We start from the raw sequence: 56,657 nt of genomic DNA, 5'->3' as shown, positions 1-56,657 counted from the left end.
CATTGAATGGATTGATGTTCCTCCACACACCAGCATTGTTGGAAAGACTCTTCGCTCACTTGAGCTTCGCAGTCAAACTGGCGTCTCAATCATTGCAATTCAGCGAGGAGAAGAAACGGTCCCGAATCCAGATCCAGAAGAGAGAATCCAGGCAGACGATATTCTGGTAACAATTGGAACTCGGGACGAGCAAGCAAGCCTCTCTGAACTAATTCGTGCCGACTAGTCTACGCAGCAAAACGGATTGGGACCACTACTAATGGCCAACGTACTCCTCATCGAGATTGGCATCGCACTAACGGCGATCGCACTAGCAGGTGCGCTCGCAAATCGAATTAGCCTCTCTGTGATACCTGCTTACATCATTGTGGGAATCATTATCGGACCTCACGAACCAACATCGATTGGTGGGATTTCTCTCCAGCTGGTTGAAAATAGAGAAGTCATTGATCTCTTGGCAGAACTTGGAATCGTCTTTCTCTTGTTCTTCTTAGGCCTCGAGTTCAGTATTAGCCAACTTCTCGAGGCACGAACTCAAATTGGGAAAGTTGGACTCATTGACTTTCTGATTAATTTTGGAATTGGAATCGGATTGGGAGTCTTGTTCGGATGGTCACTGCTCGAAACACTATTTCTTGCAGGGATCATTTATATCTCATCAAGTGCGGTTATCACGAAATCGTTGCTCGAAAATGGGTGGATTGCGAATCCAGAAAGTAACCCAATTTTAGGAACGCTCGTTTTCGAAGATATTCTGATTGCAATCTATCTCGGCAGTAGCACTCGGCAGTGGCGATTTTGCGAGCGCTGCCGTGTCAGTCGGGACAGCATTCGTCTTTCTCGGCGTGTTGACAGCCATCGCGTGGTATGGGACTGGCCTCGTCGAAGAATTATTTGCAACAGAGTCAGATGAACAGTTCCTTCTGCGCGTACTTGGTGTGACTATCCTCATTGCTGGTGCTGCGCTTGCAAGCGGTGTCAGTGAAGCTGTCGCCGCATTCTTCGTCGGAACAACATTCAGCCAAACAGCTCACTTAGAGCGAGTCGAGCGAGTTGTTTCACCGGCACGCGATCTCTTTGCAGCAATATTTTTCCTCTCGATTGGCTTGACGACAGATATCACCGTGCTTGCGGACGTCATCGGATTGCTGGTCGTCGCAATTGTACTCTCGGTCATTGGCAAAATCATCAGCGGCACAATTTCTGGACGAGCCTACGGACTGAGCTCGAAACGATCACTCCGTGTTGGGTTTGGAATGGTCCCACGAGGCGAATTCTCGTTGGTGATCGCGGCGCTTGCTGGAGGAGTGAGCGGTGTTGCGTTCCAATCTGTGATTCCGGCGTTCACCGTCGGATATGTGTTGTTCATGAGTATTATTGGAACAGTACTGATTCAACATGCAGATCGGCTTATCGAAGGAATAGTTTCAGCTGTATCCCAATTGTCATATATCGATGACATATGAGTGAGTATAAGCTTCGGAATGAGATTGGAGTACTTTACGAATCATAGCTAGGATAGACACAACTATTTGGAAAAGAAATTTTCAGTATAGAGAACTCCCCAATGGGTATGAGTTGTAGTTTTGAGAACGATTAGACACCAATTTGACAGACAGAGGAGTCTAAGGGAATGAGCACAAATTATAGAGACACCATTACACAATGGACCAGTTACAAGACTTGTACAAGGAAATCATAGTGAATGTTGACACTACTTTGTTGTTTAACCCTACAAAGTCACAATATGACAGATGGGAAAACGATGTCAATACTGTCGTTGTGGGAATAGAGAATGATTTTGACGAAGAGCAGTTTATCGAACTACCCATAGAATTTCAAGACACAGCCAAACTCTTTCGTTTTGGATTAACGGGTGCATTAGATCGTGAATTTATTACTGACAGTGACATCGTGGTTTGTGCTGCACAGCTCTTTAACGATAGCATTGACACAGTTACGCGGATTGACGCTGATCGAAGCGAAACAAGCAAACTCTACGATTTCTTTTTCCACTCGAGGGCAGAACAACCAGTAATCAAAGCGATACTTGAGTTAGCGATCGGATTAGGAAAAACTGGTCAGAAAGGAAAACCAGTCGGAGCCCTATTTACGATCGGCGATGCAGGCACTGTGATGAATTCGTCTCGCTCGCTCTCATACAATCCCTTTGACCAATCTCACGTTCATGCTGGCGACCCAATTGTCAGTGTGATGCTGAAGGAATTCTCACGTCTTGATGGTGCTTATGTTATTTCTGGTGCGGGAAAAATAGTAAGTTCGCATCGGTATCTTGAACCGGCGATTGATAATCTCGATATTCCAAAAGGACTTGGGACACGACACAACGCAGCAGCCGCGATTACAGATGAAACAGAGGCAGTCACGATTGTTTTGAGTGAGGGAGATAGTCGTGTCCGGGGGTTCAAAAATGGAGATTTGATCTTCAATATCGATCCGGACCAATACTGATCTTCATATATTCACGAGGTCACTCTAAGAATATTCGAAACGATTCATCGCCAGAACAAAACACGAACTTGTGGACTTCCGCGAAAAACGTGCCGAGAGTCAGCAGGTCGAGGACAAGTACCTCGATGTGCTCGAACACGCCAAGAACGTCGCAAAGACGAACAACGTGATGGTTGCACGACTGGGCTATCGGGAGGTTGCGACCCACTACGGCTGTGCGTACACAAACGACGGCTATCGAGTGATGGAGGAGATGGCTGAACGTGTGCCCGGCGTGAGCTACAAAGAATCGCGAACGCTGTCGGTGGACAATGCGATGGGTGTCGGCGGCCATCACATCGAGATCACGTTCGCCCATCCCGACTTGGCCGGGTGGATGCGCGCCCACGAAGCTAACGCGGAACGAAACGGAGGGCGCTGATTATAGCGTTGTAATCACGGGGGTTCACAGAACCCCCTCTCGAACCACACCACCACCCGAGATTCACACCGCGTTGCCGGTGACACATGGTGGTACTAGTGGGTTGGTTACGGTGGAGTGCGTCTATTTCTGCGTCTATTTCTGCGAAATGGAGGGGGTCGCTCTCGCGATCCCCCTCTATTACAACGGTATAATCGGCAGGTAGTGCTTCGTGATTTCGCCACCGGTTCTATAGGATGAGTCTACAAACGAGAAGGCAAATGATAGCACCAAAATCAGGCGATCTAGTGGCTGATAGCCACAGCATCACCAATTCGGATGCCCGATTGGAAATAGACACTTCATTATCTCGAACAGGGAGTTCCTTCGAGGCGGAACCGAGTACCTTCAGTTGGTGAATGCCCTCACCAATGAATTGAGTACGAGTAACAAACGTAAACAGCCTTACTACAACCACTGTTCAAACATTCTCTCGACAAGGAGTGGTAATTCTACACCACCTGATATCGGCCGTATAGGTCTGCTAACCACAAATAGCGTCGAGATAACAAAGGTCGAAGAAGAGAGACTAGGCTGTAGAATGATTTCTGTAGCATTCGACCCAATCGCTGCCCTTCGAGGAAAGTGACATGAAGGCATTCATTGAGCAAATGAACGATTCAATGAACCGAGATGAACTATCTCAAGATCAGGTGTTCGAGGTGTTGCAGAGCATGCGACGACGATATGCGGTTCACTATCTACGACGAGAAAATCGCACTGTCGACTTTACTGATGTGACTGACCATGTTGCTGCATGGGAATACAATACGACGCCAGCAGACCTCCTCAGCAAACAGCGAAAACGAGTCTATATTTCGCTGTACCAGACCCATATTCCGGCACTCGCCGATGCTGGAATCATAGATTATGACCCAGAGACCGGGAAAATACGGCCAACGAGCCGCATACGACTGTTTGACAACTATCTGAACGTGTTCACCAGACCAATGCTTCCCTGGGATCGCTACTATCGTGGACTCGCACTAGGGAGTGTACTCCTTTTCACGGGAATCTGGATACAGTTCTATCCAGTAGCCGGTCTATCCTGGTTTGTAGCGATCCTCGGGGTTCTAACTGCTTTCGGGATACTGTCGGCTACCCACTATTGGTATACACAGAACACAGTTCCGGACACACCACCAGAACACCACTCTGTCGATAACTCGAAGTAGTCGCCGTAACAGAGGTAAGTAGTATAGTACTAGCCAAGTCTGACCCGACCGGTTCTCCGGAGAATCTTCCGGTCGGGTCGTACATCTTATCCGAACGACGCCAAACTCGACTCGGTATACTGCCCCAATTCCTCCTCAATATCCGATTCACGCCACCCAAGCGGCGACAGTACACTCGCCGCAGCACGAACCACCAACTCCCGATAAAATCCAGTATCATACTCGTCTAACTCCTCACTCGCCAACTGCACCCGCTCTCGCGACTGCTTCCCATCGTCCACCACCACATACGACACGCTCTGCCCAGGCGCACGCACCAACCCCAAATCAGCCGCTCGCTCCAGTGCCGCCACGCTCCGTGTTGACTGTGTGTAGTCCTCTTTCTTCTTCGAAACACGATTCGTGATCACCAACTCATTCGGATCAACCGCCCCACGTTCAAGTCGATCGACCCACGACCGCAACACCTCACAAACCGCCTCTGGATCACGATACGCATCCACCGCTCGAATCAACTCCTTTTGCGCCTTATCGATATACGACGGCGTACTTCGCTGGCGACACTCAATCCCGCGATATTTGTACTCATCCTCACCAGCGACCTTCCCGAAGTACTTCGTCAACGCACCAGCATCCGAGTCACGTAACGGCACAAACGATATCCAGTCGTAGTGAGCTTCATACTCAAGCCGAATCTCCACCTCCTCGGAAATCCCCGATACTAGCGCAGACAGCGACGTCTGTTCCTCGCCTTCGATCGGCGTCACCCACACACTATCGACGATGCCATGCACAATCCGCCATCCATGCTCCTCGAGCACTGCTTTCGTCTCCAACAGAATCTCTCGTGCATACGCGTTGATCGCCTCGTGGCACTCAATTCGCCCGAACTTCGCGTTCGAAAACCCCTGATAGCCGAAACAGGAGACCAGAATCCACTTGATCGCACTGGATTGGCCTTCCAATTCCTCGCGACGTTCCTCGTCCTCAGTCTCGCGAATTTCGGCTTTGATCGCATCACGATCTTCGATCAACGGCTCAAGCACGTCCGGCAGATAGCCCCGGTCGTCGCAAATCGAATACCCGATGCCCGGCACGTCCTCCCTCCCAGAGTGACACTCACAGCAAATCTTCTCGGGACTCACGTTCCGCGTGACGATGATATTCGGGTACAGTGAGGAGAAGTCGAGTTCATGCACGTCCTCGTGCAACCCGACGTCCGGTGCAAAGGTGAACCCACCTCGGTCGGCGTCGTGCAGTTGGCGCATCGTTTTGAACTTCTCGTGACGCCACGAACGCCACGGGACAAGCACGTCTCGCCTACGTGCTTCCTGAATCTGAATCCCAGTTAGAATATTCCCGATCGACGACCACGCCAACTCCTGCAGTGGTTTGCCCGACTGCTCGACAAGATACAAACAGCCATCGAGGTTCGTTTGATTCCACATGAACGTATTCGAACCGTCGATGATCACTCGACCGGGGAGATTGTACCGTGCCGGTGAATGCCCGACCTGCCCGTAGCTTTCGTAGGTTGATTCACCCGCCAGCTGTTGCCATCCTGACCGTCGTCCAAGCTGAAACTCCACGTCAAGTCGATCAGCTTGCTGGAAGAGAACGGGAATGAGGTCGCTGGTATTCAAGAAGAGAACATCCGGATCAACCGACTCAACACGAGACGATAACGTCGTTAGCACGTCTTGGCCATTCCCAGTAACCGTCTTATCGTCGATCGTGAGTTCAGTAACTCTCTCACTCGCGAGTTCTGTTTCCGAGACAGCAATCTCCATCTGTGAGAGTTCATGAGTAGGAAGTGGGTCAGTCTCCTCTTCGAGACAATACCGAAACTCCCGCGAGAAGTCGACGTTGTAGCAGCGATACTCACCAGGCGAGCCCCACTTGCTCACCATTCGCGCCACTGAATTGACCGCCTTGGGGTCGACCACGTCCACCTGGAGTACTTGCTCAGGGTCGTGGCGAAAACTCACGCGTTCATCGACGACAGTAACCCGAACAACAGCAGGATGGTCACGAAGTGCAGCGTGTGCCGTCGAAAAGTCGCCGTCACCATGCACCGACACGTAAATTGTCGGTGTATACGACTCATCGACCTCGTAGTTCATCCCGGATTCAGTTACCGACCATCTGAGCACGTCGCCGTCGGCGTAGTCGATTTTGTACACCATCGACTTATCCCTGATCGTTCAAATCGTCTTCAATATGATCGAGCCGGTCTTCCAAATCATCGATCTGTTTTTGCTGCTCGATAAGCATCGAGATCAGCGCTGGAATCTCGACGAACTGGTGATTCTGAACCCCACTCGCATCCGCATGGGCGCGAGCATATTCGAAGAGCCGATCGAACACAACTTGATCAGCATGTCGGAGTGCCCGCCGATACTCCTGCCACCGCGACTCCATCGCTCGGAGCAAATCGCGATACGTTGTGTTAGTACGCCCCATTTGCGCTCACCTCCGGTGAAACGTCAGCATCAACAATCGCCGGATGCCGATTCGCCAGCACACGCTTCCAATACGCGAGTGTCGTTTGCACCAGTCCATTCTCCAACGGGTACACCAACGTCTCGTACTCCTCGCCTGCGAACCGTGGGCCAAATTTGGTCTGTTCACACTGAATCGTCTGATCAGCGATATCGTGAATTGGTGCTGTCAGGGTATCGTCCGTCTGCAACGTCAAGAGCACTGGAATCTCAAATCGCTCGGCAAGCTCGTCGATCCGCTTAGCCACGGTCGAGAGCATGCGCTCATCATCACCACGGGGAAGATCCTCCGACCGGTAGAACCAGTCGAGAGCGGGTAAGACAGCGATCACCGTCTCGTCCGTAATCTCTTCAGCAAGATCCTGCACGAGACTCTGGTGTTGCCACGGAGTGAACGCCCGCGCAATGTGAATCCGATCGAGAACACGCATCGACGGCGTAATCCGCGTCAGCGGCTGTGTCGTCCCGTGCCCGTGAGCATCGATCCAGATGGCAGAGCCATCATCCAAGAGCAACTGGTCAAGGACAAGCGACTGTAATGAGCCAGTCATGCGCTCGTCGGTTTCGAGCAGTGTAATTCCAGGCTCAAGCGAGGGAAGTTCTGGTGATTTCTGATGATTCATCACAGATTGTATTTCACCGAGGTATCAGAAAGGCAAGCCAGGGTCGGTTCCGAATATTCCAATAGAGGGAATGTCGATGGGAATCAGCATGAGTACTGGTCGTAGTGGTCACCCACTATGAAGTAAGAGCGAGATTCTGTTACCGGTAGTTTGGAGCAAATTCGCACCGCTACATTCAGAACTGCCTGTCTGGGACAGATCTCAGAAAGTTCCGATAGAATCGGTCGTCAGTAGCCCTGTTGAACCGTTTCCGATTGGGTTTTCCGAAAACGCAGTTCTCCCACTAACGCTCACTGGGAGAAAGGCAAGGAAAGCCGACCGCAGGGCCCTCACAATCAGCCAAACCTTGAGCGTCGCATGATGGCGCAGGGAAATTGTGTTGGCCAAGTGTGAGAGCGCAGGTAGAGCATCGAACGGAGGCATAAAACGCGTTCCGATAACACAAATATTGATTGTAGTAACTCACATTCGCAGCCGTTGGTATCAGGTTGCGCGTCTCGACAGCTGCTCAATTTTGAAGCGTAGCATGACTATCTACACGCTATAAGTTATAGGTAGCATTTTCAGGAGTTATATGGTGATAATTGAGAACCTCTAGAGTAGCTATGCAGAACTCTTATGTACCTACGCCCCATTTTATAGAATAGATTATGACAGGATATTATGATCTCATTCTTGGGTTGATCCCACTCGCATTGATTGGTGTTACCGGCGCAGTCAGTGCTGCTGGGCTTTCACTGGCAGCTGCAGTTCCTGTCGGTGCAACTGTTTCCGTCCTCCTCATCGGGCATGCACTATTCGTGAATGGCCCCGTCGATATTTCTCCTGAATCGACATCCGCAACTCCATCTCCTCGGATGAACTCGGCGGACTAAGTTCTCTTCTCTGCAGTCTAGTTTTCGGTATAGGCATCAAAAGATCTTGCTCGCGGCTAGTTCGAGCAAAAAAGCGACGTCAAGGTTCACTTCACTGTTGAGGACTCTCTCGTCACCCTCTGGAATGAGAATACTGTTTTCCTATACGAACTGCTCGGAGCACGCAGTGGTGTTAGTGAGAAATCCCGAAACAAGTAGTTGGCAGGAGAGGGTGTGACGAGGCGGGCTGCAGTAGGTTAGTATAGTATACTAACCTTGGCCATACCGCTTCACCTTCGCAATGAGAGATACGTAATTAGGGAAACAACCGCTCGCGATCGGTGCTATCCCCCTAGCTTATTACCCATGGAACCCGAATTACCGACTATGAGGACGAAGGGTCAACTACAGCGATTCGAAAACAAAGCGCAGTTATTGCGCCACATCGCTGAAGAGACGGGAAGAGACCTCGATTCGCTGTGGGAAGAGTACGACGAGAAGGTTGAATAACTCCGTTTTATCTGATTTTTACTCGTGTGTAGTGACGCCGATATCGAAATTTCATTTGCAATTGATGCGGACATAGTTTCACTAAGACCAATCGGTGACTACAGAGTCGAAGACATCGAAGGCCCGACAGTGTTTGTGGGCGGTGCGATGTATCGGTCGCCTCCCTTGAGTGAAATGGACGTCGATGAAGTCAGAGACGCACTCCAGCAACTCACCAACAATTCAGACTTCCAATCAATCATCGACAACTGCCCCACTAATACGCCACTTGTTTACGACGACATCGACTACCTAACCCGACATCTCCCAACAAGTGCCCTTGAAAAGTGCCAGACACTAAGTGAAGAGACGCCCTTCGAGAACGAATTGCTGTTACTTGTTGCGTACGTCGAGCGCCAGAATGCGCTCATCGGGCATTCCGATAACGTCCTCGAATACTATCTTGAGCAACGAGACGAGGTCAAAGAACAGCTTCAATCAGGTAGCGACCTCGACGGACAGCTCGAACGATCGTTTTTCTCCTATCTGCTGCTTGCGTCTGCACTCATTGAAGAACTGACGACCGAAACGGTCCTCAACGAGTTGTTCCGAGAAGAAGTCCGCCTCAACAGTATTTCCGAGTTTGTTCAAAGTGTGGGGCATGCAAAGCGATTGAAAATCCTTTCTGATATTCAGATCTTGGAGTCGGGCAGAGACAGTGAATTAGTCGAGGTGAAAGACCGACGCAATAGTCTCGTCCATAACGCCCAACAACGAGCAGGGCTCGGGGATCTCGGATCTCGGCGGGAGATAGCACGGATCCTTGAAAAGACAGACCGGTGTGCCGATATCCTCCTCACAGTATCGGGAAAGAATATCGAGTCGATAATCGCAAAGCGAGGATGCGATGAGTACATCGACCATGCACAGAATGAGGCAATTGCTGATACCAGAGCAACATGGGAACAAGAAAATCCGGAGAAGCTAGCCACACTCGAAGACTGTGACCGTGCTACCATCGGAGACTTCCGATGGGATGTCGCAGAAAGCACGTCCGAATCATTCGATATCACAGAAGGGTTCGAGTTCCCTGGATTCAACGATGAAGAACTGTATGCGATTCTCACGGCGTTCATGCAAGACGCGTCCGCTGCGTTTATCGATCGTATTGACGCGGATGCAAATGAGAGTAATCTCGATCGGTTTGATTTCGCAGTGCTGCTGCTACTGTGTGCCGGTCACGAGTACACCGAAATCGCTCGGTGGCTCAAAACGGATGAGAAGTACATCCAGCGCAAAGAAAATGTGATCGCATGGCGGGCGTCAGCATTCGAAAAAGAGCTGGTTGACGAGATTCCAGAACCGGACAATCCAGTTTGGCCTCACTGACGAGACCATCTTCGCTACTCAGATCCGTAATCGGTGAGTCGGATCTTCCCCTCCACCTCATAGAGATGGCCCTTCATGTAGAGTCGTTCGATGATATCCTCGGCAGCAGGCCGCTCGAGATCTTCTTCCTCTTTCAGAATCGCATATGCTTCCTCGTATGTAAGTTCAGCCTCATCCGGGAGCCTCCTTGCGAGTGCCTCAAGCGCTTCTTGCGCAAGTGGGGAGAGGGGTGATTTCCCATTTGGACCCATTCGTACTACCGACTTGGAGGACGCGACAGGTAAACCCTCGGACAGAGCCTCTTCGTGACACTACTTAGCTCATCGTGACAAGGGGAAAAAGCAGACAACATGGGAGGATGGGTTGGTCTGGGCACAGGAGCCCACGTCGTCTGCTGGGGTACGCTGACTGCACTTGACGCTTCGTACCCGATGGATAAAGACATCAGCCAACCAGAGCGGAAGTGAAACTGAAGACATGTGAGAGGATTTGCGACCCCAACGCTTCTCACGTACAAGCGAATACCGATGTCAAGACAGTCGGAGACACATTAATAGGTCAGCCACTCATTTGTTCAAATAGAATCTATGGCTACCGATCGCCGCAGTAATACCGTGCAAAATAAAGAGGAGCTCGCGACGACGATCGGGCTCTACGTCCTTGGTGAAATCTCACTCGGGAAGGCCGCAGAGCGCACTGGTGTTACTCGCTGGGAGATGGAGGAAATCCTCCAGGATGCAGGCGTTGAGCTTCGCCTCGGTCCGCAAACCAAAGACGATCTTGAAGACGAAGTCGACGTTGCACTTGATATTGAATGAGCAAGCCATTCTCTCGCCCTCTTTTCCTTGATGCAACAGTTCTGAGTAACTACGCGAGCACCGACTCTGTCGATTGGCTTGTTTCGACGTTTGATGGTCTCCAAACCGTCCCTGCCGTCAAGGGCGAAATGTCACAGGGATACGACGCAGGGTATACGTATCTGAAAAATGCGGTCGACGTGCTCGAGGCGGGTGAGATCGAAATCAAGGAAAGCGCAGCCACAGAGCTTCAAGAGGAGTATCCAGAAATCCAGCAGCGGCTTGATCTCGGCGAAGCGGAGGCGCTTGTAGCTGCTCTCACGAACGGTGGAACGCTCGCCTCAGATGATGCACAAGGGCGTTCACTCGCATCGTCGTACGACGTGCCCGTAACTGGCTCAATAGGGCTTCTTGTCCGAGGAATCGTTGAAGGACAACTAACTGTTGAGACAGCAGATGAGTGGTTAACAACGTGGGTCGACAAGCGAAACTACTTTTCGCCGGTTGAGAGCGTGATGGCAGTACTACCGGACGGATTCGAGAAGTAATGGGTGCCATCCTCCACGGTATCCGCGTAATCTTTTCCAACGGAATGTAAGTCGTTCAGTCAATTATTTCCCACAGGGAGAAGGTAGTGAAGTACCACGGGTCGGGTGACCCGTGGCGTCTCCATCTTGGGAGACGGTCCAAAATGGGACCGACTACCGCAGGCGAATTTAATTCCCTTCGCGCTCCCTTTCGGTCGCGTGGAAGCGACAACACCCGATTCGATGTATTCGGTCGTATCGGCACTTCCGTCCGACAGCGACCTCACCGAACCGTGAAGGTCGGCAGCTTCACTCACCGCCCGACACCACCAGTCTCACCGAGTTTGTTGCAGTCGGATTTTGAGAGGCTGTTAACGGTGGCTTCCAGTTGAAATACCGTGCGAAGACGCCCTAACTCTTCCGATTGTGGCGATTGCGTACGCGATTCATCCACGGGTCACCTGACCCGTGGAACTCTCGCTGTATTTCCTTTAGAGCAACCAATCGATTATTCGTGTTCACGAGACCATGAAAGATCTTACGTTCGTTTGTGCGGACAAAAAGCTCGTTGACGTTGCACAATCAAAGAAGCTTCCAGCGATCAATCCTACAACAGATGACATCCAGTGACCGCCGGAAACAGATGGCACGAGCGCTAGCTCGCGGTGGAATGGAAGGCGTCCATGTCCTGAGCCACGAAAGCGCGGCTGAAATCCTTACACCAAAACGACGTGACCTCATCACATATCTCGCCGAGAACGAGGTTGCGTCAGTCCGTGATCTCGCACGCCAGCTCGACCGCGATAAGGGGCAAGTGAGTCGTGACCTCGAAACACTGGCCCGCCATGGTGTGATCAGCTTCGAGACGGACGGGCGTACCAAGAAGCCGTATCTGCAGCACGAACACGTTGCTGTCGAGCCAATCGTTTAGTTGCGATGGTTGAAGCCTGGGACAATCGTGGCAGCGCAATCCTTACGAAGAACCCAATATATCTATATGCTACATCTATACTCTATTTCTATATGCTATATCCATATGCTATAGGAGGTTGTCTGCATTCTCGGTTGCATATCGTTTGATGGCTTCCTTGTTTTTCGCCTCAACATCCACATCCAACTGTTCTAATCCACGCCACAATGCAGTGCGGATGATAGCCGATCGATCCACTTCCTCCATATCCCATTCAGACAACTGTTCTGGATCCCGTTGAAGAGCGACCATGACTGCTGAAAGTTTTGGATCGTAGAGCGAGAGCGTTTTACTCGCATCGCCGTTTTGAACCTCGTCGATTGCATCCACAAGCTCATCAACGAAGTCACGAGAGTTTCTACTAGCACCCTCTTCAACACGACTACCACGCTGAGTACTTTTCTTCAGTTCTTCGAGTTCATCATTGCTCATCTATATCAATCTCCTGTATCCAAATTCTATATCTATTTTCTATAGCCATATTCTATATCTATATGCTATACTCGCTCGACTAAGGCTCGGGCGTTCGACCGATAGGCGTCAATAGCCTCTCTCGCGGTTCCTGACGGCTCTTCGAGTGCAAAGATTGTCTGCCCGTTTTCGGTGGCATTTCTGATGTCCTGGGACATGGGCACTGGCTCAGGGGCAAGTGCATCACCGAATTCGTCTTCGTATTGCTCCAGGTAACGACGCGCAAGTTTTGTTCGCATGTCGATCTTGTTCGGAATGATCATCTCTAATGAGACATCACGGTCGTATCCATCAGAGAGCTTTTGCAGGTCGTATTGAAGAGCTCGTGCCTGATCTGCCTCGAAAGAGCCTGCTTCAACTGGGGTGAGCACGTGTTGGGCCGCCCACACACCATTGTAGGTGATATTGTTCGCCATTCCCGGCAAGTCAATGAGAACAACATCATATCGTCCGCTGATGAACTCAGTGATGAACTCATCCAATCGATTGTACTTGTTCGGACCGCTGTATTTGCTTTCGAGTTCGATGTCAAGCGAATCCAGACCTTGATGAGCAGGTATCAAATCGACACCTTCAGCAGTCTCGTGAATGAGCTGGTCGATCGCGTCATCGCCGAGTTGTTCAACGACACGTTCCCATTCCGGTTGAAACACAGTCGAGATGTTGGGCCAATCTTCCGGGTCTATCTCATCAACAATGCCGAAGAGTTTTGCGAGATCGCCTTGTTTTCCGGCGAGGTCGATGAGGAGAACGTCATAGCCTTCTTCGGCGAGTGCTACGCCGAAATGCCCGATACTCGTTGTTTTCCCCACACCTCCTTTATCGATATAACCGCACGCTGTAATTGGTCTATTGGACATGCATATAGCTATAGCATATAGATATACATAAGCCTACGTCAGACATTTGTGCATCAAAAAGAAGATAGACGAATTACCGAGATTCACAGATACCTATCGTACACATTTCGGTGGTGGCCAATCGCTAGCACGTAGAAAGTACCTTCGAGTTCGCGACCTCATCCACTCTCAATAATACCAATATTTAGTCATAGCCGTCAGACACACCAGTATTGCCAGTAAAACCACCCGGCTTAGGTACCCTGTAGAATATTGGCAACGGTGGTCCCACCACTAACATTTCAACATAGGAAACAATTCTATCTTTACTGGCAAGAATGGAGAGGGTACTGGCAAAACTGGCATCACTGGTCAAGGAATACTGGCAGAAGTGGAGAGGATACTGGCAGTACTGGTTGTACTGGTTCCCCGCTCAATCGAGAATACGATTTCGCTTAGCAGTTTCCCGAATCGAATTTTGTTCTCCTAATTCGTTTTCGAGCGCATCTAATGCAGATGAAAGCGACACATCGAGTTCATACTCATTGTAGTTCCCACGCCCTCCTGAGGAATCGACAAGTCGGAGGATGCCGTGCAAACTCAAATCAGACAAGTGGTCATGTACTCGGCGACGTTTCAGCGGATCACTTCCGTGACTACGAAGGACCTCACAATAGCGCTCGTAGATTATTTTTGTACGCTCTGGTGTCTCACCTTTTGCCGCCAGCTGACACACCGTTAATAACACATACTGCCCTTGGCGAGTCAATGAATGCATTCCCTCTACAACCTGCTGACGCTGGATTTGATGTTCAGCCTCTCGAACGTGGTCTTCTGAAATCAACGTCTCACCCTCATCTATCGCTTCATTTTCTGCGATATCAGCAGCCTTCCGTAGTAATCGGAGTGCTTGTCGAGCAGAGCCAGAATCCTGTGCTGAAAAGGCAGCACACAGTGGAATTACATCGGACTCAAGAACGTCATCATGAAGCGCAAGAGAAGCACGCTGCCGGAGAATGTTCCGAAGCTCGGACGCATCATACGGTGGGAAGAGAATTTCTTCTTCACAGAGTGTGTCCTTGACCTTCGGACTCAGATTATCCCGGAATTTGAAGTTGTTCGAGATGCCGATAACACCGACCTTCACATCAAGATCAAGTTGGGAGCGGGCCCTCGGGAGTTCGTACAAGATGTCGTCGTCACTGCCGATATTATCGATTTCGTCAAGCACAACGAGAATCGTTCCGCCAATGGATTCGAGGTCGTTGTAGAGTTCGTTGAAAATACGTTTTTGCTGGTATCCAGTTTCGCTCATCGGCTCTCGAGGAGACGTAACCGTCGTAAGTGGATGGGTCGGTGAACGTATCTCATTCACCAGGTTCACTGCAACTTGGTACGAGGTCGTACAACCGGTACAGTTGAGTTCGATAACATTGAGATCGACGTCGTCATATTCTTCGGAGGATGCTTGGAGTTCTTTGAGAAGATCGTGAGTAGCGGCGGTTTTCCCAACACCCGTGACTCCATAGAGAAAGACATTGTTCGGTTGCCAGCCTTGAATGACAGGGCGGAGAGCAGCTGCGTATTCATCGAGTTCTTCATCTCTTTCTTCGAGCGTTTCTGGCTGATAATCATCCCGAAGAACATCCTTGTCTCGGATGATGAACGATTCTCGATTAAATCGACCCATGTGAATACTCATTGAGAGTATTGCTCATAAAACCACGGGTTCCAGTATAACCACTAACCCACCAGCGCGACCAGTACTGCCAATATTCACTCGGCTTATAAACCACACACACTCCACTATTGCCAGTAAAACCTCTGTAACGATTGGAGGGGGGTCACCGACCCCCTCTCTAGTAAACGATGGCTTTAATACTTAGTACGTAAAACCTAACCCGTACTAGATTAACCACAATCGGTTTCTGCTGTATTTGATCTAGAATTGTTCTCACCGCTAACGATTACCATCTATTTCCCTCCTTTACTGGCAATAGTGGAGTGAGAGTGGTATTTAAACGAAGCTATTACTGGCAGTACTGGCACGGGTGGTCTTCCAACTACCGAGGTTTCCATCTACCTTCTGATTTTCCAGTTGAAATCTTGCATGGTACAACCTTTGACGACATCCCACTGAATACTGGAACTACATTCTGTCATTCGATGAGTGCTCATTTTCTCGAAGATTCATGAGCTGAGTCTCAACTGTGTCTCTCCAGGAGTTGTCTTGAAGAGGATGACGACGATATGCGGCTCTGTTGGTTCGGAATGCTGTGTCATTGTCGCTTGATCCCGCCGGTTTCGGCAAGCGAGCGGTTGCTCTGGGTCTGTTCGTGATGCTTGTCGTTTCGATAGGCCTTCGCTGGTGCCATGAGCTAGAGAACAGGGTGGAGATTTGTGAGCACTAGCGTGAATATATTCACAATTATGTCAACATCCAAATAGGAGGGTGATGAGAGTTTGGGATAACTCCCCCTTGGAAAGCACTACTAGACCATAGGCCCGTGCCGAAACAGAGGTCTCAAGCAGAAGCGTTTATTCTGGCATTCGACTCTCATCTACTTTGACTGCTGACTCGCCAATTGCTTCCTTGATAATAGTTTCTTCCGCGCGGTGGAGTACGCCGCTCGCAGCCGATGGATTAACACCGAATCCCTCCGCCAGCTCCGTGAGAGTACACTCACGTGGACTATCGTAATATCCACGCTCGACCGCTTCGGTGATGAATTCGTGCTGTCGATCCGTGAGTAGCTCGCTTGGGTCATACGCTTGTGTTATCGACTGGATTTGATACGGAATACCTGCAGCATCCATCTCTGTCGGGAACTGGGATACCCGCTCGTGTGCAGCAGTATGCTCGGCTGTCAACCATCCATTCTGCAAGTGTGCGGGAAATCGTGGAAGGACTCCCGAGGCGCGAAGTGCTCGGTTCGATTCTGTTTCCGGAATCAGGTACTGGATCACCACCGTCTGCCCGTCGTTGTGCAGCACCTCGTACGACATTTCTGAGGCGTCCTCGAAGTATTGAATAACGGTGTCCGGCTCCGAGGTGTCGAGTTCAACAAGCCCCAGTATCCCATCGTCCGTGGGATGACTCGATAATATGCTGAATTCTTCGCCGGGCAGCTCGGTCGAAATCGCAGCCAGTGGATCGTCGTGTGCTGCGGCGTCGAACGTGAGTTGTACGCGAGGCATACCGCTCACTAGTTGCATGACGACCCTCTTAAGTATGTGAAAATGTTCACGCTCAAAATCACGACGATGCTCTTCCACTAGTCGTTCATGGCAAAAATGACTGATGTCGCCATCGTTGGCGGTGGTCCAGCGGGACTGAGCGCCGCACTGTTTACCGCGAAAAACGATCTCGATACCGTTGTGTTTGACGCTGACGAAACTTGGTTGCACAAGTCCCATCTTTTCAACTACCTCGGTATCGAGAGTGCGGACGGCACTGCATTCATCGAGACGGCGCGCGCACAGGTGGACGAGTTCGACGTGGATAGAAGGCAGGGTGAGATCGTGACAGACGTCAAGAATGGCACATCCGGTTTCACCGTCACGTCCGACGAGAACGGATACGTGGCCGATTATGTCGTGCTGGCGACAGGCGCGAAGCGGAAGCTTGCCGAATCCCTCGGTTGTGCGTTCACGGATGAAGACATCGTCGATGTGGATGTGACGATGGAGACGAGCGTTGCGAACGCCTACGCGACGGGGGCGATGGTGCGTGCCGAGGAATGGGAGGCAATTATCTCTGCCGGAGACGGCGCTGCTGCCGCGCTCAACATTCTCACGAAAGAAAAGGGTGAGCACTTCCACGATTTCGACACCCCCGCGGACGCAGAGTGAACGGGCTTATGCTCGCCTAAACTCGACGTTCGTCGTTTCGGAGTCATCTCCCCACGTTCATTCGCTTTTCAGCTTCGAAAAAGGAAATACCAGTGAACAAAAGAGACTAGCCATTTAGTGCTAACTCTATTTGAGCAAACCTCGCTTGGCTTCCTCACGACCCACAGGTCGAGGACCACATAGAGGAGGAGGTATTGCAATCGGAACGAGGCCTCTTATACCTCCCCTACTGATTTTGAGGTAGATCGGACGCTGATGAACTCTCAAAAAGACGTACGGGTATGACCATCACCTCCGGAGGTGAATATATTCACACGAATTTCCACAGTGCACTCTCCCCATCTCTCACTCATGGTGCCACCAACCCACCATCGAACCGGTAACCCCCACGAACAGACTGAGAAACACCAGTCCAGAACGCAAATTCAAAAAGGAGCTGAAAGACGATGACCGCTCCCTCGCTGCAAATCCTCGTCGTACAGGGAACGATCCGGGAGGGACGGAGTTCGATCCACCCCGCCCGATATGTCACTGACCGCTTCCGTGAGAACGGTCACAATACCGAGCTGTTCGATATGAAGGACTACGAGATTCCGTTGTTCAGGAACCGGCGCGATGCGGTCAGCGACCCCCACCCCGACGTGGACGCGTTTGGCCAGAAAGTCGAGGCGGCGGATGCACTCGTGATCGTTGTGCCGGAGTACAACCACTCGATTCCCGGCACGCTGAAGAATCTCCTCGACCACCTCTATCCCGAATACGAGAACACTGCGTTTTCGTATGTCACCGTATCGGCGGGTGGATTCGGTGGCGTCAGAGCGCTCGGCCATCTTCACGATATCACCCTGGAGTTCAACGCTCATCCTGGTCCCGATTTGCCCGTCTCGAACGTACGTGATGCCTTCGACGAGGACGGCACCCTCATCGACGAGACATACGAGGATCGGTTCGAGGAGTTCGTCGAGGCGGTCGTTGACCATGCCGAACAGTTTGTCCCATCTGCTGTCGGTACTCTGGAGGCTGGCGTATGAATCCGATCGAATCGACCGTCAGTGCGTGGTCTGGGGTGAAAGTCGATTCCCACGACCGTGGCGGCGGGCGTGAATTCACTTTCGATGGGCGGGAGATCGGCCACATCCACCGTGGTAAACTCGTTGACATCCCGTTCACCAGGCGCATTCGTGATATCCTCCTCAAGGAGGAACGGGCGGAAAAGCATCACGTCATGCCCGATTCTGGATGGGTTTCCTACCGCATCCAGTCGGATGAAGACATTGATAGAGCACTTTGGCTCCTCCGCGTCGCATACCTCTACCACGTGGTCACGCTGCAGAAGCGTGAGGAGGAACCCACTACGGGAGACACGATCGATATTGACACAGCACTCGCCGAGTTGGACATGAGCGACACGTTGGAAGACGTATTCAACGAGGTGAGGGCCGCATGAGCGGCGAGACGGAACTCCCACACCCGCGGATCGCCCAGGGAACGCTATTACTCGCCAGCATGCTGACCATCATGGCAGGAGCGACGATTTCCCCGGCGCTGCCCGCGATTCAGCGAGAGTTTGCGAATGTACCGAACGCGGGAGTCCTCGTTGGGCTCGTTCTCACGATGCACGGGTTGTTCATCGCAGTTGGTTCACCCATCATCGGTGCGCTTGCCGATCGATACGGACGCCGATGGTTGCTCCTGGTTTCAACAGTCGTCTACGCACTCGCCGGTGGCTCAGGATTCGTGTTGGATTCATTGATAGCGATCCTCGCCGGTCGAGCAGTGCTGGGGCTGGCGGTTGCAGGCGTGATGGTAACGGTAACCGCACTGATCACCGACTACTACGAGGAGAACCGCCGGGATACAATCCTCGGACGACAGGGTGCGTTCATGTCCATCGGCGGCGTCGTTCTGTTGCCGCTCGCGGGGATACTCGCGGATATCGGCTGGCGGATTCCGTTCCTCGTCTATACGGTAGCGTTAGTGCTCCTCCCGGCAATGGCGTTCTGGTTGCCAGAGCCGAGCCGCCGTGAACCCACTGGAGACCGTCCGACGAGTCTCGATGATTTCCACCGGACGTTCGCTCGACTCCCACTCGGAATACTCGGACTTATCGTCGTGCTCGGGTTGGTTGGGCAGATCATTTTCTACATGGTCCCGGTCCAAATCCCATTCTACCTCGAAACACGGACAGGAGCAAGTGGGACAGTGATCGGTGCTGCGTTGGCGGCGTCAACGGGAGCTGGTGGGGTCGCCTCGCTGCTATATGGTCGCATCCGTCGATCCCTGAGTGTGATCGGTATCGTTGCGATCACATTTGGATTCATGAGTATTGGATATACTGTGATCGGTGTGAGTGGGACGATTCGCGGTGTTGTCGTTGGTCTTGCGGTCGCGGGTGCTGGCAGTGGATTCCTCCTGACGAATCTCAATGCGTGGATCGCGGCGGTCACTCCCGAGTCTGTTCACGGTCGGGCGCTCAGTGTTCTGACGAGCGCGTTCTTTCTTGGTCAGTTTCTCTCACCGCTGGTGGTCCAGCCAGTAAGCGATACTTTAGGTCTTGGATCGACATTTGCTGGGGTCGGAATAGTGCTGGCAGGTGGAGCGGTTGTGTTCGCTCTCGCAGCTGTGTACATTACGCCACCGACTGAATCTGATTCAGAGCCCCCTGAGCACCCAAGAAGCTCATCCGAGAAAGCACTCGACTGACTAATCAGTGTCTTATCAGTATTCTTGAGAGGCAGATGAAATAAACACCAGATACGTGTATTGACCAGATGCTTCGCTAACCCCTGGTTGTATAGAATTTGGGTGATGTAAGCGAACGAAACTTGCATCCTCGAAGATGACAAGTCGATTAGTAATATTGCCGCTCAATTGGGAGGCGAAATATCCGTTTCTAGCTGAATTGTAAATGTACTCTCCTCCGACGTCTCTTCTCCCTGTTGTAGCAGGGGCCCTGTTATTCACACAGTCACGAACAGCTATCCATAGCACATACCGAAACGGCGGATTGTTCCTCCTGCTGTCGATCCTGTGGGGTATCGCATTCATGGCAATCAAAGCCGGGCTGGAGTTCATGCCGCCGGTTCTCTTCGCAGCAATTCGCTACGACATCGCGGGTGGTATCGGCGCTAGTGCAGGTCTCCGATTGTTCACCATGGGTTTTGTTACGAATGAAGCAGGAGCTAGTTCGTCGTTTATTGCCGTTGGTACGGTCATGTTCATTGGGTTCATCGTTGGGATTCCACTCGGCTTGATCGGGTATAGTATCGGACGAACGCTCACTCACTGACTCGATACGTAGTCTATCCTGAAATTAATAGGTAAGGTCTTGAGACCATGGTATCCACCTTCTTGTTCATGGGTTCGACGAGATCATCCCGTCGCGATGTTTTTCGATCAATTGCGACAACCTCGAATTTTCACTGGCCAGCCTACGACTCAACCCCTTTGTATAATCGTGGCTCGCTTGACGCGCTTGAAGAAGACATTCGGACTATCGCAACAGTCTGGTTCTCACACAAGGCACACGATTCTGTCGATGATTTCATCAGTGAAATCCCCCTACAATACGTCAATTTTAGCGCACATGATCGATACAGTGGTCCAACAAAATTCGGGATGGGTCTGTTATTCCGCGTGTTTTTGCTAAAAGAGGTCTATGGATGGGACCATGAGACGGCACTCCTCAAGTACCTCGCACAACGACTTTCAATCCGACACAAACTCGAATTAGAGATTCTTCCTGATCAGTCGACGCTGTGGCGAACGTGGCACTACCGCTTCCCGACCGATTTGAGAGAGACGATTACCCAGAGTGCACGAACGATTCTCAGACAGGCGAATCGAAGAGATGTCGAAATTCCACGTACGCCATCCCGATCCTCGAGCCATCATGAGGTGGATGATGAGAACAATTTCGGTAGACAAACGCTACTCGATCGCGCTGACAAACTCACAGAGCACCTTGCACGAGTCGTTTATCCCGTGTTCTCGCTCGATCGTGATGCCCACTGTGAGATCCACGCGAATGCGTTCTGGGACTTGCAGACGTATCTCGGGCTGCGCGAGAATTTGGCCGCAAACGAAGGAGCACGAAGTTTCACACTCGAATCTCGGCGAGACCGAACGCCACTCGGACATACTCATCGAACACACCTTTGTGACCTCTCTATCAACGAAATCCGCGAGATGTATCGTGGGGCAATTGGCCGGTTACTAAATCGAGTTGCCGAAACAGATGCATTCCATCGGGCTGGCATCGTTGCGATCGATACGACTGAGGACAATCCATTCACCGGCGATCGAACAGGCCATGAAAAGGAGATCGTTGGGACGAAAGACGGTGAGTACGCTTATCAGTGGGCGACGATCCAACTCGTCGGCAACGCAATGCCGATTGTTTTGGACGCTCGGCCGGTTCAGAAGGGCGACTCCCGGTTGGAGATTGTGCGGGATCTCTTAGATCCCGCTCAAGAGCAGGTCCTCGTCGATAACGTCTTGATGGATCGAGAGTTCGATAGCCAGCATATCTTGGAGGAAATTGACCAGCGTGGGCTTCAATACGTCGTTCCAAAGCGAATGCAGACGAGTGAGCAAGCCCAAGCAAAGCGATTACTGCAGTGGGATCAAGATCGGTACGTGACCGATCGGAATCTTCTGTTAAACGACGACGAGCGACACGAAACAACGCTTGTGTACCGACACAGGGCCAACTCCAATTGCACGGATTATCGCCAGTATTCGGTGTTCATGACGAATGACGACCCCGGTCTGTTGCGTGAGTATTCATATCGCTGGGAGATCGAGAATGGCTACAAAAGTATCAAGCGGTTCATGGCCGCAACGACGTCGAAGAATTTCGTCTTACGATTCTTCTACTTCGCGTTTGCTTGCTTGCTGTATTCGATTTGGCGTGCTGTTGATCTGCTGGTGCAGATCGACGTGACCGGTGAGTACAAGCGGTCACCAGTTGTGACCGCAAACACGGTCCTTACACTGTTGAAGCAAACTGGGATCGGCTAGAACAGATTTTGAGCCGATGAATGCCAGGTGATCAGCGGCAGCGCTGATCCGGCCGGTCACGAATTCGGGGAAGAGTTAGAATAGTAATCAAAATCGATCTCTGGACCTCAATTTGAAGCGCTTGCAGCAGGTGAATTGGCTAATATCGTGCATTCTGGGCTCTCTATACTGGGTGTAGTCTCATCTTCCAGCCGCAGACGGAAGTTGAGACTGGCGCTCTCAATGTATGAACTACCCTCGAACAAATCCTGGTTGTTTGAGGATTGATTTGCAGCGCTTCCAGTTTTCTGACGGCTAAAATCGACCTTCTTGGGGTCGTTATCACCAGTCTGGTCTCTTTTGCAATTCCCAATGATTGTCGGCGATAAATGTCTCAATCTATGCAATTCCTCGAATGTACGGTTGGTCTTCTGAAGGAATGCCATACTGAGAACGCACACCGTGAGTGGCAATTAGAGAACTAGATTGGTCGTCCAGAGAGCGAGGAGTCCAACACTGATGGTCCAAAGCACGCTATTCGTACGATAGGCAACCCCCGCTGCAATGATTCCTGCGATGAGCTTCGGTGTGTCAAAGATAAGTGTCCCGTTTAGTTCTGTTGAGATCACGAGGATCGAAGGTGCAACTAATGCAGCAAGCACTGCAGATGGTACAAAATTGAGAATTTTTGTAGCTATCGGGTTCATCTCGTTGACTCTACTGAAAATCAAAAAGAAGAGAAATTTGAGCACATACGTTCCGATACTCGCTGCAACGATGATGACCCAAATCATCACTGAATCGTAGCCAGTCACCATCAACATCATCTCTCACCTTTGGGAGTGTCCGCATCTTCGTCCTTTGTCAATTCTAATCGCGATGAAGACGGCTTTGTTCGAGAGGAGATTATTACTCCAGCCGAAACTCCTCCCATAACAGCGACGATGAACCCAAGATTGAGTGGAATATTCGTACCGAGAATGCTGACAACAGCGGCTACTATCGCGGTGACTCGAAATGCACCGTCGGTGAGTGACGGCATCAACAGCGCTAAGAACGTTAGCGGGATGATGAAATCCAGAGAAATGGGCTCGGGGATATTTGCTCCAAAAACAGCTCCCGTCAATGTTCCTGCTTGCCACGTTATCCATTGTGCACCAGCTGCACCAATGTAAAACCAAATTCGCTGACCAACTTGAGGAGTCTCCTCTCGAAATCGAGTGAACGTTACTGCATACGACTCGTCAGTGAGGAGATACGCAGCCAGTAGTTTTCTTGGCACACTTTCCTCATCAAAGTGTGTGCCAGCTGAAATACTATAGATGACGAGTCGAACGTTGACAACGATGGCCGTCAGAACAACCGCCCCTATAGGGGCGCCTTGCTTCATGAGCTCGATTGCAGCGAGTTGCGCTGTCCCAGCGAACATAAATAGGGACATTCCAACTGCCTGACCTGGGGTCATGCCAACGCGTACTGCTGTCGCACCTGTGACGAGCGCAAATGGAACAATTCCGACAAGAAATGGACTGATCGTTCTCGCACCGATAAAGAATGCTCGCCAAGCTGGCACCTTGTCTTCCCTCATAAATTGTATTCTGTTCACAGTTCTTCTAGAAGACGATAGCCAGTAACAGGACGACCTGCTATCACCGGTTCCATCTTTATCGATCTCTTGCGTGTTGTTATTGTCAATGGCGTACGAACTATTCGCCCGTCAAATCGAGTTAGACCCCACACGGATTGCTGAGTCACGGCATACCATCAGAGAACAATTGGCTGAATACGAGAACGGTCGTCGCCGTCAGTTCGAACTCACGTTCGATTTCATAGACGGATTCACTGGCGATGTTCATCGAGAACTCTGCACGATCGCATACGGCGACACCCGAACCTACGGGCAGATAGCTGAACGATTAGGAACGGCACCCATTGCTGTCGGCCAAGCCTGCGCACAGAATCTGATTCCGGTGGTCATTCCTTGTCACCGCGCTGTCGGCACAGACTCCCTCGGCGGGTATATCTATCCTGGCCTCAAAGAGAAGTTACTGAACTTTGAGCAGGCGAACACGAGGTAAACCAACGTCGCAACGAACACAGGAGACACTACACATGATCGCTTCCGAACACACAGACAGGGCCCTTTGCGTTTCTCTCATGGTCTGGCACCCGGACTGCTGGGTCATCGAGCTGACAGAGAAGTTAGATATTGGGTTGATTGGGTACGGAACGCGGACGAGACAGGACGGTCGGACGACGACACTCTATACCATCTACGCGAACACCGAAGAACAGATCTTATCGGGGATCGAACAAATTCGTGCTCATCCACAGGTGTACGTCGTTTCAGAAGTGAACCAGATGCACCGACTTGAAGCAACTTCGACGCCGGGGAACGCGACGAAAGGACTTCTCATCGACCACGACGGAACGACACAAATCAGCGACGAGTTCCTCTCTCGCGGGTTCGTCCACGCGGAGCCCGTGGACGGTAACAACGGTGTGGAGTATTGGCGACTCCTCACTAACTACAATCGGGAAGAGGTAGAGTCGATCATTGACGAGATTTGTAAGTCTGTAGGTGCAGAAATCGATGTACTGGGTGTCACAGAGGCGGCTTGGGGGACGGGATTGGGAGGATTGCCACTTCATCGACTGACTCGCCGACAGCATGAGGTTTTTCAACTCGCGCGACAGGAGGGCTACTACTCGACACCCCGGCGCATCTCTGCAGACGGATTGGCTGATGAATTGGGCATATCAACGTCAACGTTGCACGAACATCTTCAAAAAGTGGAGGCGGAGTTACTCGGACCATAGATAACGGGACAGACGACGGTGAGTATGCTATCAGCGGGTGACAATGCAGCTCGTCGGCAATGCGGTACCAATCGTCTTGGATGCTCGGCCGGTTCGGAAAGGAGATTCTCGGGTGGTGATCGTCCGAGATCTCTTGGATTTTGCCCAAGAGCATGTTCTCGTCGATAATGTCCTGGTGGATCGAGAGTTCGATAGCCAACATATCTTGGAGGAAATTGACCAGCGTGGGCTCCGGTATGTGGTTCCAAAGCGGATGCAGACGAGTGAGTAAGCCCAAGCACAGCGGTTACTGAAGTGGGATCAAGACCGGTACGTTACTGATCGGAACCTCCGCTTGGATACCGACGAGCCGCACGAAACAACGCTAGTGTACCGACGTCGGGACAATTCCGAGTGTACGGATTATCGGCAGTATTCGGTGTTTATGACGAACGGGGATCCGAAACTGTTACGAGAATATTCGTATCGGTGGGAAATCGAGAGTGGGTACAAGAGCATCAAGCGGTTCATGGCTACCACGACCTCGAAGAACTTCGTGTTACGATTTTTCTACTTCGCGTTTGCATGTCTGCTTTACTCAATCTGGCGTGCGGTCGATTTACTGGTTCAAGTCAACTTGACTGGCAAGTACAAGCGATCTCCGATAGTGACGGCAAACACGTTCTGACCCTGCTGAAGCAAACAGGAATTGGCTAAAGCCGTCGAATACCACAGTGAACGCCCGTGGATGAGCAATAGCTTTGGCTCAAATAGTCCGCAATCCCTGAAAAAGTTGGAATTCTAACTAAAATCGGCCTTAGATTCTGGTTTGAAATGGTTTCAAATCTGTGTGTCAGTCGAAATCGTGCATTCTGGGCTCTCTATACTGGGTGTAGTCTCATCTTCACAGTTTCGGAGGATGGATTTGATGCGTGTCTTAATTTCACCCTTATATTGTGGGAATCGTCTTGTTAGTGGGATTGAGAATATGTCCGTAAATATTAGAAGTTCTCACTATAGTTAGGTTACTTGCTACAATACACCTAAACTTCGAGCGATAGAGTGTCCACAGATCACTTCAACGATTGGTCGACTTCCGCAAGAATACTTTCAAATCAGTAAAACAGAGGATCGTAACAATGGCGTTTACAGAGAAATTCGATGCTGCGAACCCGACACACAGCCTCGTCACTCGAAGTTTATCCGGTGTCATGGATTGGGATGAATTCGGCGGTGTGACAGTCGAGAACCGAGTCGTTAGTGTTCTGGTGGACTACGGAACCACTGTCCACCTAGAGCTTGATCCAAAGCACGATCAATTTGAGACTATACAACGAGAACTATCACGGGTTCCCGACTCCGAATGTGTCTTTGTCCGTTCAGATCAGGAATTTCGGGCGTCGCTTCCCGAAGACCGGGAGGTGATTGAGTCATTACTCGAAATCCCAGACAGTGATACTGATGCGTGGAGGGACCGCATGTTCTACTTCGTCGAATTTGCAATTCTGACCGAACAGTCGTGGCTGTATCGCTCAGTGCCGCATGAGACCCATATCCGGGAAATCAACGCGGGGGGACACGAGGGAGTAATTAAGAGATTGAACGAGACGCTTGATCAGGTACGAGGTTCAGCTGTTGTCCCGTTTAGTGGACTTGCCTCATGGACAACTAATGGTACCACGTATGATTTGAAATGGGACTCTCTGTATTGCTCCAATAAAGAGAAGAGCGCATCATATGATTTGGAACGATTGAGGAAGGTGACTGCACTGTTTTCTGAGAACCTTCTTCGTCTCGATTGGAAGCCGGTGTCTGAGGAGTCGTTACTCCGTCGAACGGTCTGGCGAGTCCTAAATTCAGAGAGTGCTACTCCACCAGCACGAGTCGAAATCCCTGTTGGTGAAGATGGAGAAAAGATACTGGATGCGTTCCGTCAGCTACGTGAGAAACTTGGATATTCATATGGTGTTCAGACTCCTTCGGATTAACACTCTTGATCAGCTTAGACTCGATAATTGGTTCGTTTGTATATCGCGGGATTATCAAGGAGAAAGAGCCATCACCGTTGTTTCTTATTTGCTGGTAAGACTATCCGATGGAACAGCGTGGCCGCCGATTAACTGACGCATTTGTCGCTGCTCTCAAACTCCGCAATAACCTCCGTGAAGGAACGGACTTCTGTACCGCACTCACCGATCTCAGCCTTCAAATTGAGACGCTTGTGGACGACTATCCAGAGTGGCATCCTACATCGTACTCGTTTCACGGTATGCTCAAGCTCTTCATCTATCTGGAAGTCACCGGAGACAGCTATCGGTCCCTCACGCGGCACCCAGAACTCACAGGTGTATTCGGTCTCAAGCAAATCCCTGACGAATCGGTCCTCTCGCGAACGTGGCGCAACCGGTTTGACGACGATGTTCGTGGGTATATCACGGCAAGCGCACACTGCTTGGTCAAGGAAGTTTACTATGAGAATCTCTCTGTCCCTGAAGTCCGGCCCCTTGAGGAGGTGGAGCAGTCATCCAAGAAGGACTCTGAACCGACGGAGGATGTAACCGAATTCTCCAATGAAGAAATCTATCGAATAACGCGGCTCGCTCGTGACCATGGTTTCGGTTCGTTCGACTCTGGGAGAGCTCAGAACGCGACCTACGAGGATACACGATTCTTTGAGCTTCAGACGTTCATCGGAATGGTTCACTGTGGTACTCCACAGGGTGCGGCTCGATTCAAATTCCGTCGCGGGAACGAGTACGGGCCTCACGGGGATACACATCTCCGCGCCGTCAAGAAATTCGATCCAGAGAGCATACTTGATGGATTTCAGCAGGCGACAGAACGGCTTCTATCAGTGATTCAGTCGGAATCCTCGTTTCGCCGCCCAGTTACCGTAGCGATCGACATCACGACTATCCCTTACTACGGTGAGGTTGAGGGGATGCCGATGGTTAGCGGGACGAAAGGCGGAGAGGGCCGAGCGTTCAAGTTTGCGACCCTCTCAATTATCGGTCGGAATATCCCGCTCGTTCTGGCTGTTGAGCCGGTACGTGAGAGTTCGTCGTGGGACGAGAACCCGCCGAATCAAATCCATCGTGTCGTCCGCCGACTCCTGCTACGAGCGAAAGAACACGTTCCGATCGAGACGGTCCTCTGCGACCGGGAGTTCGACTCGATGCGCGTTTTCCAAACGCTATCGAACCTCGGCATCAACTATCTCATCCCAAAGCGGATCACGAGCTCGGAACGCGAGGTGATCGCGCGGATGGAAGAAGACGACCAGAAGGTGGCTGTTGAGACGGCCTCGGTTCATGTTGAGGCAGGGTCTCACCCGCTGCGCTTCCTGTACGTGCCGTCGACGAGCGGCGAGGGAACGACCGTCTTCACGACGAATCTCCGAGTGAAACCGGATGAGGCCGAAACGTTCTGTCACCGCTATAGTCGTCGCTGGCAGATCGAGAACGAATACAAGAGCATCAAGAACGATTTTCTCGCAAAAACTTCTTCCAAGGACTACCGCGTACGGCTGTTTTACTTCGTGTTCGCGGTACTGCTACACAACATTTGGCGACTCACCGATTTCCTGCTGAAGGCGGGTGTCCGCGGAGAGATGGAGTACGCCCCAGTTCTGACGGCTGGCGAGTGCGTCGAGTTGGTTTGCTCAGCGTTACTTCCGCCGGATTAGCACTGTACACCGACTCGGATCGCCCATTGTGAGTGGCGACGCTCTACGATACCCCGACTTTTAGGCTATTTTCGTTCACTTGGGGAGATTTATCCGAGAGTGGCAGTTGTGTCCTCACCAAACGAGCCCAATAATGCCGCAATTGACCCAGAAAACATCCGAAAATGACTCATCTTCCGAAACTGTGATCTTCCGGGGGCTAAGCAAAAGGTGTAGCATCATACGGTTTATAGAATCCAAAACCACCGCGAAGACGTCTTCTGAGTGCTTTATCCGGGGATTTACACTCGTCAGGTGGTGTGTAGTGTACTTCCGGTTAAAATCATAATAGAGCGAACGGTATAGAATTCCGGATCAATTGATCATAGAATGGTACATATCTGCTCTTTGCTTCAATATATTCTCATAAGGTTGCTAAGATTATCTCCGAGGGTATTTTCACTGGATGAAAACGCTCGTGGCGAACTATACCCCATCGCGGTCAACCGCCACTCATGAAGCCCAACTGGCAACGAATCGGACGCCTACTCCTCATACTGAGTATCGTCTTTCTGATTGCTTCACCAGGTTTTGCGATGGCAAGTAGTGAAGATCATACAACAACGTCGACAACATCGAGCCAAGACGATGGCCACCATGATGGGGGACGACATGGTACAGAGACGACAACCGAATCAGGACATAGCCCCGGAACAGAGACCACAGTCGAATCTGGTGGCGGTCATGGAACCGAAACAACCACTGCATCAGGACATGGTCATGGTGGAGAGACTGACGCAGGGGACGATCACGCCGAGGAAGGTCAGACCAAATCTGGCCACAGCCACGAGGGGGAGGGACACAGTGGTGATGAAGAAGGATTCGTGAATGGCTGGCTGCTGATGGTCGGTGGACTGTTCCTGTTAGGGACAGTTGCAACGGCACCAGTGTATAGGTACACTAGTACACGCCGGCAGAATTTCACCGTCTCTCCGACTCACTTTGGCGTCGCGTTACTTGCACTCTTTACTGCTGCCGTGCACTTCTATCTCTATTTCGAACATGGCGAACAGATCATGGCTCTTGCCGGACTCGGATTTCTCGGTGGTATCGGTCTGTTCTTTATTGGCGTCAATCGATTGTATCTCTATGGTGTGGGGATTCTCTATACGGCTGTTCAAATCCTCCTGTGGATCAATGATGGAATGCCCCACGTCGGGAGTTTCGGTCTGATCGATAAAGTGGCACAGGTACTTCTCATCATCACTCTTGGCTTCCTCATTCTGCGTCATCGACAACGCGCCTGGCACTGAGCAAAATAATAGGTTATTTTTTCTCGACTATTCACCTCCTCAGCAGAGACTTGAACCGCTGTGAGAAACCGATGTCATTGGTGATGTCGACCAAGGTCTCCAAATCAGTAATTATGAACCTCCGTTATTGCCACTTTTGTCTCCGTGGCCGTGATTTTCGGTGTTACCTTGATTGCCTTCTCCACCATGATTCCCGCTGTCACCGCTTTGCTGTGTCATTCTCACCTGGCCGACCATCGTTGTTGGATGAGTAGTACAGAGATATTGTTTGACGTCACGAGTGGCGACAAATGCCAGCATTTGAACCGCTCCTTTCTTCGCCAGTTGCGGTGTGACTTTGATCGCATCCTTCGGAGGTTTCCCCCCGTTTTGGTGCTCACCCATCATCGGGCCATTTTCTCTGCCCATCATGTGGCCATCCTGTCCCCCCATCGTTGTTCCATTTTGGCCACCCATCATTGGACCACCGTTCTGCATCGTTCGGACGGTCGGAAGTATCACGGGAAGATTCTTCCCGCTCGAATCTCGCAACGCGAATGTGTGCGGTTGTCCATCCAGGTTCTGCCACATTACTCCGTATGTCCGGCCGGGTTCGAGTTGGAGTGTTGGATTCTTTTGTCCTGCGATGGACTGTGGACCTCGTCCTTGCCAGCCAGAAACTCGACCACCAAGAGCAAAGCAGCACATGCCTTGGTGGTTATCTCCCGATGACGTTTCTTGTGCGGCCACGGTGGATGTCAATCCAATCGTAGCACCGCCTACAACACCGAGGAACTGTCTGCGTGTCTGTTTCGTAACTCGTGGTTCGTTGGGCATGGAATTTCCCCCCAAAGGGACAACAACCGAACTGACAATAAAACAAATTATTTGTTGGTTATATGAGTTCTATCATAAGGCACTGTCTAGTTTAGCTCCTCTTCGACAGGCGTTCGGTTGTTGAGCGATTGATGCGGTCGCTGATGGTTATAGTAGTGCACAAACTGTTCAAGCCACCGCTGGACGCTGGGCCGACTGCCCACCCACGACGTATGGAAGCGGTCGACCCGCTGTTTGAGCGTGTGAAACCACTTTTCGATCAGGTTTCGCTCTGTGTAGTCGAGCCGACCGCTTAACCCAATTCGAAAGAGGGCAGTCCGATATCCATAGCCATCAACGAGAAACACGGCGTCCGAAAGATCGTGTTTCTCGGCCAATCCAGACAAAAACGCAGCCGCCGAATCAGTGCCATGCCGATCAAACACTTGGATACTGAGCAGCAGCTTTGTATCGGTGTCTATTGCAGCGTACACCCAAGACCACTCGCCGTTAATTTTGACAGCGGTTTCGTCGACCGCGACCCGCGTCGGCGATGCCGACGGCGGGTCGGACACGCTGTCAGATATCCGATGAACCCATTGAAAAATCGCTTGATGTGACCGTTTTACGCCGAAGAGCGCAAGAATTGCTTGTGTTTCTCTGAGTGAACACCCGGTCGCGTGGAGCCGGACGGCGAACGCCCTGACGGGCGTCCCCAGAAATCGGAGATTTCTGGTGTGCGAACGAGACGCGAAGCGTCTCGTTAACGTCGCCGTCCGTTCACGCTCCCAACATTCAAGATTCGCTGTCTCTAACGTCTCGCTGAGCAGTTCTTGGTTGAGCATAGACACCAAAACCACTGAACTGCTCGCTTCTCAAACTGGCTTAACTAGACAGTGCCTATCATAATATATTTCCTCGGTATTGATAAAAAGAGGCTCCTTGTTGATTCAGTTTTGTGGGCCCTGTTTTCACACGGGTGATTGTAGCTGAACCACTAATTTCACGCTTGCATCGAAACTTCTAGATTCGTGATACGGATCGACACGCAGCCCAGAGGACCCGGCATCTCCTTTTCACACCCCGCTTTTCAACTCGTCATATCGGTCTCGGAAGAGTGATTCACACGATGGACAACAGAGATAGTATTGCTGCTCTTCAGTATCGAGTGTTATGCCATCTCCCTGAATTGGCTTTCCACATTCGATGCATTCGATCGCTAAATCGGATCGGCTGATCTGTGGCTTCCAGACGGAATTCGCTATCTTCCGTATCTCGTAACTCTGGATGTGCTGACCATCAAGTGTTTCAGAGAAGAGCTGTTTGATCTCTCGATCGTTCATATACGCGTGAGCACTGATTCGCATATCGACTGCTTGTAGGATGCATTCGACTGCATCCACATTCGATAATGACTCTACAATCGTCTCCTCACTGCCCGGCTGTGCTTCGATTTCGATCAAAATATCATCGCCTGTGGCGAGCATTGAGCGATCGATATTCACAGTAAAGCCGTTGATGACCCCGAGTTCTTTAAGCTGCGTAATACGGTTTGAAACGCTCGGGGCCGACAGCCCAACTTGTTCACCGATATCGGTGTACGAGCGACGTGCATCGTCCATTAACAGTTGCAGAATATCAGTATCCGTTTGATCGAGTTCTACCATGATATCTATCCCTCGTCCCGAACATCTACCAGCGATCATGTAAAGCGTGTCGGCAATCTACATCTGAAACGCTAGGCGCCTTTTTATGTCCCTGCTTTCTCTCCCCCTCTTTCGACGCATCGTACCTTTGCCCTGTTAGCAACAAGTGGGGAAAGGCAAGCCGTTGAAGTAATGAATGCGATGGCACTATCAGAACTCGAACTGAGCGATACCGGTGAAAAGTGTATGAACGACTGCTTCGAGGCGGTTCAGGCGTGTGAATGGTGTGCCGACGAGTGTCTGGACGAAGAGATGGACATGTCACGGTGTATTCGCCTGTGTCGAGATGTGGCCGACCTTGCCGCCGATCACGCTCGATTCATGGCGCGTAACTCCAATTATAGCCCGCAACTTGCCGAGGCCACTGCTGGTGCGGCCGAAGAATGTGCCGAAGAATGTTCCCGACACGATCATGAGCACTGCCAGGTCTGTGCCGAAGTTCTCGAAGAGTGTGCAGAGAGCTGCCGTGACATGGCGTCCGCGTAAGGTCGGAATTCGGACGTTCTCCCGGAGCCCAATCCGCTTTTTTGAACATGCGTTCGTACGTAAGTAGAACAATTCGAAGGGTGAGAACCAACCATACTTCCTTTACGCGTGATGACGTAGGTGACTCTTCGAGGTTCAGTTATGGACGAGCACGACAACTCAACAGGGGATGGAGAAAATATTGAGGATGAAACCAATCACCACATGCACTCAGATGACGAAAGATATCAGTCTAAGCAGGGACGAGAGGTATCTCATGTAGAGCGTTCGCTCGTAGAGGATGAAGCACGAGACACGGAGAAACCAGAACACGAAACTCACAATCGACACAAAGACGGAGACCAAGACCACGATGGCCATGGCGGGATGCACGCTGGCCACGAGCAGATGTTCCGCCGGCGCTTTTTTGTGTCGACGCTCCTTTCGATCCCAGTTCTCCTCTATAGTGAGGCTCTCCAGCAGTGGCTTGGGTTCTCGGTCCCCGCGTTCCCTGGGAGTGAATGGATCAATCCCGTGTTCGCGATAATTGTGTTTGCCTATGGTGGTGTGCCATTCCTCAAAATGGCACTCCCGGAACTGCGAGATCGTTCACCAGGCATGATGACGCTCATCTCGATGGCGATCACCGTTGCCTTCGTCTACAGTCTTGCGAGCATCATTCTCCCGACGACATCAGCATTCTTCTGGGAGCTGGTGACGCTGATCGACATCATGCTGCTGGGTCATTGGATTGAAATGCGGAGTGTCCGGCGCGCATCTGGTGCACTCAATGAATTAGCAAAACTGCTTCCCGACACTGCAGAACGCATTCTTGACGATGGCACTACGGAAGAAGTCCCTGTTAGTGATCTCCAGACCGATGACCGTGTTCTTGTCCGTCCGGGTGCGAATGTTCCTGCAGACGGTGTAGTAGCGGAAGGCCACTCTGAGGTCAACGAATCGATGATCACGGGAGAATCCCGTCCTGTTCTCAAGGAGTCTGGTGATGAGGTTATCGGTGGGACGATCAATGGTGATGGCAGCCTTCGCGTTCAAATCACGGCTACTGGCGATGATACGGCACTCGCCGGTATTATGCGACTCGTCGAGGAAGCCCAACAGAGTAAGTCTCGAACACAGGTTCTTGCTGATCGAGCTGCAGGATGGCTATTTTATGCAGCAGTTGCCGCAGCGATCATCACGGCCATCGGATGGACCGTTGCTACGTCGTTTAGCACGATGGTGATTGAACGAGTTGTTACCGTCCTCGTTATTGCTTGTCCCCATGCGCTTGGCCTGGCAGTGCCGCTTGTCGTCGCTATCAACACCTCACTCGCAGCTCGAAACGGGATGCTTGTTCGTGATCGGATCGCTATGGAGCAAGCGCGTGAAGTCGATATTGTCGTTTTCGACAAAACGGGCACTCTCACGAAAGGTGAGCAGGGTGTCGTTGACGTTATGACCGTCAGTGGAATCAACGATGATGAAGCTGTTGCAATGGCTGCTGCTGTTGAACGCGATTCGGAGCATATGATTGCCCAAGCACTTCGTGACGCAGCAGCCAATCAGGGACTGTCTGTCCCACAAGCAAGCGATTTCGAAGCCATCAAAGGTCGTGGTGTCCGCGCAACCATCGATGATGATGTAGTCTTTGTCGGCGGCCCAAATCTCATCGAACAGGAGGCTATTGAACTGGCTCCTGAACTCACCCAATTCGCGAATACTGCTGGTAAAAACGCACAGACCGTCGTCTATCTACTGCGGGATAACGAAGCCATAGCGGCATTTGCGCTTGCAGATGTAATTCGAGAAGAAAGCCGACAGACAATCGAAGCACTTCACGAGTTAGATATCGAGGTTGCAATGTTGACCGGTGACAGCGAAGGTGTTGCACGAGCCGTGGCAGACGACCTTGGTATTGACACGTACTTTGCTGAAGTGCTTCCTGAAGATAAGGATTCGAAAATCACTACGTTACAAGAGCAGGGGAAACTCGTCGCAATGGTCGGCGATGGAGTTAATGACGCGCCAGCACTCACTCGTGCCGATATTGGTATTGCAATCGGGAGTGGTACAGACGTTGCAGTCCAGTCTGCGGATCTCATCCTCGTTCAGAACAATCCCCTTGATGTCGTGCGACTCGTTAAACTCAGTCGAGCGAGCTACCGAAAGATGCAGGAAAATCTCGTCTGGGCAGCCGGTTACAACGTCTTTGCCATTCCACTGGCAGCGGGGGTCCTTGCTCCAATTGGGATTCTTTTGTCCCCTGCCGTCGGTGCCCTTTTAATGTCTCTCTCTACCGTCGTCGTCGCTGTCAATGCACAGTTCCTTCGAAGAGTTGATCTGGACCTTCCGAATTTACCTGGTCTTCCCTTGCCGCAGGAACCACAGTCAGCAGAGTAGCTTTTCTAGCCCAGTGCTGTTCAATGTTAATCATATACTTGAACACGGTAAAAGGTGAGATGAGGATAGCTTAGTTTTCGATTCGCACGTCAAACGAGGTCGAAATGAGATTGCCCTCTGGTTTTGTCTGAAGAAACAGCCGATACCGACCCGACGTTGGGAAAGTCGCATCGAACTCGACACGGCCCGGCTGAGATGTTGTTTCTCTTGGATGCACGTGAAGATATGCGAGGTCTCCCTCACGAAGGGCAACCAAATGGCCGAGTGCCCCAAGATACGGTTCTAGCTCTGCTACGGATCCATCGTCGCGATGCACGTCAAATAGCAATCGCGTAGCTTCACTAGCAGTAACGTTGTCTGTGAGTAAGTGGATCTCGTACCCTTCACAAGTGGCCTGCCGTGACGTGCCAGGACGCTCTTCTACAGTTGCAGTCCCTGGTGCGAAGAGGTCAAATCCAAGCGTCATTGAATGGCCCTCAATGACTACATCGACAAATGCCCGGTATACGCCCGGCTCAGGCAATGAAAAACCTCCAACACTGCATGTCCCGTCCGATTTGACGTCAGGATGCAGATGCTGAAAATGGGTCATATCTCGCCGAACGACGATGAGATGCAACACTTCACCGTGTGCTTCGTCAAATTCAGTTACTGCTCGTCCATCCTCAGTCACGATCCGAAACGACCAATTGACTGTTTCACCGTGCTTGAACCGTGTTTCTGATGGTACCAATCGCAACCCTTTGCTGTGGAGTGATAATCCTCCTATTGAAGCGTGACCTCCTGGTTCTTGCCTAAGTGATTCTCTAGTTGACTCAGTTTTGTCTTCCCCATGTTTCGAATGATCCCCCATACCTTGCGGTTCGCCAGCAACCATCTTACTCGTTTCTCTAATTCGGTCACCCCGAACACTCGGTAATTGACTTAAATATAACCGCCTGTTCTATGCACTTCATGACCGTCGGGTGGAGTAACAACCTGATAACGACCACTGTCTTTGGAGCGGCTTTTTTACTCATACATGTGACTGGATTAATATCCCACAAGGGTTTTCTTCGCATCTGTTTTAAGTTTGATCTGGTTTGCATTACAAACCTACAGCTGTAATTGACTCTGTATTCGTTTCGGATTGTGACACTGACCTCGTAGCTTCTTCACTCGGTATATATTATACGATATGGCTCTTCTTGAAATTTGTATTTCAAACGGATTCCAGCCCGCAAACTCCATTTCAGAAGATAAAGCTAGTAGTATATGAATGACCTCGGATCGAGATGTACACGAATTAGTGGTGTAATAGGAGGTTTAGACGTCGCTGACTCGTTCCGTTAGCTCTTGTGGTATAGTAGCGGAGATTACTTGTAGGAATATACGTCCTGGAGTTGTTTGATTGGACACTACACTTTTCGGTCTTTCTACCGTATGGTAGTCGATGGCAAACGAACACTCCGATATCAACCTCCGGGTAGGGAGAATCGCACGAAAAGACGTGGTGAGTGTCTCCAACGACGCGGCTATCGAGACGGTCGCCCAGACGATGGTCGACGAAAACGTGGGCGATGTCTTAGTCACCGAGAACGGAGATCTCACCGGAATCATCACCGATCGTGATCTTGCAATTCATCTCCTGACAGACGAATACGGTACTAACGTTCTGCATGATGAACAGTCGGGAGCAGACCTCACCGCGGAAAATGTAATGACTGAAGACCCACTTACGATTGACTCCCAAGCACGCCTTCCACACTTACTCCATCACATGGATCAAGTGAACGCACGACGAGCACCTGTCGTGCAAGATGGGAGCGTTGTGGGAATTGTCACGCTTGATGATCTCATTGTTCACTTAGCTGGTGAGAGTGAGCATGTGGCCGCACAGCTCGAAAGTCTTGCTGCTATCGTTCACTCTGAATCACCGCAAGGTGACTGAGACGCTACCATCGGATGCATAAAGAGTCAGGTATCGCATGTTACTCACTCTTTTCTTGTTCCTTTCAGACATTCGCTGTGTAGCCTGCGTCTTCGACGGCTTCAACGAGCTCTGAACTGTTAGCATCACCTTCGATAGTTGCCTGCTCGGCCTCGTGGTCGGCTGTCGCATCGGTAATACCGTTCACCCCTTTGAGAGCTTCCTCGACTGTTTGCTCACAGTGTCCACATGACATTCCTTCAACGGTGATAGTGGTTGTCATACACTCTGAGATACGATCTACTGTCTTTTGTGGATTCTCCTTTAAATTCTGCATCTGTATTGCACCTACTACACTAGAAACAAAAGCCAAAAGCGCGAATCACTTTTGCCCCTCGATGACGTAGCACTACTATGCGCGATTTGGACGAAACCGACCTCGAAATCCTCCAGCTATTGATGTCGAACGCTCGTCGTCCGTACAATGACGTTGCGGAAGCCGTTGACCTCTCCCCACCTGCCGTATCGGACCGGGTTGCTCGACTACAGGAGCGAGGAATCATTCGTGGATTCACGCTCGATATCGACCGATCTCAGTTCCGTAAAGGAATACCGGTTCTGGTCACACTTAAAATCGCTAGCACACGTGATGTCTCGTCGGTCAAGGAGACGCTCTTCGATACCGGTGCAGTTGAGTACGTGTTCATCACTGCCGAAGCCGACATTGTAGTCTATGCACGAGTACCAGACAACGACGTCGCCAATTGGCTCGACGACATCTTTGACGAAGGAACGATCGATAACTTCGAAGTGAAACTTTTGGCGGGTTCGGATTGGTCTCCCAACCTCGGTGGGATGGAGTTCGCACTTTCCTGCGCGCAGTGTGGCAATACGGTCGATAACGAAGGAACAGCGGCTCGTTTCGATGGTGATCTGTATCAGTTCTGTTGCCCGTCGTGTGAAGCTCGCTTCGGTGAGAGGTACGAACAAATCCAGAAGGGTGCTGACTGATCGATATCGAGGCAATAGCACTTTCGATCCAAAGCTTCCCCGGTCTCCCGCCTGAACATTCTAAAGAACAAATCCATTGAAGAGGGAAGACGTATAATATTGTGTAATGAGTCAGAGTCGAATTCACATCGATATCCAGGGGATGAGCTGTGCGAATTGCTCACAGACCATTTCCGATGCCGTCACTTCTCTCGATGGGGTTTCAGAGGCGAACATTAACTTCGCCACTGACGAAGGGACCGTGGAGTACGATTCGGACGAGGTTTCGTTGAAAACTATCTACGACACCATCGATAACGCTGGGTATACACCAATCACGGAAACGACAACGATCGGCATCACCGATATGTCGTGTTCGAACTGCTCGGAGACGGTACAGAACGCACTCGAGCGAACACCGGGTGTCATCGAGGCCGACGTCAACTTTGCAACTGACGAAGCACAGGTCACGTACAACCCCACTGAAGCAACTATTGAGAACCTCTACGACGCTATCGAAAACGCTGGCTACGCACCCATCCGCGAGGACAACGAATCCAACGCTTCTGCAGAGGATCGCCGCGATGCCGCACGCCAGGCCGAAATTCGCAGGCAGCTTCGCCTCACACTGTTCGGTGCTGCACTCTCTGCCCCTCTTATCTTCTTCCTCGTTGAGAAGTTCATTCTCGGCGGCGGAATCCTTCCGGAAACGATTCTCGGGATTGAGTTCGGCTGGGTCGAGTTCCTGCTTGCGACGCCCGTTCAGGCTGTTCTCGGCTGGGAGTTCTATAAGAACTCGTACAAAGCACTCGTGAAGAACAAGACCGCCAATATGGACGTGCTCATCGCCCTCGGTTCGTCCACGGCGTATATCTACAGCGTCGTGGTATTGCTCGGTCTGATCTCGGGCGGGCTTTACTTCGACACAGCTGCGCTCATCCTGGTGTTCATCACGCTCGGTAACTACCTTGAGGCTCGCTCGAAGGGGCAAGCCAGCGAGGCACTCCGGAAACTCCTCGAGATGGAAGCTGACACCGCGACGCTCGTCGATGAGGACGGCACCGAACATGAGGTCCCTCTTGAGGAAGTCACGGTTGGCGACCGGATGAAGGTCCGTCCCGGTGAACAGATTCCAACCGATGGCGTCATCGTCGATGGTCAGAGCGCTGTCGACGAGTCGATGGTCACCGGTGAGTCGGTGCCCGTCGAGAAGAGCAAGGGTGACGAAGTCGTCGGGTCGACTCTCAACGAGAACGGTGTCCTCGTTGTGGAGGCGACAAAGGTCGGGAAGGATACTGCCATCCAGCAGATCGTTCAGACCGTCAAAGAAGCTCAGTCTCGCCAGCCAGACATTCAGAACCTCGCTGACCGTATTAGCGCCTACTTCGTGCCGGCAGTTATCCTGAACGCTCTCTTCTGGGGTACTGTCTGGTTTCTTTTCCCTGGAACGCTCACTGGGTTCGTATCTGCCATCCCGCTCTGGGGCCTCGTCGGTGGAGGGCCGGCCGTGCTCTCGACATTCGAATTCGCTGTCGTCGTCTTTGCGAGTGCGGTGCTAATCGCCTGTCCCTGTGCGCTTGGATTGGCAACGCCGGCAGCGACAATGGTCGGTACGACCATCGGTGCCCAGAACGGCGTTCTCTTTAAGGGCGGTGACATCCTTGAGCGGGCGAAAGACGTAGACACCGTCGTGTTCGATAAAACTGGGACGCTCACCAAAGGCGAGATGGAACTCACTGACGTAGTCGTTTTCGACTCGAACGGTCAGCCAGCTACCGACGGTGGGGACCCGGTGACCGATGGTGGAGCACTGACCACGCGCGATCGGCTCACTAAGGAAGATGTGCTTCGAGTCGCTGCTACTGCCGAAAGCGGGAGTGAACATCCGCTTGCTCGGGCAATCGTCGACGGAGCCGAAGAGCGCGACATCGATGTGGCGGACCCGGACAGTTTCGAGAACGTCCCTGGCCACGGGATTCGTGCTACTGTCGACGACAGCGAGGTGTTGGTCGGTAACAGGAAACTACTCCGTGACAACAATATCAATCTCTCTTCCGCCGAAGAAACGATGGAACGCCTCGAGAATGAGGGGAAAACGTCGATGCTCGTTGCCTATGAAGGCGAGCTCGTTGGTGTGGTCGCCGACGCCGATACAGTCAAACAGAGTGCGAAAGATGCAATAAGCGCACTCCAAGAGCGTGACATCGACGTGATGATGATCACCGGTGACAACGAGCGGACCGCTCGCGCCGTCGCAGAACGGGTTGGTATCGATCCAGCCAACGTCCGTGCGGAAGTTCTTCCCGACGAGAAGTCTGACGCGGTCGAAACTATCCAGGATGAGGGTCGCAAGGCGATGATGGTCGGTGACGGTGTGAACGATGCACCAGCACTCGCCGTCGCGTATGTCGGGACAGCTATTGGCAGTGGCACCGATGTCGCTATTGAAGCCGCCGATGTGACGCTGATGCGTGACGATCCACTCGATGTCGTGAAAACCATCCGCATTAGCGATGGGACCATCGCAAAGATCAAGCAGAACCTCGTGTGGGCGCTGGGTTACAATACAGCGCTGATTCCACTGGCGTCGCTTGGTCTGCTCCAGCCTGTGCTTGCCGCAGGTGCAATGGCCTTCTCCAGTGTGTCGGTGCTCACCAACAGCCTGCTATTCCGCCAGTACACCCCTGATCATGACTACCAGCTCCTCGGGTGGCTGCGCTGATCATCGATATTCCGATTCAACATGTCGAACATTACCCGTCAAACGGTTCGAGCGTATCTTGTCGAGAGAGCCGACACCGAGCCAACGTACCTTCGGGCTCGCGATATCGCCAGCGAACTCGATGGGTCGCCGAAAGCCGTTGCACAGTATCTCAGTCAGCTTCAAGACGAACTGTCGGATATTTCGCTAGAGCAATGGGGCCGCTCGAAAAGTATAACGTGGCGAATCGAGTTGCTGGAGTCGTAAGTAGCACACCAGGCCAATGAGAATCGACCCAGATCTTCAAAAACCGACTCTGGGGAGTGATGGACGCTGTCTATTCTGGCCTTGCAATGCTCGCGTGGTCGTTCCCAATTGCAGCATCGATCTGTCGAACACTGTAACGTTTTTCGCAGCAATGTCGGACAGATCGCTAGGGGTAATGTATATCTCGAACAGCGCGATACTCGGTTGGCCTAGTTTGTGCCGATCATCGTCGTTACTAGAGAGACGGGGGATCGAGAGTGCTAGTCGGCTGATTGTGCTTGACCCTGACCCATCTCTGCAGGATTCATCATGCCTTCTTTCACGCCGAAGTGGACGAGAAGCGCATTGATCGGGAATGCGAAAACGAATCCAACGGACAGAGAAAAGGCAAGGGCACCCCAGAACAGCAAGTCACCTATCTTCGCCTGGCTGGCAATCAACAAATCCGTACCGATTGCCGAGATTTCCATGATGGTGATGCTCGGCGTTTCGCTGTAGAGGGCATCGAACATTGCCTCACGGAAGCCGACACCCTCCTGCATGAGTGGGCCGACGGTCAGCGCGTAGCCGAAGATGTATGCGAGCGCGAACGTCCCTAGCGTTGTGATGAGAGTACTCTGTAGCGCCAGTAGACCCGCGAGTAGTGCGAATCCGAGGACCTCGCCTGCGCCACACCCTGAGTAACAGTGGGCAGTTGATCGGAAGCCCCGCCGCCACAGCGAATCATGACTGATCTGAGTTCGCCCGGTATACCAGTAAACGGCAAGACCGAACGGACCAGAGTATAGTACGACCAGTGTCCAGACGCCCTTCATTAGCGACGGTAACGCCTGGTTGCGTCGACGTATGTCCCACAGAAGGGTGCCAACAGAGACAACTACGAAGAGTGCCCAGACACCCATTAGCACCGGGTCCGACAGGATCGGTTTCATCACGTGTCGAACTGGGGCGAGCATGTGTTCGATCTGCTTCATGAGCTGATGGAGTTGCATGGTCGTTGTGATGACGTTGGAAACTGCATCAGTTTCTTGGCTGTTCGGCGACTCATCGTTGTGGAGATACGGTAAAACACGATTTGTGTTGGCGAAGATAATAATATTGTGGCTGCTCTCCCAAATTGCTTAATGTACAAAAATTCTACACTCTGGAAGTAATTAATACAACTTAAAGAAATATCGGTTTTAGGATGGCTTATACGGCCTCTGGATCGCCAGTAAATGCATCCTAGATGAACTCCGATCTTAATAGATCGGTTGTGTCCTTGATCAACACCTCTGTTGGTGAACCTCTACACAAGACAGATATTCGAAGAAGTTGTTTCTTTAAATGTGGCATGGTAGCACCATTCGTGGCAAATGTCCTCGAAGCGTTACGCATCGGAACCGGGTTCCTTTGGACGGCAGCGTGGGCCATCATCATGGGATTAATCATCACGAGTTGGGTGCAAGTCTACGTTTCCAAAGAACGAATGGGTAAACTCCTCGGAACTGAATCCCTCTCGAGTCTCACAAAAGCGACTGGATTCGGCGCAGCGAGTAGTGGCTGTAGTTTCGGTGCCGCAGCGATCGCGAAAGGCCTCTTTCGAAAGGGAGCTCATCCAATGAACATGCTCGCGTTCATGTTCGCGAGTACGAACCTCATTATCGAACTCGGATTGATGATCCTCATTCTCCTTGGCTGGGAGTTTCTCGTTGCCGAACTCCTTGGCGGACTCATTCTCATCCTCGTGATGGGTATCATCATCCACTTCACCCTTCCCGAAGAGATGTTTGAGCGAGCTCGCGACGAATTGAATGTACGGGATTCCGAGGCAGGAATCGAAACAGATCCCACCTGTGGAATGGAAGGGAGTGAAGAGTTCACTCTCGCTACTGACGGAGGAGAGACGCTCGAATTCTGCTCGCAAGGGTGTATGGAGACCTACGAACAGAAATTGGCGGGACAGGGTGACTGGCGTACCGAACTCACATCGTGGGGCGGATGGTATAAACTTGGCAATCAGTACCGCAAGGAATGGTCGATGCTATACAAGGATGTCATCGCTGGCTTTCTCATCTCTGGGTTCGTCATCGTGTTCGTCCCCCAATCCGTTTGGAACACGCTATTTCTCAAGGGCAGTAGCACGTTTGTGAGTGCTGAAAACGCGGTCATGGGTGTCGCTATTGCAGTAATCAGCTTCGTCGGAAGTATCGGCAACGTCCCGTTCGCCGTTGCACTTTGGTCAGGAGGTGTGAGCTTTGCTGGCGTCATTGCCTTCGTCTATGCTGATCTCATCACGATTCCAGTACTGAACGTGTATCGGAAGTACTACGGCTGGCACGTCATGCTGTACATCTTCGGCGTCTTCTTCGTGACGATGGCGTTCACGGGATTTCTCATGGAGGAACTGTTCGACTTATTCGGGATCATACCGAATCTCGCCGGTGGCGAAACGGCAACTGAACAGACGTATTTCGAACTCAATTACACCTTCGTCCTCAATGTAATTGCGTTCGCTCTCTCGGGATTCCTCTATTACGTCTATCGGAAAGGACTCGGCGCCCCGAGCCAGTTTCGCGACCCGGTTTGTGGCATGCGTGTCGAACCGAACGGAATCTCGGCAACGCACAATGATGAGACGTTATATTTCTGCTCGGAAACGTGCAAGCGAGCCTTTGAGCGAGAACCGGATAGGTACCAAGCCGACTTGCCTGAAGGGCGTCCGTCGGACTCTACGCATCCTCACGATCACGACCATCATTGATCAAACGACTTCTCTTTGACAACTAGTTTTGTCCTGGTAAAGACCCAAGTATGTCGTTCACGTAATCAGTTTTGAGTATCATGGGGGGCACGAGTATCTTCGCAGTTGAGACGGGAGTACTGTTTTTCATCTTATTCGGCCTGCTCATTGGGATCCTATTCGGATTCTTCGGGCTCGGTGGAAGCTTCTTCGTTACACCAGCGCTCCTCGTTCTCAACCATCCACCTGCAGCTGCAGTTGGATCTGGATTGGTATTTGTTTTTGGAACGTCTCTTTCCGCTGTTGTCTCCCATCGGCGGTTAGGACACATCGATTACAAACTCGGTTGTCTCCTGATTCTGGGAATGACGATCGGAATCGAGGTCGGCAAACGTGGGCTATTTATTTTGGTTGCAAAAGGAATCGCAGATCTCGTTATCAGTATCATCTACGTCGGATTGCTACTAGTTGTCGGGCTCTTCGTTTTGCGCGATGCCTCCACCAACCAGCCCGAAGAAGATGGTGGTGTTGATGAATCACTCATCCGTCGTATCGGTACAATCCAGTGTCCGCCAATGGTATCATTCAAAGGAAATGTTACTGCCTCCGTTTGGGTAGTGCTACTGATTGCATTCGTAACCGGTGTGCTAGCTGGCTTTCTTGGCGTTGGTGGTGGGTTTCTTGTTCTCCCGAGCCTCCTGTATGGTCTCACACTTCCCGAAGCGATCGCTGTCGGGACGGATATCTTTCAAATCGCTGTTTCAAGCGGGTACGGAGCCTTCCTCTATGCCCAAAGTGATGCAGTTCATTTGTCGGCCGTACTCCCATTACTCGGCGGGAGTGTCTTTGGCGCCTACTTTGGCTCACAGCTGACGGAGTTCGTCGATGAGACGAAGTTTAAGGGGCTTTTTGCTGGGATGCTGCTAATCGACAGCGCTGCTGTTGCCAGCAAGACAGTCAGTCACGCGTACGGTATTGCTTTCCTGCATGTGCTCAGCCTCGTACTTCTCTTCGGAACGGCGCTGGTCGTGACCCTCATCGTAGTGTCGTTCGGAACAAAAAATTATTTCCAAAATCAACAACAGGTCGGATGAGCAAAAGCTATGAAATATGGAATATATTTATTGCCGATTGGTGAGTGATTTCATGTAACAAAGCTCATAATTGTATGTCTCGTAGGTAATCTGTTGGTCCGAGCTGTTCGTCGGGTTTTCCTTTTCTCTAGTTCAATCGATCTATGATTGGGTTGCTCGTTATGGAGGGAACTTGTATGTGTTCGCGGAGTCTATCTCTACCTATGACGACAGCAGATCAGAGCGGTTCGTTCGTCAGAATCGTCTTCATAGTCCTTGCCGTCCTTCTCCTCGTCCCAGCCGTAATGATGCTGGTTGCGTTCCCACTTATGGGCGGATGGATGATGGGACCGAGATATGGCGGTGGTGTCACTCCACTTTGGGGATGGATAATGATGCTCCTTCCACTAATCGTCCTGCTTGGTGGGGGCTATCTCCTCTATCGTGGCGTCATGAAAGATGACCTGGGAACCGACCCGGCACTTGAAGAACTTCGGCTGGCATACGCACGAGGAGATCTCTCCGAAGAGGAGTTCGATACCCGTCGTAGCCGCCTTCGACAGAAACAGAATAACCGGTGATGATTCACACAGAGTACAGTAGTTGAGGATTTGTTTATATTACCTCACGTGTCGGGATCGGTCATAGAACTCCATCTATTTCTCGCCGATATCGGGGTATTTTCCGGTTCTGTGACGATCTTACGTTGGTTGATAGTAGAGAGAGTATAGAACGAAACCCATCCCGATGATCACAATTACCGACTGAATCATACCCGAATAGAAGATGGAAACGTTAGCGATGTCGAACAGTATTCCTTCAATTACTGCGCCGATGCTGATCGTCACGAATCCAATCGCGAGATAGAGCATCGGTTGATTGTTGTATCGCTTGTACGCTCGATAACTTTGGAGCGCAATAAGAACACCAAGTATTATCACGATGATTTTCGCGATGATGAGCCCTGCGTGCATTAGGAATCATCCCCTCGGATGTCGTCCCACAACCGATTGAACCGCTCTGGAGCATCGGTCGCTGGCTCGTCTCCAATATCTACCTCGAACTTTCCCTGATAGAGGCGGACTCCGATCTGCTCGACTGCCGCTTCGTACTTCTTATAGTGATTTCCATCGGGTGCTATTCGGTTCTGTTCGGAAAGCAAATTGTGCTCAACTAGCTCCTCGAGTCGTCTATACACAGTTGGTAATGAAATACCACAGGTATCACTCAGTTCGTTCGCGGACATGGGTTGCTCACTCGTAACAGATAGTATGGCTTGGACGTGTTCGTCTCCTAGGAGGGATAGGAGTTTACGGGGGGAACTGTCCTCACACACAACCGTGGATGGTTGTGATTCGGTTAAAGACGTATGGGTTTTGCCTTCCTATGTTTGCAATCAAACTTGGCATTTCGAAACCACCTTAATCGGGGTTTTCAGCCGATGCTTTCGCCCATTAACTCACCAGGTGTCCCGAGATGACGTGGCTTACATCATTCTACAGTTTGGAAACTAGAATTGGTGGTCCAAAATAGCTAGCGAAAGGCTGTTCCTAGTCCTCATCGCCACTGGTGTATTAGACATAACATGATTAGGTGGGACTCCCGTATCAAAGGATATGGAGAAAAAAGAATATGCGATCCTCGTCGTAATTGCCCTCGTGACTATCGGTATCGGCGTATTCACGACTTCGAAGCCGCTGGGTACGTTCTTTATCGAAAGCACGAAGCATGCAGCGACGACGACTGTCGCAATGGCATGGATTACGTGGTGGGCGCTCGTGATCGGATTCGCCATTGCAGGGGGTGTTGAGGCGTGGACGTCAAACGAAGAAGTCGCAGACCTACTGGAGGGCGATGGCCTGCGTGAGATCGGCTACGGGTCACTCTTTGGATTCATCTCCTCATCGTGTTCCTATAGTGCCATCGCCACGGCGAAGAACCTCTTCAAAAAAGGTGGCTCTGCGGCAGCCACTATTGGTGCATTCATGTTCGCGTCGACGAACCTCGTCATCGAGATCGGTGCGGTCATTTGGATCCTCCTCGGGTGGCAGTTCCTCGCCGCAGACATCATCGGCGGGTTCATGCTCATCGGGTTGATGGCGTTCGGGTTCATCTATCTCGTCCCTGACGAAGTGCTCGACCAAGCCCGACAGAACGTCCTCGACGAAGGAAGTCCAACTGTACAAGACCCAGTCTGCGGGATGGAAGTCAATCCCGAAGAGGCCGACTATTCGACGGAACACGATGGACAGACCTACTATTTCTGCTCGCAATCGTGTAAGGAGAGCTTCGACCCCGAAGAGGCCAACACGACCATCCGTGAGCAGGCAACGTCGCTCTCCGGGTGGAAGGCACTTGCCGACAAACAGTGGAAAGAGTGGGGGATGCTCTGGGACGAAATCGCCATCGGGTTCATCTTTGCCGGTCTTATCGCTGGATTCATTCCCAAGCAAGTCTGGACGTCAGTCTTTTCGGGACCGGTATTCGGTGTGCCGGTGTACATCTTCTGGACTGCAGTGGTCGGTGCTAGCATCGGTGTTGTCACGTTTGTCTGTTCGGTTGGGAACGTTCCGTTCGGTACCGTCCTCTGGACGAACGGTCTCCCATTCGGTAGTGTCCTGAGTTATATTTACGCGGACCTCATTGTTCCGCCAATCATGGACGCCTATCGAGAGTACTACGGGACAAAGTTCGCGGCCATCCTTTCGGGGATGATTTTCGTCGCAGCAGTCCTCACTGGGTTTGTCATTCACTTCTTGTTCCTCGGTCTCGGTCTTATCCCCGACCCCTCGACCGCTAAAATCGCCGAGGTCAAAATCGAGATGAACTACAAGATGGTACTGAACGTGTTGGCGACTGGGTTCTTCTTGTTCCTCTACTGGCTCCATCAGTCCGAGTCCACGGAGGACCACGACGAACACATGCAGACGGCGGACTAACTCTCCACTGGTAATCCGCCTTCACCACGCGATCGAATGACAAGGAACCGTTGTCGCTAACTGGACCCAGAATGGTCGACTTCGAGAACGAGAGCTACGCTTTCGTCTGTCGACGCACGGCGGATAACTCCGGACCGTAACGCTCCACTTGAGGGTGAGGGATATCTCGCGAGGAGGCGGCCGACATCGTCCGTTGCAGACCTGGACGAATTTGGATCCTCTCCTAGTGCGGACGTCTCAGCAACGATAAACGAAATAGCCCATCCTCCGAGACTATGGTGAGCTTTCCTCTAAATTCTATATCGCAGTATGTGATTTATGGGGAACTATTGCGCCGTATTCGGGAGGTAGGGTTGTTATCTCGGCTAATTTCACTAGACGTAGTGGTGTCCCACCCACTTCCGCCTTAGGTTGTAAGCGGAAGTGAAATCCCCCCGGCACCCCTACATCAATCTGTGCGCAAGTCGTGGTGCGAATCTCTCGGTGACGAAGTTCCAATCCGAAGAGTCGCTCTCGGATGACAATCTCTACGAGCCACCATGAATAATCTGCTACCATGACCGGTTCCGAAAAAGGTGAGGAAACATTTCATGTGTCGATTGACCTCTGGTATCCCGATTGTTGGGAGATCGAGGTTACGGAGCAAGTTGCGGTTGGGTTTCTTGGGTACGGAATATATTCAACTGGAGATGACGTTGCAACACTCTTTACGATCTATGCAGATGACCAGGAGACAATTACAGAAGGAATCGAAGCGATAAACGTATCAGAACATGTCCACTCAGTGTCCGAGATGGCCTCTGGCTTCCGACGAACAGCTGTGCCGGAACCAGGGAACGCAGTGCGGGAACTCATCGTTGATCACGACGGACGCAAACAGATCAGTCAATCTCTGACGTCTCGGGGATTCGTCTGTACTGGTCCGATTGATATCCGGGACGGTCGAGAATATTGGTCACTTGCGACAAACCGTGATCGGGAGACGGTTCAGACGAAATTTGAGCAAGTCCGGGAGGAGATGAATGCGGAGATCAACATTCGTAGCATGGAACAAAGAAGTCGTCAACCAGCGACAAATGCGCTTCCTCTGGATCATCTCACGAAACGCCAGCTGGAAGTGTTGCAACTCGCTCGCAAAAGAGGATACTACGAACACCCGAAAGAAACGTCGGCGCGAGAGCTAGCGAATGAATTGAACATTTCTACGTCTACCCTGCACGAACATCTCCATAAAGTTGAAGCGAAGTTGTTGGGACAAAACGGGCTCACACGGCTCTCGTAGGGGCTATTCTTCTTACATTCATTCTTCGAGGTGCGGGTTATACTTCAGATAGTAATATGCTTCTCGGTCGCAATCGCAGGAGACCTGCTATGTCCGGCTCCCGGTTTAATGGTTCGCCAGTACCGTACTCATCTATGGAATTCGAACTAACAGAGACCCAACGGTCGCTTCGAGACGATGTTCGGGAGTTTGCAGAAACCGAAATTAGACCCGAAGTGAAACGGTTAGATCAGCAAGGCGAGTATCCCAGCCAAATCTTCGACAAACTCGGTAATCGTCGCCTCGCGGGATTGACACTGTCTGAGGAATACAACGGACGTGGGGAAGGTCTCGTCGAACTTGCGCTGATGATTGAAGAACTTTCAGCTACATGTATGTCTGTAGCCAGTGCTCTCGGACTGCACATCGGCGTCGCGGCAGTCATAGAGCGCTTCGGCTCCGACGAGCAACGTGAAACATTCCTCCCAGAGATGGCGACGTTTGAGACCGTCGGTGTGCTCGGGCAAAGCGAAGCCAACGCTGGCAGCAACAAATTAGAGATGGAAACAACGGCCGAACAGCAGGGGAACGAATGGATACTCAACGGCCATAAACAATGGGTGACGAACTTCTATGACGCGGATTACGTCCTCACGTACGCGAAGACCACCCCCGATGAGGCCGCACCGCACAACATTAGCGCGTTTCTCGTGCCAACCGAAGAGTTCGACCTAGAAAACGATTGGGACACATTAGGTGCGAACAGCGTCAAATCGCCGCGCGTTTCACTTTCAGACGTCCATGTTCCTGCTGATCGCCTCGTTGGCGAGGAAGGAGAGGGATACGTCGAGCGTGGCGAAATTCATACCGGTGTGAACGTCCCCGCTCGTGGTGTTGGTATTGCCCGTGCTGCTCTCGAAGACACAGTTTCGTACACGAGTTCAAGAGAGCAATACAGCCAGCATATCAGTGACTTCCAGGGCGTGCGATGGGAGATCGGCGAGATGGCAGAACGTGTCGACACAGCTCGATTGCTCACACTTCGAGCAGCTGACCACGCTGATCGGGGCTACGATGTAACCCGCGAGTTTGCCATGGCGAAGATCAACGCAACGCAGGCTGCGGTCGACAATGCAAATAGAGCGATTCAACTCCACGGTGGTCTCGGATATACAACCGAATACCACGTTGAGCGCTACCTCCGAGATGCGAAACTCCTAACAATAGCTGGCGGTCCAAATGAGGGTCACAAAGACACGCTTGCAAAAGCTGTGATCGAGCGGTACGGAGAGTGATTCCGTATGCCTTTAGTTACAATTTCAGTTCTGGCAGGCAAGTCCGGCGAGTATCGAAATACAGTCGCTGACGCGGTCAACACGGCAGTGCTCGATACGCTTGATTTCCCACCAGATGACCGCTATCAACTTATTCAAGAACTCCCTTCGCAGGACCTCGAGTTACAAGATCGAGACGGGGATCGAGCTGTGCTTGAGTTGACAATGCGTGCTGGCCAAGATCGCAAAGACAAACAGGCGTTTTACGCTCGTGTAACGGAATTATTAGAACAGGATCCGGGGATCTCCCCAGAAAATGTGATGATCGTCATCACTGAGAATAGTGAAGAGGACTGGTCTTTCCGGGATGGTGTGGCCCAGTTTATAGCTGATAGCTAATCCGATTGAGAGCAAAATGTACGCTCCCTAATCAGCATAAAGCCGAATTTCTTCCGGCCAATCGCTTAAGCGGAAGTGCAACTACCCCGTGGGTACCCATCGAAATTATGTGCGAACGTTACTTGACGAAAACCCAGCCGTCAGTATTGCTTGCTCTGCGGCGCAGGATCGTCAATTGAGGCTTCCTCACTTCCCCCGATTACTGGTTCCAGAAAACTTATTCCAGGCGTGTAGAAGTCAGCAAGTATGGGAAAACCAGTCGCTATGGCTATCAGAACGGTGCTGGCAGCTGTTGGCTTGCTCTTTGTGTTGGCGGTCCTGTTTGGGGGTGACATAGACGAAGATGCCGGCGTGTTATTGATTCCTGAACAGTAGGCCGGTCCACTTTGGTATAATCTGAACCGTTCGGCTTCAGGAGCGTCTGCACAGTCCGCACAGAGTATCCGTTTGTCTCCCCTCGGAGAACATGTGAGATTGCGGTGCACACTGGTAATCTGCTGTGGTGTCTATATTGTTGCACTCGGGAAGTCGATTTTCTGCCGCCTAAATTAATCGGAAGTGGAGATCCCCCGGGACCCTCGAATAAATCTGTGCGAAAGCGCTACTCACCAAACGTATCTCGTTAACATTGCCGTTCGTGCTCTCAACATTCGAGATTTGCTGTTTCTAATGCCCCGAGAATGATCGATTACTATAGCACGGTCTATACCATTCCAGCGTCCTCAAATGCCTGTTCAAGCGATTTTCCTTCACCAAGTAGATGGATTACCCCTTCTTCAGTCTTCATCACTGTCTCAGCGCTTGAGATGACTTCCTCAACTGCATCACGTTCGATTACGACCGTTCCGGATTCATCACCGACCAGCACGTCTCCCGGGTTAATCGGTACATCCCCAACAGTGACCCGAACATTCTGCTCGGCTTCTTCGTTTCCGCTCGGCCCGCGAGGCGTAACTGCCCGTGAAAAGACTGGAAACCCGATGTCTCGTATGCCGGCGACGTCCCGCACTGCTCCATTCGTGACCATCCCTCGCACGCCAGTAGCGGTTGCGGACGTCGAGAGTAACTCGCCCCAAACGGCCTCATCGACGTTATCATCGGCATCAACCACGACGACTTCATCTTCGAGAGCAGCATCAAGGGTCTGTACGGGAGCCCAGAGTGCTGAGGGGTCGAGCGTAACGGTCCGGACTGTCCCAGCGAATGTGCAGTCAGTATGAACTGGTTTGATCGCAGAGGACAGTGTTTTCACGCCTTCGTGTTTTGTATCTGCTATTGCAGACGTAGAGCATTCCTCTAGCTGATCTAGTACCGCACTATCGATTGGTTCGTTAGTCCGTGGCATACCTTTTAGATGAGCATCGTTTGTTAAGTAATTGGGCACCTCCATCCAATCGGATCGGGGCTGCGACTCCTTCGGCAATTCTTACCAGATAGTCAAACTGGGAGGATGTATACTCGGCTGGCTGGTGTTGGTGCACCTTTCATACTTATCGATGTCCTACTTTCCCTGAGGGCGGCGATATGGCCAATTTCACTTCCGATTATTAACCGGAAGTGACCAAGACACCACCACTGCCAGTGTAATCACCCGGTAAAGCCCTCTATCGTACGGTAGTAGTTTTTCAACCATCTACAAATCCCATATCGCTACATCAAATATCGTCCTCACCAGTCCTCACCGTGCATTGAGTACGCCGGTCTCAACTTCTACACAACCGTAAAATGGGGATCAGCAATCACGATCCGTGCAATCCAGCTGAATCGTACCAGAACCGGTTCGCTATCTCATTTGGGTTGTTCCTTCGCCAACTCTCTTGAGTCGGTCTCTACTGGCTGTTCAACGTGAAGCATGTACTTGCAGGCGGGACAGACCTTGTCGCTCGGTGAAACTTGGGTGCCACAGTGCTACAAAAGACCACGCCGCCTTTCGTATCGACGCGATACTCCATCTCCGTTTCTGCAGCATTTGGCGCATCAAGGTCGTCAGTGATTCCTCTTGTACGGAAGATCGTGCGGGCTTCGCGAACCTCGTCAGCGGTGCGAAGCGTCAGTTTCGTTTCGATTTATCCATTCGCGAACAACGAGAAAGGGTCATCACTCGGGAACCACCGCCGGTCGCCATCGCCCACTATAGGTAGACCGCTACCGACGTCATGGGTGACTGTGAACTCCCGTTTGTCTGTATCGAGAGTTGCGTCCTCGATCGTCGATATCGGGATGGCGGTTTCTCGAAAATGGCGTAGCCAGAACGGAATGACGTTGAACAACACGAGAAAGAACGAAAAGAAAACAACCAGTTCCATAGACAGTCCGGAGAACGAGGTCAATTGAGCGACAACGGAGAACGGAATCAAGAGGAGACTTCCGATTCCGATGGCAGACTTCAGTTGCTGCCAGCGAGTCCCATTCTGCCAGCGTGAGCGCTGTCCTTGAAGAAACTTTCTGGGAGATCTGTGGATCCGAATCGCGTCGTCGCCGACGATTATCTCGCCCTCAGTAGTGCGAATCGTCCCCCATTCATGCATCATATATGCAATATTTTACCATAGTAATTAAAGATGCCGCACACTCCCGGTTGGATTACAGCTGTCTTTAGAAACATCTGCACGAGGCTACTCTCAACCGTAGCGGGGGCTGTAGCAGAAGAGTGGTTGGTACTTTAATCGAACCCAGATCAGTTCACAGCTGACTATGTATTGGGACCCTCGGTCTCAACTTCTGCTCGAGGGTTGCAAGATGAGACTACACCCAGTATAGAGTGCCCAAAATGGGCGATTTTAGCCAATCAACCTTTCTGCAACACTTCAAACGGAACCTCGGACCCGTTTCTAATTACTATTCTAACTCATTCGTCACAGAATGACTGTTCAACCCAGAGCTGTGGCTCATCGACCGGCACTCATTGGCCTCTGAACCGACGTTAGAAGATCACGTACTTTGAAAGTCGTGCGATGTTTACAATTCGTACGAATTGTAGAATTCGTTAGAACAGCTTTGTTTCTCACTATCTGGATCAACGACAGAAGGCCTCGCACTGTGGGATTCGAACGATGTCTACGATTCTCACGAATCGTGGAGTTCGCTGGGAAGGCTTTGTTTCTTAGCCCATGAACCGACGATGGCAAGTCTCATAGCCTAAAAGAGATACGATGTTTGCGATTCGTACGATTCGCAGAGTTCGTTAGGGGCAGCCCACTTCTCAGCTTGTGAACTGGTGAAGGAGATTTCGTACAGTGAACCGCCTCGGGGTCAAGTCCCGAGAGTGAAGGACGTACGCTCCGCCTGTAGACTTCGTTCGATGTTGGCGATTCTTGAAATTCGTACGATTCGTACATAACGTTTATACAATCATGATGAGATGGTCGGAGCATAGGCACTCGCGAAGTTTACGAACTTCGAGATTCCAACGAGGTTTGCGATTCGTACGAATTAAACGAATCAAACGATTCGTAAAGTTCGTAGAGTGTAGGAGGATCAATCATGACAGAGAAACACAACAGCGGAGAACCGCGCGCCGTTTCTGTCGGCGTACTCAAAGGCGGGTTCGGAAAGACAACGACGGCGATTAACCTCGCTAGTGAGTTAGCTCATCGAAACGGCTCAGCTCTCGTTGTCGACCTCGACGACAACGGCCACATGAGCCAGAACCTCGGATTCACAGAGCAGTATAGTGCCGAAGAGAATCACGCCGAAGCCGTTCTCATCAACGGTGAGGATCCAACGCAATACATTCAAACAGTAAGCCAAGGGCTCGATATTTTCCCTGCCCACGTGCAACTCGAAGACGTCCAGAGTGGGCTAAAGGAAGCGACAATGGGAACGACACGACTCAAGGAGAATCTCATCAATCCGCTACTCGGTGCCGAGTACGAGTACATCGTGGTCGACTGTCCAGCAAATCGCGGGAAGTTGAACGACAACGCCATGTACGCAACAGGGAACATTATCATCCCCCTTCGTGCAGAGAGCGGATATGAAAGCGGGCTCTCTAGCACTGTTCAACGGCTCGTTCAAGAAGCACGGCAGTACTTTGAGTTGAACATCCTCGCGATTACACCGACGGACTTACACGATCGTATCGACCAAGATACCCGCGACCGGTCGCTCCTCCAGGAGATCAACAATCGGGATGGTGTTTCGAAGCTCGTACCGAACTATGCACGAATAACCAATGATGATTGGGAAGCGATCGACCAGGGGGAACAAAACGGGAATCTGCCGGGGATTCGACACCGAGCGGCGATCGATCGTGCGCACGATGAAGGCGTTCCACTTCGAGACTACGATGAGACGTGCGATCAGCTCGAAGCCTACGACGAACTCGCTCAAATCGTCGAGCAGGGGGAGGTGATGCACGAATGACGGCGTTTGACGATCTCGAAAATGTAATCAACGAGGGAGCAGAGAAGACATCAACTTCGAGCAGTTCGTCCGAGTCTGGCGATTCTGAAGAATCGCAAACATCGAACGAATCGCACGAGTCTCGCGAATCGAAAACGTCAGAAGAACCAAAAGATCCACGAAAGACACCTGCATTCGAGTTCTCTTCAAATCTACGACGGAGTATCTACACACGCGAAGAATCGTGGCAGGAATTTGAGGATGGACGAGATTTAGAGATGACGCGAGAGTTGCGGGATGCAGGCATTCGGAATCACGAAAGTCGTGAGGTTCACGATGCGATGGTTCGGTTAGCGGCGAAAAATCCCAAAGAGATGGCACAGTTAATCCTTGACGCTCGCGGTGTCGACGAAGAACAGTAGCTAGGGGAGCGCTTCAGCACATTCTAAAAGTACGTCCTCGGTCTGCCAAACACACAGGCGGCCTGCATCATCTAGCATATCAAAGATTGCAGTCTGCATTCCACTATACGGCTTCTCGAGATCGATGTTCGTATCAACTTCATCAGGATCTATGTCGGAATAGTCACGCTGGAAAACACGCGTCTTTGTGAAATAGGTCTCTAAAGCAGTGAAGTACCCTGCTCGACAAGAAAGCCACCACGATCGTGCTCGGTTACACCGACGATGGAATCGGTATAGTCTGCCAGAAGTCGGATTTTGACATAGGTGTTGACCCATTCGCTACGGGGCACTGTCTAGATAAGGACGAGCAGGTCGAAGAGTTAGTGATTGATGCTACTCTCAAACCTGCTCAAAAAGAGTTTAGAGACGGCAACGCTTGAATGTTGGGAGCGTGAGCGGACGGCGACGCCCGTCAGGGCGTTCGCCGTCCGGCTCCACGCGACCGGTTGTTCACTCAGAGAAACAAAAACGATTCTTGCGCTCCTCGGCGTAAAACGGTCGCATCAAGCGATCTTTCAATGGGTTCATCGGGTATCTGACAGCGTTTCCGACCCGCCGTCGGCGCAGCCGACGCGGGTCGCGGTCGACGAAACCGCTGTCAAAATTAATGGCGAATGGTCTTGGGTGTACGCTGCAATAGACACAGAAACAAAGTTACTGCTTGGTGTCAAAGTGTTTGATCGGCATGGGACCGATCAAGCGGCTGCGTTTCTAGCTGATTTGGCCGAGAAACACGATCTCTCAGACGC

General features: G+C 51.4%; 56 protein-coding genes and 3 pseudogenes (1 of these 59 running past the window's edge). 40 read left to right on the top strand and 19 right to left on the bottom strand.

Features of this window, described 5'->3' with window-relative positions:
* From AC1XDK_RS24315 to AC1XDK_RS24295, 5 genes and pseudogenes are all read left to right on the top strand, one after another.
* Positions 1–226 carry the final stretch of a cation:proton antiporter regulatory subunit gene (locus AC1XDK_RS24315; RefSeq protein ID WP_483352609.1) on the top strand. Its footprint begins 257 nt before the window's first position, so only the last 226 of its 483 coding nucleotides appear in the window; its start codon lies beyond the left edge, outside the window; it ends in the stop codon at positions 224–226.
* A 33-nt stretch (positions 227–259) separates the two neighbouring features.
* Positions 260–1,466: pseudogene (locus AC1XDK_RS24310) on the top strand (cation:proton antiporter).
* A 199-nt stretch (positions 1,467–1,665) separates the two neighbouring features.
* On the top strand, positions 1,666–2,472 hold the full coding sequence (locus tag AC1XDK_RS24305; RefSeq protein ID WP_483352608.1) for a diadenylate cyclase domain-containing protein: 807 nt from the start codon (positions 1,666–1,668) through the stop codon (positions 2,470–2,472).
* A 70-nt stretch (positions 2,473–2,542) separates the two neighbouring features.
* Positions 2,543–2,893, top strand: a complete 351-nt coding sequence (locus tag AC1XDK_RS24300; protein ID WP_483352607.1) for a hypothetical protein — start codon at positions 2,543–2,545, stop codon at positions 2,891–2,893.
* 629 nt (positions 2,894–3,522) lie between these two features.
* A complete protein-coding gene (locus AC1XDK_RS24295) occupies positions 3,523–4,107 on the top strand; it encodes a DUF7344 domain-containing protein (RefSeq protein ID WP_483352606.1) in 585 nt (194 codons plus the stop codon).
* Positions 4,108–4,193: 86 nt separating this feature from the next.
* On the opposite strand, the gene AC1XDK_RS24290 is transcribed toward AC1XDK_RS24295, so the two are convergent.
* From AC1XDK_RS24290 to AC1XDK_RS24280, 3 genes are read right to left on the bottom strand one after another with little or no spacing between them, the layout of a single operon-like run.
* Positions 4,194–6,293: a type B DNA-directed DNA polymerase gene (locus AC1XDK_RS24290; protein ID WP_483352605.1), complete on the bottom strand. Its 2,100-nt coding sequence runs from the start codon at positions 6,291–6,293 to the stop codon at positions 4,194–4,196.
* 4 nt (positions 6,294–6,297) lie between these two features.
* On the bottom strand, positions 6,298–6,570 hold the full coding sequence (locus tag AC1XDK_RS24285) for a DUF8156 family protein (protein WP_483352604.1): 273 nt from the start codon (positions 6,568–6,570) through the stop codon (positions 6,298–6,300).
* Positions 6,557–7,231, bottom strand: a complete 675-nt coding sequence (locus AC1XDK_RS24280) for a P-loop NTPase family protein (protein ID WP_483352603.1) — start codon at positions 7,229–7,231, stop codon at positions 6,557–6,559. Before AC1XDK_RS24280 ends, AC1XDK_RS24285 begins: the two co-directional genes overlap by 14 nt.
* Before the next feature lie 650 nt (positions 7,232–7,881).
* Here AC1XDK_RS24280 and AC1XDK_RS24275 point away from each other — a divergent pair.
* From AC1XDK_RS24275 to AC1XDK_RS24265, 3 genes are all read left to right on the top strand, one after another.
* Positions 7,882–8,106 carry a DUF8015 family protein gene (locus tag AC1XDK_RS24275; RefSeq protein WP_483352602.1) on the top strand — a complete coding sequence of 75 codons (225 nt, stop codon included), beginning with the start codon at positions 7,882–7,884 and terminating at the stop codon, positions 8,104–8,106.
* Between the two features lie 366 nt (positions 8,107–8,472).
* The gene (locus AC1XDK_RS24270; RefSeq protein ID WP_265338454.1) at positions 8,473–8,595 is read left to right on the top strand and encodes a hypothetical protein; all 123 of its coding nucleotides are present in this window, start codon (positions 8,473–8,475) and stop codon (positions 8,593–8,595) included.
* A gap of 24 nt (positions 8,596–8,619) precedes the next feature.
* Positions 8,620–9,963 (top strand): hypothetical protein, encoded by a 1,344-nt coding sequence (locus AC1XDK_RS24265; RefSeq protein ID WP_483352601.1) that lies wholly within the window; start codon positions 8,620–8,622, stop codon positions 9,961–9,963.
* Between the two features lie 14 nt (positions 9,964–9,977).
* Here AC1XDK_RS24265 and AC1XDK_RS24260 read toward each other — a convergent pair whose 3' ends face one another.
* Entirely contained in the window at positions 9,978–10,214 is a 237-nt protein-coding gene (locus AC1XDK_RS24260) for a hypothetical protein (RefSeq protein ID WP_483352600.1), read from the bottom strand.
* Positions 10,215–10,550: 336 nt separating this feature from the next.
* Between AC1XDK_RS24260 and AC1XDK_RS24255 the strand changes: the two genes are divergently transcribed.
* The 3 genes from AC1XDK_RS24255 (at position 10,551) to AC1XDK_RS24245 (ending at position 12,218) form a co-directional block, all read left to right on the top strand.
* Entirely contained in the window at positions 10,551–10,781 is a 231-nt protein-coding gene (locus AC1XDK_RS24255; protein ID WP_069452556.1) for a DUF7317 family protein, read from the top strand.
* Positions 10,778–11,308, top strand: coding sequence for a PIN domain-containing protein (locus tag AC1XDK_RS24250; RefSeq protein WP_483352599.1), 531 nt, complete (start codon positions 10,778–10,780; stop codon positions 11,306–11,308). The genes AC1XDK_RS24255 and AC1XDK_RS24250 overlap by 4 nt, the downstream gene beginning before the upstream one ends.
* 595 nt (positions 11,309–11,903) lie before the next feature.
* Positions 11,904–12,218 (top strand): HVO_A0114 family putative DNA-binding protein, encoded by a 315-nt coding sequence (locus tag AC1XDK_RS24245; RefSeq protein ID WP_483352598.1) that lies wholly within the window; start codon positions 11,904–11,906, stop codon positions 12,216–12,218.
* A 108-nt stretch (positions 12,219–12,326) separates the two neighbouring features.
* On the opposite strand, the gene AC1XDK_RS24240 is transcribed toward AC1XDK_RS24245, so the two are convergent.
* The 4 genes from AC1XDK_RS24240 to AC1XDK_RS24225 all read right to left on the bottom strand — a co-directional run bounded on the left by AC1XDK_RS24240 (position 12,327) and on the right by AC1XDK_RS24225 (position 16,975).
* Complete coding sequence (locus AC1XDK_RS24240) at positions 12,327–12,689, bottom strand: DUF8115 family protein (protein WP_227777979.1); 363 nt, start codon at positions 12,687–12,689, stop codon at positions 12,327–12,329.
* Between the two features lie 65 nt (positions 12,690–12,754).
* A complete protein-coding gene (locus tag AC1XDK_RS24235) occupies positions 12,755–13,588 on the bottom strand; it encodes a ParA family protein (RefSeq protein WP_483352597.1) in 834 nt (277 codons plus the stop codon).
* A gap of 412 nt (positions 13,589–14,000) precedes the next feature.
* Complete coding sequence (locus tag AC1XDK_RS24230; RefSeq protein WP_483352596.1) at positions 14,001–15,257, bottom strand: Cdc6/Cdc18 family protein; 1,257 nt, start codon at positions 15,255–15,257, stop codon at positions 14,001–14,003.
* 848 nt (positions 15,258–16,105) lie between these two features.
* Entirely contained in the window at positions 16,106–16,975 is an 870-nt protein-coding gene (locus AC1XDK_RS24225) for a helix-turn-helix domain-containing protein (RefSeq protein ID WP_483352694.1), read from the bottom strand.
* Between AC1XDK_RS24225 and AC1XDK_RS24220 the strand changes: the two genes are divergently transcribed.
* The 6 genes and pseudogenes from AC1XDK_RS24220 (at position 16,862) to AC1XDK_RS24195 (ending at position 22,441) form a co-directional block, all read left to right on the top strand.
* Entirely contained in the window at positions 16,862–17,419 is a 558-nt protein-coding gene (locus AC1XDK_RS24220; protein WP_483352595.1) for an NAD(P)/FAD-dependent oxidoreductase, read from the top strand. The genes AC1XDK_RS24225 and AC1XDK_RS24220 overlap by 114 nt on opposite strands.
* 446 nt (positions 17,420–17,865) lie before the next feature.
* A complete protein-coding gene (locus AC1XDK_RS24215) occupies positions 17,866–18,450 on the top strand; it encodes an NADPH-dependent FMN reductase (protein WP_483352594.1) in 585 nt (194 codons plus the stop codon).
* Positions 18,447–18,866 carry a luciferase domain-containing protein gene (locus AC1XDK_RS24210; RefSeq protein WP_483352593.1) on the top strand — a complete coding sequence of 140 codons (420 nt, stop codon included), beginning with the start codon at positions 18,447–18,449 and terminating at the stop codon, positions 18,864–18,866. The genes AC1XDK_RS24215 and AC1XDK_RS24210 overlap by 4 nt, the downstream gene beginning before the upstream one ends.
* On the top strand, positions 18,863–20,122 hold the full coding sequence (locus tag AC1XDK_RS24205) for an MFS transporter (RefSeq protein ID WP_483352592.1): 1,260 nt from the start codon (positions 18,863–18,865) through the stop codon (positions 20,120–20,122). The genes AC1XDK_RS24210 and AC1XDK_RS24205 overlap by 4 nt, the downstream gene beginning before the upstream one ends.
* A gap of 277 nt (positions 20,123–20,399) precedes the next feature.
* A pseudogene (locus AC1XDK_RS24200) lies at positions 20,400–20,538 on the top strand (DMT family transporter); the annotation flags it as partial.
* Positions 20,539–20,776: 238 nt separating this feature from the next.
* Positions 20,777–22,441: a transposase gene (locus AC1XDK_RS24195; protein ID WP_483352591.1), complete on the top strand. Its 1,665-nt coding sequence runs from the start codon at positions 20,777–20,779 to the stop codon at positions 22,439–22,441.
* A gap of 452 nt (positions 22,442–22,893) precedes the next feature.
* On the opposite strand, the gene AC1XDK_RS24190 is transcribed toward AC1XDK_RS24195, so the two are convergent.
* Together AC1XDK_RS24190 and AC1XDK_RS24185 are read right to left on the bottom strand one after the other, a co-directional pair.
* A complete protein-coding gene (locus tag AC1XDK_RS24190; protein WP_483352590.1) occupies positions 22,894–23,238 on the bottom strand; it encodes an AzlD domain-containing protein in 345 nt (114 codons plus the stop codon).
* Positions 23,239–23,243: 5 nt separating this feature from the next.
* Positions 23,244–24,008 carry an AzlC family ABC transporter permease gene (locus tag AC1XDK_RS24185; RefSeq protein ID WP_483352589.1) on the bottom strand — a complete coding sequence of 255 codons (765 nt, stop codon included), beginning with the start codon at positions 24,006–24,008 and terminating at the stop codon, positions 23,244–23,246.
* 106 nt (positions 24,009–24,114) lie between these two features.
* On the opposite strand from AC1XDK_RS24185, the gene AC1XDK_RS24180 reads away from it, so the two are divergent.
* The 6 genes and pseudogenes from AC1XDK_RS24180 (at position 24,115) to AC1XDK_RS24155 (ending at position 30,196) form a co-directional block, all read left to right on the top strand.
* The gene (locus AC1XDK_RS24180) at positions 24,115–24,498 is read left to right on the top strand and encodes a methylated-DNA--[protein]-cysteine S-methyltransferase (RefSeq protein ID WP_483352588.1); all 384 of its coding nucleotides are present in this window, start codon (positions 24,115–24,117) and stop codon (positions 24,496–24,498) included.
* Between the two features lie 34 nt (positions 24,499–24,532).
* Entirely contained in the window at positions 24,533–25,240 is a 708-nt protein-coding gene (locus tag AC1XDK_RS24175) for a helix-turn-helix domain-containing protein (protein WP_483352587.1), read from the top strand.
* Between the two features lie 28 nt (positions 25,241–25,268).
* Positions 25,269–25,936 (top strand): annotated as a pseudogene (locus AC1XDK_RS24170) (transposase); the annotation flags it as partial.
* A 422-nt stretch (positions 25,937–26,358) separates the two neighbouring features.
* A complete protein-coding gene (locus AC1XDK_RS24165) occupies positions 26,359–27,207 on the top strand; it encodes a hypothetical protein (RefSeq protein WP_483352586.1) in 849 nt (282 codons plus the stop codon).
* Positions 27,208–27,314: 107 nt separating this feature from the next.
* Positions 27,315–28,904 (top strand): transposase, encoded by a 1,590-nt coding sequence (locus AC1XDK_RS24160; protein ID WP_483352585.1) that lies wholly within the window; start codon positions 27,315–27,317, stop codon positions 28,902–28,904.
* A 494-nt stretch (positions 28,905–29,398) separates the two neighbouring features.
* Positions 29,399–30,196, top strand: a complete 798-nt coding sequence (locus tag AC1XDK_RS24155; protein ID WP_483352584.1) for a hypothetical protein — start codon at positions 29,399–29,401, stop codon at positions 30,194–30,196.
* A 111-nt stretch (positions 30,197–30,307) separates the two neighbouring features.
* Here the strand turns inward: AC1XDK_RS24155 and AC1XDK_RS24150 are convergent, their stop codons facing one another.
* The 3 genes from AC1XDK_RS24150 to AC1XDK_RS24140 all read right to left on the bottom strand — a co-directional run bounded on the left by AC1XDK_RS24150 (position 30,308) and on the right by AC1XDK_RS24140 (position 32,658).
* A complete protein-coding gene (locus AC1XDK_RS24150) occupies positions 30,308–31,012 on the bottom strand; it encodes a hypothetical protein (RefSeq protein WP_483352583.1) in 705 nt (234 codons plus the stop codon).
* An 86-nt stretch (positions 31,013–31,098) separates the two neighbouring features.
* A complete protein-coding gene (locus tag AC1XDK_RS24145; RefSeq protein ID WP_483352582.1) occupies positions 31,099–31,836 on the bottom strand; it encodes an IS6 family transposase in 738 nt (245 codons plus the stop codon).
* A gap of 231 nt (positions 31,837–32,067) precedes the next feature.
* Positions 32,068–32,658 carry an AsnC family transcriptional regulator gene (locus AC1XDK_RS24140; protein ID WP_483352581.1) on the bottom strand — a complete coding sequence of 197 codons (591 nt, stop codon included), beginning with the start codon at positions 32,656–32,658 and terminating at the stop codon, positions 32,068–32,070.
* 180 nt (positions 32,659–32,838) lie between these two features.
* Here AC1XDK_RS24140 and AC1XDK_RS24135 point away from each other — a divergent pair, with 180 nt between their 5' ends.
* Together AC1XDK_RS24135 and AC1XDK_RS24130 are read left to right on the top strand one after the other, a co-directional pair.
* The gene (locus tag AC1XDK_RS24135) at positions 32,839–33,183 is read left to right on the top strand and encodes a four-helix bundle copper-binding protein (RefSeq protein WP_483352580.1); all 345 of its coding nucleotides are present in this window, start codon (positions 32,839–32,841) and stop codon (positions 33,181–33,183) included.
* A 141-nt stretch (positions 33,184–33,324) separates the two neighbouring features.
* Positions 33,325–35,565 carry a copper-translocating P-type ATPase gene (locus AC1XDK_RS24130; RefSeq protein WP_483352579.1) on the top strand — a complete coding sequence of 747 codons (2,241 nt, stop codon included), beginning with the start codon at positions 33,325–33,327 and terminating at the stop codon, positions 35,563–35,565.
* A gap of 70 nt (positions 35,566–35,635) precedes the next feature.
* Here the strand turns inward: AC1XDK_RS24130 and AC1XDK_RS24125 are convergent, their stop codons facing one another.
* Positions 35,636–36,238 (bottom strand): hypothetical protein, encoded by a 603-nt coding sequence (locus AC1XDK_RS24125; RefSeq protein WP_483352578.1) that lies wholly within the window; start codon positions 36,236–36,238, stop codon positions 35,636–35,638.
* A 759-nt stretch (positions 36,239–36,997) separates the two neighbouring features.
* Between AC1XDK_RS24125 and AC1XDK_RS24120 the strand changes: the two genes are divergently transcribed.
* Entirely contained in the window at positions 36,998–37,495 is a 498-nt protein-coding gene (locus AC1XDK_RS24120) for a CBS domain-containing protein (RefSeq protein ID WP_483352577.1), read from the top strand.
* A 64-nt stretch (positions 37,496–37,559) separates the two neighbouring features.
* Here the strand turns inward: AC1XDK_RS24120 and AC1XDK_RS24115 are convergent, their stop codons facing one another.
* Positions 37,560–37,757: a heavy-metal-associated domain-containing protein gene (locus AC1XDK_RS24115; protein WP_483352576.1), complete on the bottom strand. Its 198-nt coding sequence runs from the start codon at positions 37,755–37,757 to the stop codon at positions 37,560–37,562.
* A 131-nt stretch (positions 37,758–37,888) separates the two neighbouring features.
* Here AC1XDK_RS24115 and AC1XDK_RS24110 point away from each other — a divergent pair, with 131 nt between their 5' ends.
* From AC1XDK_RS24110 to AC1XDK_RS24100, 3 genes are all read left to right on the top strand, one after another.
* The gene (locus AC1XDK_RS24110) at positions 37,889–38,485 is read left to right on the top strand and encodes a winged helix-turn-helix transcriptional regulator (protein WP_483352575.1); all 597 of its coding nucleotides are present in this window, start codon (positions 37,889–37,891) and stop codon (positions 38,483–38,485) included.
* 106 nt (positions 38,486–38,591) lie between these two features.
* The gene (locus AC1XDK_RS24105; RefSeq protein ID WP_483352574.1) at positions 38,592–41,186 is read left to right on the top strand and encodes a heavy metal translocating P-type ATPase; all 2,595 of its coding nucleotides are present in this window, start codon (positions 38,592–38,594) and stop codon (positions 41,184–41,186) included.
* A gap of 21 nt (positions 41,187–41,207) precedes the next feature.
* Positions 41,208–41,432, top strand: coding sequence for a DUF7123 family protein (locus AC1XDK_RS24100; protein WP_483352573.1), 225 nt, complete (start codon positions 41,208–41,210; stop codon positions 41,430–41,432).
* Between the two features lie 260 nt (positions 41,433–41,692).
* Here the strand turns inward: AC1XDK_RS24100 and AC1XDK_RS24095 are convergent, their stop codons facing one another.
* The gene (locus AC1XDK_RS24095) at positions 41,693–42,406 is read right to left on the bottom strand and encodes a DUF4396 domain-containing protein (RefSeq protein WP_483352572.1); all 714 of its coding nucleotides are present in this window, start codon (positions 42,404–42,406) and stop codon (positions 41,693–41,695) included.
* Between the two features lie 359 nt (positions 42,407–42,765).
* On the opposite strand from AC1XDK_RS24095, the gene AC1XDK_RS24090 reads away from it, so the two are divergent.
* From AC1XDK_RS24090 to AC1XDK_RS24080, 3 genes are all read left to right on the top strand, one after another.
* Complete coding sequence (locus AC1XDK_RS24090; RefSeq protein ID WP_483352571.1) at positions 42,766–44,175, top strand: permease; 1,410 nt, start codon at positions 42,766–42,768, stop codon at positions 44,173–44,175.
* An 80-nt stretch (positions 44,176–44,255) separates the two neighbouring features.
* Entirely contained in the window at positions 44,256–45,248 is a 993-nt protein-coding gene (locus AC1XDK_RS24085; RefSeq protein ID WP_483352570.1) for a sulfite exporter TauE/SafE family protein, read from the top strand.
* 203 nt (positions 45,249–45,451) lie between these two features.
* The gene (locus AC1XDK_RS24080; RefSeq protein ID WP_483352569.1) at positions 45,452–45,808 is read left to right on the top strand and encodes an SHOCT domain-containing protein; all 357 of its coding nucleotides are present in this window, start codon (positions 45,452–45,454) and stop codon (positions 45,806–45,808) included.
* A 120-nt stretch (positions 45,809–45,928) separates the two neighbouring features.
* Here AC1XDK_RS24080 and AC1XDK_RS24075 read toward each other — a convergent pair whose 3' ends face one another.
* Both AC1XDK_RS24075 and AC1XDK_RS24070 read right to left on the bottom strand, forming a co-directional pair.
* Entirely contained in the window at positions 45,929–46,201 is a 273-nt protein-coding gene (locus AC1XDK_RS24075) for a DUF7521 family protein (RefSeq protein WP_483352568.1), read from the bottom strand.
* The gene (locus AC1XDK_RS24070; protein ID WP_483352567.1) at positions 46,201–46,563 is read right to left on the bottom strand and encodes an ArsR/SmtB family transcription factor; all 363 of its coding nucleotides are present in this window, start codon (positions 46,561–46,563) and stop codon (positions 46,201–46,203) included. The genes AC1XDK_RS24075 and AC1XDK_RS24070 overlap by 1 nt, the downstream gene beginning before the upstream one ends.
* Positions 46,564–46,843: 280 nt before the next feature.
* On the opposite strand from AC1XDK_RS24070, the gene AC1XDK_RS24065 reads away from it, so the two are divergent.
* The 5 genes from AC1XDK_RS24065 (at position 46,844) to AC1XDK_RS24045 (ending at position 51,475) form a co-directional block, all read left to right on the top strand.
* Complete coding sequence (locus AC1XDK_RS24065; RefSeq protein ID WP_483352566.1) at positions 46,844–48,166, top strand: permease; 1,323 nt, start codon at positions 46,844–46,846, stop codon at positions 48,164–48,166.
* A gap of 556 nt (positions 48,167–48,722) precedes the next feature.
* Positions 48,723–49,448, top strand: coding sequence for a helix-turn-helix domain-containing protein (locus tag AC1XDK_RS24060; RefSeq protein ID WP_483352565.1), 726 nt, complete (start codon positions 48,723–48,725; stop codon positions 49,446–49,448).
* Positions 49,449–49,504: 56 nt separating this feature from the next.
* Complete coding sequence (locus AC1XDK_RS24055; RefSeq protein ID WP_483352564.1) at positions 49,505–50,722, top strand: acyl-CoA dehydrogenase family protein; 1,218 nt, start codon at positions 49,505–49,507, stop codon at positions 50,720–50,722.
* A gap of 6 nt (positions 50,723–50,728) precedes the next feature.
* Positions 50,729–51,100 carry a tautomerase family protein gene (locus tag AC1XDK_RS24050; RefSeq protein WP_483352563.1) on the top strand — a complete coding sequence of 124 codons (372 nt, stop codon included), beginning with the start codon at positions 50,729–50,731 and terminating at the stop codon, positions 51,098–51,100.
* Between the two features lie 246 nt (positions 51,101–51,346).
* The gene (locus AC1XDK_RS24045; RefSeq protein ID WP_483352562.1) at positions 51,347–51,475 is read left to right on the top strand and encodes a hypothetical protein; all 129 of its coding nucleotides are present in this window, start codon (positions 51,347–51,349) and stop codon (positions 51,473–51,475) included.
* A gap of 328 nt (positions 51,476–51,803) precedes the next feature.
* On the opposite strand, the gene AC1XDK_RS24040 is transcribed toward AC1XDK_RS24045, so the two are convergent.
* Positions 51,804–52,445 (bottom strand): RraA family protein, encoded by a 642-nt coding sequence (locus AC1XDK_RS24040; RefSeq protein WP_483352561.1) that lies wholly within the window; start codon positions 52,443–52,445, stop codon positions 51,804–51,806.
* A 2,138-nt stretch (positions 52,446–54,583) separates the two neighbouring features.
* Between AC1XDK_RS24040 and AC1XDK_RS24035 the strand changes: the two genes are divergently transcribed.
* From AC1XDK_RS24035 to AC1XDK_RS24025, 3 genes are all read left to right on the top strand, one after another.
* The gene (locus AC1XDK_RS24035) at positions 54,584–55,465 is read left to right on the top strand and encodes a ParA family protein (protein WP_483352560.1); all 882 of its coding nucleotides are present in this window, start codon (positions 54,584–54,586) and stop codon (positions 55,463–55,465) included.
* Entirely contained in the window at positions 55,462–55,866 is a 405-nt protein-coding gene (locus tag AC1XDK_RS24030) for a DUF7970 domain-containing protein (RefSeq protein WP_483352559.1), read from the top strand. Before AC1XDK_RS24035 ends, AC1XDK_RS24030 begins: the two co-directional genes overlap by 4 nt.
* Before the next feature lie 372 nt (positions 55,867–56,238).
* The coding region (locus tag AC1XDK_RS24025; RefSeq protein WP_483352558.1) for an IS6 family transposase at positions 56,239–56,657 on the top strand (419 nt) is incomplete at its 3' end.

It is taken from the genome of Haladaptatus sp. HS23 (genome assembly GCF_056892285.1).
This window is presented reverse-complemented; position numbering and strand designations above follow the sequence as displayed.

What these genes read in the sequence shown, in the direction of transcription:
- AC1XDK_RS24305 (WP_483352608.1), top strand. Translation starts at nt 1,666, where the DNA reads ATGGACCAGTTACAAGACTTGTACAAGGAAATCATAGTGAATGTTGAC.
- AC1XDK_RS24295 (WP_483352606.1), top strand. Translation starts at nt 3,523, where the DNA reads ATGAAGGCATTCATTGAGCAAATGAACGATTCAATGAACCGAGATGAA.
- AC1XDK_RS24290 (WP_483352605.1), bottom strand. Translation starts at nt 6,293, where the DNA reads ATGGTGTACAAAATCGACTACGCCGACGGCGACGTGCTCAGATGGTCG.
- AC1XDK_RS24285 (WP_483352604.1), bottom strand. Translation starts at nt 6,570, where the DNA reads ATGGGGCGTACTAACACAACGTATCGCGATTTGCTCCGAGCGATGGAG.
- AC1XDK_RS24280 (WP_483352603.1), bottom strand. Translation starts at nt 7,231, where the DNA reads ATGAATCATCAGAAATCACCAGAACTTCCCTCGCTTGAGCCTGGAATT.
- AC1XDK_RS24275 (WP_483352602.1), top strand. Translation starts at nt 7,882, where the DNA reads ATGACAGGATATTATGATCTCATTCTTGGGTTGATCCCACTCGCATTG.
- AC1XDK_RS24270 (WP_265338454.1), top strand. Translation starts at nt 8,473, where the DNA reads ATGAGGACGAAGGGTCAACTACAGCGATTCGAAAACAAAGCGCAGTTA.
- AC1XDK_RS24260 (WP_483352600.1), bottom strand. Translation starts at nt 10,214, where the DNA reads ATGGGTCCAAATGGGAAATCACCCCTCTCCCCACTTGCGCAAGAAGCG.
- AC1XDK_RS24255 (WP_069452556.1), top strand. Translation starts at nt 10,551, where the DNA reads ATGGCTACCGATCGCCGCAGTAATACCGTGCAAAATAAAGAGGAGCTC.
- AC1XDK_RS24250 (WP_483352599.1), top strand. Translation starts at nt 10,778, where the DNA reads ATGAGCAAGCCATTCTCTCGCCCTCTTTTCCTTGATGCAACAGTTCTG.
- AC1XDK_RS24245 (WP_483352598.1), top strand. Translation starts at nt 11,904, where the DNA reads ATGACATCCAGTGACCGCCGGAAACAGATGGCACGAGCGCTAGCTCGC.
- AC1XDK_RS24240 (WP_227777979.1), bottom strand. Translation starts at nt 12,689, where the DNA reads ATGAGCAATGATGAACTCGAAGAACTGAAGAAAAGTACTCAGCGTGGT.
- AC1XDK_RS24235 (WP_483352597.1), bottom strand. Translation starts at nt 13,588, where the DNA reads ATGTCCAATAGACCAATTACAGCGTGCGGTTATATCGATAAAGGAGGT.
- AC1XDK_RS24230 (WP_483352596.1), bottom strand. Translation starts at nt 15,257, where the DNA reads ATGGGTCGATTTAATCGAGAATCGTTCATCATCCGAGACAAGGATGTT.
- AC1XDK_RS24220 (WP_483352595.1), top strand. Translation starts at nt 16,862, where the DNA reads ATGACTGATGTCGCCATCGTTGGCGGTGGTCCAGCGGGACTGAGCGCC.
- AC1XDK_RS24215 (WP_483352594.1), top strand. Translation starts at nt 17,866, where the DNA reads ATGACCGCTCCCTCGCTGCAAATCCTCGTCGTACAGGGAACGATCCGG.
- AC1XDK_RS24210 (WP_483352593.1), top strand. Translation starts at nt 18,447, where the DNA reads ATGAATCCGATCGAATCGACCGTCAGTGCGTGGTCTGGGGTGAAAGTC.
- AC1XDK_RS24205 (WP_483352592.1), top strand. Translation starts at nt 18,863, where the DNA reads ATGAGCGGCGAGACGGAACTCCCACACCCGCGGATCGCCCAGGGAACG.
- AC1XDK_RS24195 (WP_483352591.1), top strand. Translation starts at nt 20,777, where the DNA reads ATGGGTTCGACGAGATCATCCCGTCGCGATGTTTTTCGATCAATTGCG.
- AC1XDK_RS24190 (WP_483352590.1), bottom strand. Translation starts at nt 23,238, where the DNA reads ATGGTGACTGGCTACGATTCAGTGATGATTTGGGTCATCATCGTTGCA.
- AC1XDK_RS24185 (WP_483352589.1), bottom strand. Translation starts at nt 24,008, where the DNA reads ATGAGGGAAGACAAGGTGCCAGCTTGGCGAGCATTCTTTATCGGTGCG.
- AC1XDK_RS24180 (WP_483352588.1), top strand. Translation starts at nt 24,115, where the DNA reads ATGGCGTACGAACTATTCGCCCGTCAAATCGAGTTAGACCCCACACGG.
- AC1XDK_RS24175 (WP_483352587.1), top strand. Translation starts at nt 24,533, where the DNA reads ATGATCGCTTCCGAACACACAGACAGGGCCCTTTGCGTTTCTCTCATG.
- AC1XDK_RS24165 (WP_483352586.1), top strand. Translation starts at nt 26,359, where the DNA reads ATGGCGTTTACAGAGAAATTCGATGCTGCGAACCCGACACACAGCCTC.
- AC1XDK_RS24160 (WP_483352585.1), top strand. Translation starts at nt 27,315, where the DNA reads ATGGAACAGCGTGGCCGCCGATTAACTGACGCATTTGTCGCTGCTCTC.
- AC1XDK_RS24155 (WP_483352584.1), top strand. Translation starts at nt 29,399, where the DNA reads ATGAAGCCCAACTGGCAACGAATCGGACGCCTACTCCTCATACTGAGT.
- AC1XDK_RS24150 (WP_483352583.1), bottom strand. Translation starts at nt 31,012, where the DNA reads ATGCCCAACGAACCACGAGTTACGAAACAGACACGCAGACAGTTCCTC.
- AC1XDK_RS24145 (WP_483352582.1), bottom strand. Translation starts at nt 31,836, where the DNA reads ATGCTCAACCAAGAACTGCTCAGCGAGACGTTAGAGACAGCGAATCTT.
- AC1XDK_RS24140 (WP_483352581.1), bottom strand. Translation starts at nt 32,658, where the DNA reads ATGGTAGAACTCGATCAAACGGATACTGATATTCTGCAACTGTTAATG.
- AC1XDK_RS24135 (WP_483352580.1), top strand. Translation starts at nt 32,839, where the DNA reads ATGGCACTATCAGAACTCGAACTGAGCGATACCGGTGAAAAGTGTATG.
- AC1XDK_RS24130 (WP_483352579.1), top strand. Translation starts at nt 33,325, where the DNA reads ATGGACGAGCACGACAACTCAACAGGGGATGGAGAAAATATTGAGGAT.
- AC1XDK_RS24120 (WP_483352577.1), top strand. Translation starts at nt 36,998, where the DNA reads ATGGCAAACGAACACTCCGATATCAACCTCCGGGTAGGGAGAATCGCA.
- AC1XDK_RS24115 (WP_483352576.1), bottom strand. Translation starts at nt 37,757, where the DNA reads ATGACAACCACTATCACCGTTGAAGGAATGTCATGTGGACACTGTGAG.
- AC1XDK_RS24110 (WP_483352575.1), top strand. Translation starts at nt 37,889, where the DNA reads ATGCGCGATTTGGACGAAACCGACCTCGAAATCCTCCAGCTATTGATG.
- AC1XDK_RS24105 (WP_483352574.1), top strand. Translation starts at nt 38,592, where the DNA reads ATGAGTCAGAGTCGAATTCACATCGATATCCAGGGGATGAGCTGTGCG.
- AC1XDK_RS24100 (WP_483352573.1), top strand. Translation starts at nt 41,208, where the DNA reads ATGTCGAACATTACCCGTCAAACGGTTCGAGCGTATCTTGTCGAGAGA.
- AC1XDK_RS24095 (WP_483352572.1), bottom strand. Translation starts at nt 42,406, where the DNA reads ATGAAGCAGATCGAACACATGCTCGCCCCAGTTCGACACGTGATGAAA.
- AC1XDK_RS24090 (WP_483352571.1), top strand. Translation starts at nt 42,766, where the DNA reads ATGGTAGCACCATTCGTGGCAAATGTCCTCGAAGCGTTACGCATCGGA.
- AC1XDK_RS24085 (WP_483352570.1), top strand. Translation starts at nt 44,256, where the DNA reads ATGGGGGGCACGAGTATCTTCGCAGTTGAGACGGGAGTACTGTTTTTC.
- AC1XDK_RS24080 (WP_483352569.1), top strand. Translation starts at nt 45,452, where the DNA reads ATGACGACAGCAGATCAGAGCGGTTCGTTCGTCAGAATCGTCTTCATA.
- AC1XDK_RS24075 (WP_483352568.1), bottom strand. Translation starts at nt 46,201, where the DNA reads ATGCACGCAGGGCTCATCATCGCGAAAATCATCGTGATAATACTTGGT.
- AC1XDK_RS24065 (WP_483352566.1), top strand. Translation starts at nt 46,844, where the DNA reads ATGGAGAAAAAAGAATATGCGATCCTCGTCGTAATTGCCCTCGTGACT.
- AC1XDK_RS24060 (WP_483352565.1), top strand. Translation starts at nt 48,723, where the DNA reads ATGACCGGTTCCGAAAAAGGTGAGGAAACATTTCATGTGTCGATTGAC.
- AC1XDK_RS24055 (WP_483352564.1), top strand. Translation starts at nt 49,505, where the DNA reads ATGCTTCTCGGTCGCAATCGCAGGAGACCTGCTATGTCCGGCTCCCGG.
- AC1XDK_RS24050 (WP_483352563.1), top strand. Translation starts at nt 50,729, where the DNA reads ATGCCTTTAGTTACAATTTCAGTTCTGGCAGGCAAGTCCGGCGAGTAT.
- AC1XDK_RS24045 (WP_483352562.1), top strand. Translation starts at nt 51,347, where the DNA reads ATGGGAAAACCAGTCGCTATGGCTATCAGAACGGTGCTGGCAGCTGTT.
- AC1XDK_RS24040 (WP_483352561.1), bottom strand. Translation starts at nt 52,445, where the DNA reads ATGCCACGGACTAACGAACCAATCGATAGTGCGGTACTAGATCAGCTA.
- AC1XDK_RS24035 (WP_483352560.1), top strand. Translation starts at nt 54,584, where the DNA reads ATGACAGAGAAACACAACAGCGGAGAACCGCGCGCCGTTTCTGTCGGC.
- AC1XDK_RS24030 (WP_483352559.1), top strand. Translation starts at nt 55,462, where the DNA reads ATGACGGCGTTTGACGATCTCGAAAATGTAATCAACGAGGGAGCAGAG.